The 57,671-nt window shown below is 49.5% G+C and carries 40 protein-coding genes, 3 tRNA genes, 4 rRNA genes, 1 pseudogene and 1 riboswitch (1 of these 49 running past the window's edge); of the genes and pseudogenes, 35 read left to right on the forward strand and 13 right to left on the reverse strand.

Features of this window, described 5'->3' with window-relative positions; translation table 11 throughout:
• Nucleotides 1–241 precede the first annotated feature (241 nt).
• The 13 genes from ACX9GV_RS00005 (at nucleotide 242) to ACX9GV_RS00065 (ending at nucleotide 17,225) form a co-directional block, all read left to right on the forward strand.
• Nucleotides 242–1,783, forward strand: a 16S ribosomal RNA gene (locus ACX9GV_RS00005).
• Nucleotides 1,784–1,857: 74 nt separating this feature from the next.
• Nucleotides 1,858–1,934 (forward strand) — tRNA-Ile (locus tag ACX9GV_RS00010).
• Between the two features lie 129 nt (nucleotides 1,935–2,063).
• Nucleotides 2,064–2,139, forward strand: a tRNA-Ala gene (locus ACX9GV_RS00015).
• A gap of 310 nt (nucleotides 2,140–2,449) precedes the next feature.
• A 23S ribosomal RNA gene (locus ACX9GV_RS00020) occupies nucleotides 2,450–5,356 on the forward strand.
• Nucleotides 5,357–5,521: 165 nt separating this feature from the next.
• Nucleotides 5,522–5,637: ribosomal RNA gene (gene rrf / locus ACX9GV_RS00025) — 5S ribosomal RNA — on the forward strand.
• Between the two features lie 13 nt (nucleotides 5,638–5,650).
• A tRNA-Thr gene (locus tag ACX9GV_RS00030) sits at nucleotides 5,651–5,726 on the forward strand.
• A 46-nt stretch (nucleotides 5,727–5,772) separates the two neighbouring features.
• Nucleotides 5,773–5,888 (forward strand): 5S ribosomal RNA (rrf, locus tag ACX9GV_RS00035).
• Together the 16S, 23S and 5S rRNA genes with 3 tRNA genes alongside form the textbook arrangement of a ribosomal RNA operon.
• 211 nt (nucleotides 5,889–6,099) lie before the next feature.
• The gene (metA, locus tag ACX9GV_RS00040) at nucleotides 6,100–7,029 is read left to right on the forward strand and encodes a homoserine O-acetyltransferase MetA (RefSeq protein WP_023490328.1); all 930 of its coding nucleotides are present in this window, start codon (nucleotides 6,100–6,102) and stop codon (nucleotides 7,027–7,029) included.
• A gap of 401 nt (nucleotides 7,030–7,430) precedes the next feature.
• Complete coding sequence (gene aceB / locus ACX9GV_RS00045) at nucleotides 7,431–9,029, forward strand: malate synthase A (RefSeq protein ID WP_473196623.1); 1,599 nt, start codon at nucleotides 7,431–7,433, stop codon at nucleotides 9,027–9,029.
• A gap of 197 nt (nucleotides 9,030–9,226) precedes the next feature.
• Nucleotides 9,227–10,534: an isocitrate lyase gene (aceA, locus tag ACX9GV_RS00050; RefSeq protein WP_023490330.1), complete on the forward strand. Its 1,308-nt coding sequence runs from the start codon at nucleotides 9,227–9,229 to the stop codon at nucleotides 10,532–10,534.
• A gap of 128 nt (nucleotides 10,535–10,662) precedes the next feature.
• Nucleotides 10,663–12,432, forward strand: coding sequence for a bifunctional isocitrate dehydrogenase kinase/phosphatase (gene aceK / locus ACX9GV_RS00055; RefSeq protein ID WP_473196624.1), 1,770 nt, complete (start codon nucleotides 10,663–10,665; stop codon nucleotides 12,430–12,432).
• A gap of 358 nt (nucleotides 12,433–12,790) precedes the next feature.
• Complete coding sequence (metH, locus tag ACX9GV_RS00060) at nucleotides 12,791–16,474, forward strand: methionine synthase (protein ID WP_473196625.1); 3,684 nt, start codon at nucleotides 12,791–12,793, stop codon at nucleotides 16,472–16,474.
• Nucleotides 16,475–16,628: 154 nt separating this feature from the next.
• On the forward strand, nucleotides 16,629–17,225 hold the full coding sequence (locus ACX9GV_RS00065; protein ID WP_473196626.1) for a glycerol-3-phosphate responsive antiterminator: 597 nt from the start codon (nucleotides 16,629–16,631) through the stop codon (nucleotides 17,223–17,225).
• A 93-nt stretch (nucleotides 17,226–17,318) separates the two neighbouring features.
• On the opposite strand, the gene ACX9GV_RS00070 is transcribed toward ACX9GV_RS00065, so the two are convergent.
• Together ACX9GV_RS00070 and ACX9GV_RS00075 are read right to left on the reverse strand one after the other, a co-directional pair.
• Complete coding sequence (locus ACX9GV_RS00070) at nucleotides 17,319–18,767, reverse strand: FGGY-family carbohydrate kinase (protein ID WP_473196627.1); 1,449 nt, start codon at nucleotides 18,765–18,767, stop codon at nucleotides 17,319–17,321.
• Between the two features lie 54 nt (nucleotides 18,768–18,821).
• Complete coding sequence (locus ACX9GV_RS00075) at nucleotides 18,822–19,412, reverse strand: MFS transporter (protein WP_473196628.1); 591 nt, start codon at nucleotides 19,410–19,412, stop codon at nucleotides 18,822–18,824.
• Nucleotides 19,413–19,999: 587 nt separating this feature from the next.
• Here ACX9GV_RS00075 and ACX9GV_RS00080 point away from each other — a divergent pair.
• From ACX9GV_RS00080 to ACX9GV_RS00100, 5 genes are read left to right on the forward strand one after another with little or no spacing between them, the layout of a single operon-like run.
• On the forward strand, nucleotides 20,000–20,785 hold the full coding sequence (locus ACX9GV_RS00080) for an SDR family oxidoreductase (RefSeq protein WP_473196629.1): 786 nt from the start codon (nucleotides 20,000–20,002) through the stop codon (nucleotides 20,783–20,785).
• A gap of 59 nt (nucleotides 20,786–20,844) precedes the next feature.
• Nucleotides 20,845–22,299 (forward strand): FAD-binding oxidoreductase, encoded by a 1,455-nt coding sequence (locus ACX9GV_RS00085; protein WP_023490204.1) that lies wholly within the window; start codon nucleotides 20,845–20,847, stop codon nucleotides 22,297–22,299.
• 54 nt (nucleotides 22,300–22,353) lie between these two features.
• Nucleotides 22,354–23,688 (forward strand): MFS transporter, encoded by a 1,335-nt coding sequence (locus tag ACX9GV_RS00090; RefSeq protein WP_023490205.1) that lies wholly within the window; start codon nucleotides 22,354–22,356, stop codon nucleotides 23,686–23,688.
• Nucleotides 23,689–23,704: 16 nt separating this feature from the next.
• Nucleotides 23,705–24,511 carry an electron transfer flavoprotein subunit beta/FixA family protein gene (locus ACX9GV_RS00095; protein WP_473196630.1) on the forward strand — a complete coding sequence of 269 codons (807 nt, stop codon included), beginning with the start codon at nucleotides 23,705–23,707 and terminating at the stop codon, nucleotides 24,509–24,511.
• Nucleotides 24,508–25,446: an electron transfer flavoprotein subunit alpha/FixB family protein gene (locus tag ACX9GV_RS00100; protein ID WP_473196631.1), complete on the forward strand. Its 939-nt coding sequence runs from the start codon at nucleotides 24,508–24,510 to the stop codon at nucleotides 25,444–25,446. Before ACX9GV_RS00095 ends, ACX9GV_RS00100 begins: the two co-directional genes overlap by 4 nt.
• Here ACX9GV_RS00100 and ACX9GV_RS00105 read toward each other — a convergent pair.
• The 5 genes and pseudogenes from ACX9GV_RS00105 to ACX9GV_RS00125 all read right to left on the reverse strand — a co-directional run bounded on the left by ACX9GV_RS00105 (nucleotide 25,443) and on the right by ACX9GV_RS00125 (nucleotide 31,199).
• Nucleotides 25,443–25,744 (reverse strand): annotated as a pseudogene (locus tag ACX9GV_RS00105) (ferredoxin family protein). The gene ACX9GV_RS00100 and the pseudogene ACX9GV_RS00105 overlap by 4 nt on opposite strands.
• The gene (locus ACX9GV_RS00110) at nucleotides 25,741–26,994 is read right to left on the reverse strand and encodes an FAD-dependent oxidoreductase (protein WP_473196632.1); all 1,254 of its coding nucleotides are present in this window, start codon (nucleotides 26,992–26,994) and stop codon (nucleotides 25,741–25,743) included. Before ACX9GV_RS00110 ends, ACX9GV_RS00105 begins: the two are co-directional and overlap by 4 nt.
• Before the next feature lie 155 nt (nucleotides 26,995–27,149).
• Nucleotides 27,150–28,070 carry a ketopantoate/pantoate/pantothenate transporter PanS gene (gene panS, locus ACX9GV_RS00115; RefSeq protein ID WP_023490210.1) on the reverse strand — a complete coding sequence of 307 codons (921 nt, stop codon included), beginning with the start codon at nucleotides 28,068–28,070 and terminating at the stop codon, nucleotides 27,150–27,152.
• A 327-nt stretch (nucleotides 28,071–28,397) separates the two neighbouring features.
• On the reverse strand, nucleotides 28,398–29,765 hold the full coding sequence (gene lysC, locus ACX9GV_RS00120; RefSeq protein WP_473196633.1) for a lysine-sensitive aspartokinase 3: 1,368 nt from the start codon (nucleotides 29,763–29,765) through the stop codon (nucleotides 28,398–28,400).
• Nucleotides 29,766–29,898: 133 nt separating this feature from the next.
• A riboswitch (Lysine riboswitch) is annotated at nucleotides 29,899–30,111 on the reverse strand.
• Between the two features lie 491 nt (nucleotides 30,112–30,602).
• Nucleotides 30,603–31,199, reverse strand: coding sequence for a hypothetical protein (locus ACX9GV_RS00125; protein ID WP_473196634.1), 597 nt, complete (start codon nucleotides 31,197–31,199; stop codon nucleotides 30,603–30,605).
• Between the two features lie 611 nt (nucleotides 31,200–31,810).
• Here ACX9GV_RS00125 and pgi point away from each other — a divergent pair.
• The 5 genes from pgi to ACX9GV_RS00150 all read left to right on the forward strand — a co-directional run bounded on the left by pgi (nucleotide 31,811) and on the right by ACX9GV_RS00150 (nucleotide 38,163).
• On the forward strand, nucleotides 31,811–33,457 hold the full coding sequence (pgi, locus tag ACX9GV_RS00130; protein ID WP_473196635.1) for a glucose-6-phosphate isomerase: 1,647 nt from the start codon (nucleotides 31,811–31,813) through the stop codon (nucleotides 33,455–33,457).
• Between the two features lie 757 nt (nucleotides 33,458–34,214).
• Entirely contained in the window at nucleotides 34,215–34,430 is a 216-nt protein-coding gene (locus tag ACX9GV_RS00135) for a hypothetical protein (RefSeq protein WP_473196636.1), read from the forward strand.
• A 199-nt stretch (nucleotides 34,431–34,629) separates the two neighbouring features.
• Nucleotides 34,630–35,334, forward strand: coding sequence for a YjbF family lipoprotein (locus tag ACX9GV_RS00140; protein ID WP_473196637.1), 705 nt, complete (start codon nucleotides 34,630–34,632; stop codon nucleotides 35,332–35,334).
• Nucleotides 35,318–36,073, forward strand: coding sequence for a capsule biosynthesis GfcC D2 domain-containing protein (locus ACX9GV_RS00145; RefSeq protein WP_473196638.1), 756 nt, complete (start codon nucleotides 35,318–35,320; stop codon nucleotides 36,071–36,073). The genes ACX9GV_RS00140 and ACX9GV_RS00145 overlap by 17 nt, the downstream gene beginning before the upstream one ends.
• The gene (locus ACX9GV_RS00150; RefSeq protein ID WP_473196639.1) at nucleotides 36,073–38,163 is read left to right on the forward strand and encodes a YjbH domain-containing protein; all 2,091 of its coding nucleotides are present in this window, start codon (nucleotides 36,073–36,075) and stop codon (nucleotides 38,161–38,163) included. Before ACX9GV_RS00145 ends, ACX9GV_RS00150 begins: the two co-directional genes overlap by 1 nt.
• Nucleotides 38,164–38,782: 619 nt before the next feature.
• Here the strand turns inward: ACX9GV_RS00150 and malG are convergent.
• The 3 genes from malG to malE all read right to left on the reverse strand — a co-directional run bounded on the left by malG (nucleotide 38,783) and on the right by malE (nucleotide 42,587).
• Entirely contained in the window at nucleotides 38,783–39,673 is an 891-nt protein-coding gene (gene malG / locus ACX9GV_RS00155) for a maltose ABC transporter permease MalG (RefSeq protein ID WP_023491084.1), read from the reverse strand.
• 12 nt (nucleotides 39,674–39,685) lie between these two features.
• Nucleotides 39,686–41,263 carry a maltose ABC transporter permease MalF gene (gene malF, locus ACX9GV_RS00160; protein WP_037384207.1) on the reverse strand — a complete coding sequence of 526 codons (1,578 nt, stop codon included), beginning with the start codon at nucleotides 41,261–41,263 and terminating at the stop codon, nucleotides 39,686–39,688.
• 127 nt (nucleotides 41,264–41,390) lie between these two features.
• Nucleotides 41,391–42,587 carry a maltose/maltodextrin ABC transporter substrate-binding protein MalE gene (gene malE / locus ACX9GV_RS00165; RefSeq protein ID WP_023491086.1) on the reverse strand — a complete coding sequence of 399 codons (1,197 nt, stop codon included), beginning with the start codon at nucleotides 42,585–42,587 and terminating at the stop codon, nucleotides 41,391–41,393.
• A gap of 367 nt (nucleotides 42,588–42,954) precedes the next feature.
• Here malE and ACX9GV_RS00170 point away from each other — a divergent pair, with 367 nt between their 5' ends.
• The 6 genes from ACX9GV_RS00170 to ubiA all read left to right on the forward strand — a co-directional run bounded on the left by ACX9GV_RS00170 (nucleotide 42,955) and on the right by ubiA (nucleotide 48,520).
• The gene (locus ACX9GV_RS00170; protein WP_473196640.1) at nucleotides 42,955–43,119 is read left to right on the forward strand and encodes a hypothetical protein; all 165 of its coding nucleotides are present in this window, start codon (nucleotides 42,955–42,957) and stop codon (nucleotides 43,117–43,119) included.
• 3 nt (nucleotides 43,120–43,122) lie between these two features.
• A complete protein-coding gene (gene malK, locus ACX9GV_RS00175; protein ID WP_473196641.1) occupies nucleotides 43,123–44,238 on the forward strand; it encodes a maltose/maltodextrin ABC transporter ATP-binding protein MalK in 1,116 nt (371 codons plus the stop codon).
• 177 nt (nucleotides 44,239–44,415) lie between these two features.
• On the forward strand, nucleotides 44,416–45,714 hold the full coding sequence (locus ACX9GV_RS00180; RefSeq protein WP_473196642.1) for a maltoporin: 1,299 nt from the start codon (nucleotides 44,416–44,418) through the stop codon (nucleotides 45,712–45,714).
• Between the two features lie 123 nt (nucleotides 45,715–45,837).
• Nucleotides 45,838–46,755, forward strand: a complete 918-nt coding sequence (gene malM / locus ACX9GV_RS00185; protein WP_473196643.1) for a maltose operon protein MalM — start codon at nucleotides 45,838–45,840, stop codon at nucleotides 46,753–46,755.
• Between the two features lie 348 nt (nucleotides 46,756–47,103).
• Nucleotides 47,104–47,625 (forward strand): chorismate lyase, encoded by a 522-nt coding sequence (ubiC, locus tag ACX9GV_RS00190; protein WP_473196644.1) that lies wholly within the window; start codon nucleotides 47,104–47,106, stop codon nucleotides 47,623–47,625.
• 16 nt (nucleotides 47,626–47,641) lie between these two features.
• Nucleotides 47,642–48,520, forward strand: a complete 879-nt coding sequence (ubiA, locus tag ACX9GV_RS00195) for a 4-hydroxybenzoate octaprenyltransferase (RefSeq protein ID WP_473197935.1) — start codon at nucleotides 47,642–47,644, stop codon at nucleotides 48,518–48,520.
• A 58-nt stretch (nucleotides 48,521–48,578) separates the two neighbouring features.
• On the opposite strand, the gene plsB is transcribed toward ubiA, so the two are convergent.
• On the reverse strand, nucleotides 48,579–51,050 hold the full coding sequence (gene plsB, locus ACX9GV_RS00200) for a glycerol-3-phosphate 1-O-acyltransferase PlsB (protein ID WP_473196645.1): 2,472 nt from the start codon (nucleotides 51,048–51,050) through the stop codon (nucleotides 48,579–48,581).
• Between the two features lie 102 nt (nucleotides 51,051–51,152).
• Here plsB and ACX9GV_RS00205 point away from each other — a divergent pair, with 102 nt between their 5' ends.
• The 3 genes from ACX9GV_RS00205 to dinF all read left to right on the forward strand — a co-directional run bounded on the left by ACX9GV_RS00205 (nucleotide 51,153) and on the right by dinF (nucleotide 53,716).
• Nucleotides 51,153–51,521 (forward strand): diacylglycerol kinase, encoded by a 369-nt coding sequence (locus tag ACX9GV_RS00205; RefSeq protein ID WP_023490520.1) that lies wholly within the window; start codon nucleotides 51,153–51,155, stop codon nucleotides 51,519–51,521.
• Between the two features lie 128 nt (nucleotides 51,522–51,649).
• Nucleotides 51,650–52,258: a transcriptional repressor LexA gene (gene lexA / locus ACX9GV_RS00210; RefSeq protein WP_473196646.1), complete on the forward strand. Its 609-nt coding sequence runs from the start codon at nucleotides 51,650–51,652 to the stop codon at nucleotides 52,256–52,258.
• A gap of 108 nt (nucleotides 52,259–52,366) precedes the next feature.
• Nucleotides 52,367–53,716: an MATE family efflux transporter DinF gene (gene dinF, locus ACX9GV_RS00215; protein ID WP_473196647.1), complete on the forward strand. Its 1,350-nt coding sequence runs from the start codon at nucleotides 52,367–52,369 to the stop codon at nucleotides 53,714–53,716.
• 41 nt (nucleotides 53,717–53,757) lie between these two features.
• On the opposite strand, the gene zur is transcribed toward dinF, so the two are convergent.
• The gene (gene zur / locus ACX9GV_RS00220) at nucleotides 53,758–54,267 is read right to left on the reverse strand and encodes a zinc uptake transcriptional repressor Zur (RefSeq protein ID WP_473197936.1); all 510 of its coding nucleotides are present in this window, start codon (nucleotides 54,265–54,267) and stop codon (nucleotides 53,758–53,760) included.
• 274 nt (nucleotides 54,268–54,541) lie between these two features.
• Complete coding sequence (locus ACX9GV_RS00225; RefSeq protein WP_023490524.1) at nucleotides 54,542–54,826, reverse strand: DUF5339 domain-containing protein; 285 nt, start codon at nucleotides 54,824–54,826, stop codon at nucleotides 54,542–54,544.
• A gap of 353 nt (nucleotides 54,827–55,179) precedes the next feature.
• Between ACX9GV_RS00225 and ACX9GV_RS00230 the strand changes: the two genes are divergently transcribed.
• The 3 genes from ACX9GV_RS00230 to dusA form a co-directional block, all read left to right on the forward strand.
• A complete protein-coding gene (locus ACX9GV_RS00230; protein WP_473196648.1) occupies nucleotides 55,180–55,821 on the forward strand; it encodes a glutathione S-transferase family protein in 642 nt (213 codons plus the stop codon).
• A gap of 169 nt (nucleotides 55,822–55,990) precedes the next feature.
• Entirely contained in the window at nucleotides 55,991–57,352 is a 1,362-nt protein-coding gene (locus ACX9GV_RS00235; protein ID WP_473196649.1) for a DUF4431 domain-containing protein, read from the forward strand.
• 282 nt (nucleotides 57,353–57,634) lie between these two features.
• On the forward strand, nucleotides 57,635–57,671 hold the 5' end (the start) of the coding sequence (gene dusA, locus ACX9GV_RS00240; RefSeq protein WP_072011650.1) for a tRNA dihydrouridine(20/20a) synthase DusA. The gene runs 995 nt beyond the window's last position; 37 of the gene's 1,032 nt are visible here — the first part of the coding sequence; the start codon lies at nucleotides 57,635–57,637; its stop codon lies beyond the right edge, outside the window.

Here is a 57,671-nt window from a genome sequence, read left to right on the forward strand (position 1 = left end):
TGAAAATTAGGGTTGACTCTGAAAGAGGAAAGCGTAATATACGCCACCTCGAGTTAGCGGGCGAAAGCCAGTAACTCACTGCTCTTTAACAATTTATCAGACAATCTGTGTGGGCACTCACAAAGACGATATCCAGTTGCTTCGGCAACAAAAAAATATCAAGTCTTAAAGAGTGACTCATGTAAGTAAAATTCATGCAGTAATCTTTGAGCATCGCTATTAACTTAGCAAATCAAGCTTTTAATTGAAGAGTTTGATCATGGCTCAGATTGAACGCTGGCGGCAGGCTTAACACATGCAAGTCGAGCGGTAGCACAGGGGAGCTTGCTCCCTGGGTGACGAGCGGCGGACGGGTGAGTAATGTCTGGGAAACTGCCTGATGGAGGGGGATAACTACTGGAAACGGTAGCTAATACCGCATAATGTCGCAAGACCAAAGTGGGGGACCTTCGGGCCTCACACCATCGGATGTGCCCAGATGGGATTAGCTAGTAGGTGGGGTAATGGCTCACCTAGGCGACGATCCCTAGCTGGTCTGAGAGGATGACCAGCCACACTGGAACTGAGACACGGTCCAGACTCCTACGGGAGGCAGCAGTGGGGAATATTGCACAATGGGCGCAAGCCTGATGCAGCCATGCCGCGTGTGTGAAGAAGGCCTTAGGGTTGTAAAGCACTTTCAGCGAGGAGGAAGGGTGGTGTGTTAATAGCACATCACATTGACGTTACTCGCAGAAGAAGCACCGGCTAACTCCGTGCCAGCAGCCGCGGTAATACGGAGGGTGCAAGCGTTAATCGGAATTACTGGGCGTAAAGCGCACGCAGGCGGTTTGTTAAGTCAGATGTGAAATCCCCGAGCTTAACTTGGGAACTGCATTTGAAACTGGCAAGCTAGAGTCTTGTAGAGGGGGGTAGAATTCCAGGTGTAGCGGTGAAATGCGTAGAGATCTGGAGGAATACCGGTGGCGAAGGCGGCCCCCTGGACAAAGACTGACGCTCAGGTGCGAAAGCGTGGGGAGCAAACAGGATTAGATACCCTGGTAGTCCACGCTGTAAACGATGTCGATTTGGAGGTTGTGCCCTTGAGGCGTGGCTTCCGGAGCTAACGCGTTAAATCGACCGCCTGGGGAGTACGGCCGCAAGGTTAAAACTCAAATGAATTGACGGGGGCCCGCACAAGCGGTGGAGCATGTGGTTTAATTCGATGCAACGCGAAGAACCTTACCTACTCTTGACATCCAGAGAACTTTCCAGAGATGGATTGGTGCCTTCGGGAACTCTGAGACAGGTGCTGCATGGCTGTCGTCAGCTCGTGTTGTGAAATGTTGGGTTAAGTCCCGCAACGAGCGCAACCCTTATCCTTTGTTGCCAGCGATTCGGTCGGGAACTCAAAGGAGACTGCCGGTGATAAACCGGAGGAAGGTGGGGATGACGTCAAGTCATCATGGCCCTTACGAGTAGGGCTACACACGTGCTACAATGGCGTATACAAAGAGAAGCGACCTCGCGAGAGCAAGCGGACCTCATAAAGTACGTCGTAGTCCGGATTGGAGTCTGCAACTCGACTCCATGAAGTCGGAATCGCTAGTAATCGTAGATCAGAATGCTACGGTGAATACGTTCCCGGGCCTTGTACACACCGCCCGTCACACCATGGGAGTGGGTTGCAAAAGAAGTAGGTAGCTTAACCTTCGGGAGGGCGCTTACCACTTTGTGATTCATGACTGGGGTGAAGTCGTAACAAGGTAACCGTAGGGGAACCTGCGGTTGGATCACCTCCTTACCTAAAGATATTGCTTCGCGTGAAGTGCTCACACAGATTGTCTGATGAACAGTAATGAGCAGAAATACCTTTATAGGCTTGTAGCTCAGGTGGTTAGAGCGCACCCCTGATAAGGGTGAGGTCGGTGGTTCAAGTCCACTCAGGCCTACCAAATTCTTCCTTATGCTGCGTTATGCTCCTACTCGTTTACTACAGTAAACGTCGTAGTCGCATGCCTTGCCTAAGAAAGAATTAACTCCTGTTGAGTTGGTAATCATAAAGGTCTCTGCAGTGACTGTATGGGGCTATAGCTCAGCTGGGAGAGCGCCTGCCTTGCACGCAGGAGGTCAGCGGTTCGATCCCGCTTAGCTCCACCATAAGTCATTGAATATACTTCAGAGTGTACTGGAAACAGTATGCTGCGAAGTATTTTGCTCTTTAACAATCTGGAACAAGCTGAAAATTGAAACTTCAGCGCATCAATGAGTTAACTGACATTGATGGCGTTGAAAGAGTCTCTCAAATTTATCATAACTCGTAAGCAGGTTGAGCGAGCTAAGTGAAGACAAGGCGTAGGAGCAGAGCCAGCGCAGTGGACTTGATGTCCATGAGCATGGCGAGCACCGCACAACGCAGTATTCACGACGCGCAGCCAACCGGCAAGATGGAAACATCTTCGGGTTGTGAGGTTAAGCGACTAAGCGTACACGGTGGATGCCTAGGCAGTCAGAGGCGATGAAGGGCGTGCTAATCTGCGAAAAGTGTCGGTAAGGTGATATGAACCGTTACAACCGACAATACCCGAATGGGGAAACCCAGTGCAATTCGTTGCACTATCCTGTCATGAATACATAGTGGCAGGAGGCGAACCGGGGGAACTGAAACATCTCAGTACCCCGAGGAAAAGAAATCAACCGAGATTCCCCTAGTAGCGGCGAGCGAACGGGGAAGAGCCCAGAACCTGAATCAGTTTGTGTGTCAGTGGAAGCGTCTGGAAAGTCGCACAGTAAAGGGTGATAGTCCCGTACACGAAGATGCATGGATTGTGAGTTCGATGAGTAGGGCGGGACACGTGTTATCCTGTCTGAATATGGGGGGACCATCCTCCAAGGCTAAATACTCCTGACTGACCGATAGTGAACCAGTACCGTGAGGGAAAGGCGAAAAGAACCCCGGCGAGGGGAGTGAAATAGAACCTGAAACCGTGTACGTACAAGCAGTGGGAGCCTACTTGTTAGGTGACTGCGTACCTTTTGTATAATGGGTCAGCGACTTATATTTTGTAGCAAGGTTAACCGAATAGGGGAGCCGTAGGGAAACCGAGTCTTAACTGGGCGAATAGTTGCAAGGTATAGACCCGAAACCCGGTGATCTAGCCATGGGCAGGTTGAAGGTTGGGTAACACTAACTGGAGGACCGAACCGACTAATGTTGAAAAATTAGCGGATGACTTGTGGCTGGGGGTGAAAGGCCAATCAAACCGGGAGATAGCTGGTTCTCCCCGAAAGCTATTTAGGTAGCGCCTCGTGAATTCATCTTCGGGGGTAGAGCACTGTTTCGGCTAGGGGGCCATCCCGGCTTACCAACCCGATGCAAACTGCGAATACCGAAGAATGTTATCACGGGAGACACACGGCGGGTGCTAACGTCCGTCGTGAAGAGGGAAACAACCCAGACCGCCAGCTAAGGTCCCAAAGTCATGGTTAAGTGGGAAACGATGTGGGAAGGCACAGACAGCCAGGATGTTGGCTTAGAAGCAGCCATCATTTAAAGAAAGCGTAATAGCTCACTGGTCGAGTCGGCCTGCGCGGAAGATGTAACGGGGCTAAACCATGCACCGAAGCTGCGGCAGCGACGCTTAGGCGTTGTTGGGTAGGGGAGCGTTCTGTAAGCCTGCGAAGGTGACCTGTGAGGGTTGCTGGAGGTATCAGAAGTGCGAATGCTGACATAAGTAACGATAAAGCGGGTGAAAAGCCCGCTCGCCGGAAGACCAAGGGTTCCTGTCCAACGTTAATCGGGGCAGGGTGAGTCGACCCCTAAGGCGAGGCTGAAAAGCGTAGTCGATGGGAAACAGGTTAATATTCCTGTACTGGGTGTTACTGCGAAGGGGGGACGGAGAAGGCTAGGCTATCCGGGCGACGGTTGTCCCGGTTCAAGTGTGTAGGGGGGTAGACCAGGCAAATCCGGTTTACTGTCAACCCTGAGGCACGATGACGAGTCTCTACGGAGATGAAGTAGTTGATGCCCTGCTTCCAGGAAAAGCCTCTAAGCATCAGGTAACATTTAATCGTACCCCAAACCGACACAGGTGGTCAGGTAGAGAATACTCAGGCGCTTGAGAGAACTCGGGTGAAGGAACTAGGCAAAATGGTGCCGTAACTTCGGGAGAAGGCACGCTGGCGTTAGGTGAAGGGATTTACTCCTGGAGCTGAAGCCAGTCGCAGATACCAGCTGGCTGCAACTGTTTAATAAAAACACAGCACTGTGCAAACACGAAAGTGGACGTATACGGTGTGACGCCTGCCCGGTGCTGGAAGGTTAATTGATGGGGTTAGCGGCAACGCGAAGCACTTGATCGAAGCCCCAGTAAACGGCGGCCGTAACTATAACGGTCCTAAGGTAGCGAAATTCCTTGTCGGGTAAGTTCCGACCTGCACGAATGGCGTAATGATGGCCAGGCTGTCTCCACCCGAGACTCAGTGAAATTGAACTCGCTGTGAAGATGCAGTGTACCCGCGGCAAGACGGAAAGACCCCGTGAACCTTTACTATAGCTTGACACTGAACATTGAGCCTTGATGTGTAGGATAGGTGGGAGGCTTTGAAGTGTGGACGCCAGTCTGCATGGAGCCAACCTTGAAATACCACCCTTTAATGTTTGATGTTCTAACTCGGCCCCATAATCTGGGGTGAGGACAGTGTCTGGTGGGTAGTTTGACTGGGGCGGTCTCCTCCCAAAGAGTAACGGAGGAGCACGAAGGTTGGCTAATCACGGTCGGACATCGTGAGGTTAGTGCAAAGGCATAAGCCAGCTTGACTGTGAGAGTGACGGCTCGAGCAGGTACGAAAGTAGGTCTTAGTGATCCGGTGGTTCTGAATGGAAGGGCCATCGCTCAACGGATAAAAGGTACTCCGGGGATAACAGGCTGATACCGCCCAAGAGTTCATATCGACGGCGGTGTTTGGCACCTCGATGTCGGCTCATCACATCCTGGGGCTGAAGTAGGTCCCAAGGGTATGGCTGTTCGCCATTTAAAGTGGTACGCGAGCTGGGTTTAGAACGTCGTGAGACAGTTCGGTCCCTATCTGCCGTGGGCGTTGGAAGATTGAGAGGGTTTGCTCCTAGTACGAGAGGACCGGAGTGAACGCACCCCTGGTGTTCGGGTTGTCATGCCAATGGCACTGCCCGGTAGCTAAGTGCGGAAAAGATAAGCGCTGAAAGCATCTAAGCGCGAAACTTGCCTCGAGATGAGTCTTCCCTGGGCCTTTAAGGTCCCTGAAGGAACGTTTAAGACTAAGACGTTGATAGGCTGGGTGTGTAAGTGCAGCGATGTATTGAGCTAACCAGTACTAATGAACCGTGAGGCTTAACCTTACAACACCGAAGGTGTTTTGACCTGATACCAGGATATCGGGTAGAGAGAGATAACGATAATCAGCTTGTTCTACAGATTGAAGATGAGAGCAACAAAGATTTTGAGGTGTATAGGGGTAGGTGGATTAACTGAAACCTGTTTCCTGTGACCTGAAACCTGATTTGCCTGGCGGCCTTAGCGCGGTGGTCCCACCTGATCCCATGCCGAACTCAGAAGTGAAACGCCGTAGCGCCGATGGTAGTGTGGGGTCTCCCCATGTGAGAGTAGGACACTGCCAGGCATCCAATTTGTGTGCTGATATGGCTCAGTTGGTAGAGCGCACCCTTGGTAAGGGTGAGGTCCCCAGTTCGACTCTGGGTATCAGCACCACTTTATTAGTAAAGTTAGTTCGGCAAACAAGAATTAAAAGAATTTGCTTGGCGGCAATAGCGCGGTGGTACCACCTGATCCCATGCCGAACTCAGAAGTGAAACGCCGTAGCGCCGATGGTAGTGTGGGGTCTCCCCATGTGAGAGTAGGACACTGCCAAGCATCAAATAAAGCCAAGAACCCCGTGCGTAAGCATGGGGTTTTTTGCTTTATTGGTTATAGCTTTTCTACCCGAGCATAGGGATGTGACCCCGTCTCTGGTGATGAAACATTTTCACCTTTCTGTTGAACACTCGACATGATGCAGAAAAAACGCTATCTTCAGGCATCTAGAAGTCTAAACGTATAAACGGATGAGCCTGGAGATTAAGCAATGCCGATTCGTGTTCCTGATGAACTACCTGCAGTTAATTTTTTGCGTAATGAGAATGTGTTTGTGATGACATCTTCTCGTGCAAGAACACAGGAAATCAGGCCACTCAAGGTATTAATCCTTAATTTGATGCCAAAAAAGATTGAAACGGAAAATCAGTTTCTGCGTTTACTCTCTAATTCCCCATTACAAATCGATATTCAACTGCTGCGCATTGATAGCCGCGAATCGAAGAATACGCCGGCAGAGCATTTAAATAATTTTTACTGTAATTTTGAAGATATTCAGGAAGATAACTTTGATGGTCTGATCGTTACAGGCGCGCCTTTAGGGTTAGTGGATTTCTGTGATGTTGCCTATTGGCCACAGATTGCGCGTATTATTGCCTGGGCTAAGGATCACGTCACTTCTACGCTTTTCGTCTGTTGGGCAGTACAAGCAGCATTGAACATTCTCTACGGTATTCCGAAGCTAACGCGAGAAGTTAAGCTTTCTGGTGTTTATCAGCACCAAACGCTGCAACCGCATGCCTTATTGACCCGGGGATTTGATCAGACTTTTCTAGCTCCGCATTCACGTTACGCTGATTTCCCTACCCATATTATCCGCCAGTATACTGATCTGGATATTCTGGCTGAGTCAGAGCTCGCTGGTGCCTATCTGTTTGCAAGCCCCGATAAGCGCCTGGCATTTGTTACCGGGCACCCAGAATATGATCCATTAACGCTGGCAGACGAGTATTTGCGAGATCTCAATGCTGGCCTCAACCCAGTGGTACCATGGAACTATTTTCCTGAAGATAACCCGCAACTGCCCCCAATCGCCTCATGGCGTAGCCATGGTCATTTACTGTTTTGCAACTGGTTGAACTATTGCGTCTACCAGATCACACCGTTTGATCTGCGTCACATGAATCCTACCCTTGAGTAATCCTGTCTGCTATATCCGCTATCATTAACGTTGCAGGAGGGGACTCCTGCGCTTGCCTACCTTGTACTACTCAGTTCATCAATACGAATATTCTTAACAAAAATTATTAAAAAACAATTTGATAAGTAGTATTTGTCGATAAAACTATCGCTGTCTATAGATGTTACGCAAGATGGGTAATTTAATCATTTAATAACAAATGATTAATAAAATTCTTAACAAAAAGATGAAATCAGTTTTGTTTTTTTAACATTATTGGTTATTCTTGACATGCTTAGCATGATATCTAACCAATAAAAGCCCATTTTTTCACCTTAAATTGCTGCTATTTCCGACAACATTAACTTCGCCAACTTCACCAGCCCAGTAGTGATGGGTGTAATGAAGGTAAGGAAAATATAATGACGCAACAGATGGTAGGTTCAGAGTTAACTTTTACCCAGCCCTTCAAGACAGCAGAACAACAAATATTAACCGATGAAGCCGTTGAATTTTTGGCTGAGCTCGTGAGGAAATTTACTCCCCAACGTAACCCATTGTTGGCTGCGCGTGCCAGTTGGCAGGAAAAGATTGATCAGGGTGAGCTGCCCGATTTTATGCCAGACATGAGTGCTCATGGTGATGGCGACTGGAAAATCCGCGGTGTCCCCAGTGATTTGCTTGATCGCCGAGTAGAAATTACTGGCCCCGTTGAGCGTAAAATGGTGATCAATGCCCTGAACGCCAACGTCAAAGTATTTATGGCCGACTTTGAAGATTCTCTGGCTCCAAGCTGGGAAAAAATCATTGATGGGCAAATCAATTTGCGTGATGCCGTGAATGGCACCATCTCCTATACCAATGAAAACGGTAAACGTTACCAACTCAAACCCAACCCAGCGGTACTTATTGCCCGTGTGCGTGGCTTACATTTGCCAGAGAAACATGTGTTGTGGCAGGGGGAGGCTATTCCGGGGGGGATATTCGATTTTGCTCTCTATTTCTTCCATAACTATCGTCAGCTATTAGCCAAGGGGAGTGGCCCCTATTTCTACCTGCCGAAAACCCAGTCCTGGCAAGAGGCTGCCTGGTGGAGTGACATTTTCTGTTTTACTGAAGATCGTTTCAAGTTACCACGCGGTACCATCAAGGCCACGGTGTTGATCGAAACCTTGCCTGCGGTATTTCAAATGGATGAGATCTTGTATCACTTACGTGACCATATCGTCGGGCTAAATTGCGGCCGTTGGGATTATATATTTAGCTATATAAAAACATTGAAGAGTCATGGTGATCGCGTATTGCCCGATCGGCAGTCCGTTACCATGAACAAACCTTTCCTCAGTGCTTATTCACGTTTGCTGATTAAGACCTGCCATAAACGCGGCGCTTTTGCGATGGGGGGGATGGCAGCGTTTATCCCCAGTAAAGACCCAGCACAAAATGAAGTGATCTTAAGTAAAGTCCGAGCAGATAAAGAACTGGAAGCCAACAATGGCCATGATGGCACCTGGGTGGCTCATCCCGGGTTGGCCGATACGGTGATGGAGGTCTTTAACCGTATCCTGGGCGAACGTCAGAATCAATTGGACGTGCTGCGTGAAAATGATGCCCCGATTACCGCCGCTCAATTATTGCAACCTTGTGATGGTGAACGTACTGAAGCGGGGATGCGCGCCAATATTCGTGTCGCGGTGCAATATATTGAAGCCTGGATCTCCGGAAATGGTTGTGTACCGATTTATGGTTTGATGGAGGATGCGGCGACTGCTGAGATCTCTCGGACTTCTATCTGGCAGTGGATCCACCACCAGAAGAGTCTCAGCAATGGCCAACAGGTGACCAAGGCACTGTTCCGCCAAATGCTGGAAGAAGAGATGCTAGTTGTCCGTCAGGAAGTGGGTGAAGCACGTTATAGCGCCGGTCGTTTTGAAGAGGCGGCCCGCTTAATGGAACGAATTACGACACAAGATGAATTGATCGATTTCTTGACGCTACCCGGTTACGAATTACTGGCCTGAAACCGGTCATTCGGCCTGCCATTTTGGATAGGGTTGAGTGCGATGTTCTCCAGTACTCAATCCTGCAAACTGACGCTGCTGATAATGCCGGTTCATTCAAGTCACCATTGAAAGGGGGGAAGTGAAGTTCCAATAGCTTGAATGGTGACCGGTAAGTTGCTTTGTTGAACCCCACCGCACAATTAGAGGATGAACCTATGACGCTTTCTCGTACCCAACAGATTCAACAACTGGAACAGGAATGGAAATCGGCACGCTGGGAAGGCATTACTCGCCCTTATAGCGCGGAAGATGTGGTTAATCTGCGCGGTTCGGTTAATCCGGTCTATACCTTGGCGCAAAACGGCGCGGCTAAGCTCTGGGAGCTGTTACATGGCAAATCCCGTAAAGGGTACGTCAATAGCCTGGGGGCGTTGACCGGTGGTCAGGCGTTACAACAGGCAAAAGCCGGCGTGGAAGCGGTTTATCTGTCTGGCTGGCAGGTAGCGGCAGATGCTAATACCGCTTCTGCCATGTACCCGGATCAATCTCTGTATCCGGTGGATTCTGTTCCGGCAGTGGTTGAGCGTATCAATAATACTTTCCGCCGTGCTGATCAGATCCAGTGGTCGAATAAAATCGAGCCAGGTAGCCAAGGCTATATCGATTATTTCCTGCCGATTGTGGCGGATGCGGAAGCTGGGTTTGGTGGGGTACTGAATGCCTTTGAGTTAATGAAGGCGATGATTGAGGCCGGGGCGGCAGGCGTACACTTTGAAGACCAACTGGCAGCCGTGAAGAAGTGTGGTCATATGGGTGGCAAAGTGCTGGTTCCGACACAGGAAGCGGTGCAAAAGCTGGTTGCAGCACGTTTGGCGGCTGATGTTCTCGGTGTACCCACACTGTTAATTGCTCGTACTGATGCTGATGCCGCAGATTTGCTGACTTCAGATTGCGATCCCTATGACCGCGCCTTTGTCTCCGGTGAGCGTACTGCGGAAGGTTTCTTCCGGACTCACGCTGGGATTGAGCAGGCTATCAGCCGTGGTTTGGCTTATTCCCCTTATGCTGATCTGGTGTGGTGCGAAACTTCAACGCCGGACCTGGTTGCTGCCAAACGTTTTGCTGATGCTATTCATGCCAAATTCCCAGGCAAATTGTTGGCGTACAACTGTTCGCCATCCTTTAACTGGCAGAAAAATCTCGACGACCAGACGATTGCCCGCTTCCAGGATGAGTTGTCAGCGATGGGGTATAAGTATCAGTTTATTACGCTGGCTGGTATTCACAGCATGTGGTTCAACATGTTCGATTTGGCACATGCCTACGCACAGGGTGAAGGCATGAAACACTATGTCGAGAAGGTGCAACAGCCAGAGTTTGCGGCGGTGGCGCGTGGCTATACGTTTGCTTCACATCAGCAGGAAGTCGGGACAGGCTACTTCGACAAAGTGACCACCATTATTCAAGGCGGGGCTTCTTCGGTGACGGCGTTGACCGGTTCTACTGAGGAGCAGCAGTTCTAATTTATCTGACGTTTTATGCCCAAAATAATTCGAGTTGCGGCGCTATTGGCTGCAACTTGAATGAATTTGGCTAGGTCAACGGCCTGGTATCTCAGGCCCGGTTCCACGGGTTGATGGCAGAGGTCAAGATGGCAGCAAAACCGGAACGATTGATTGCACAGACCATCCTGCAGGGCTTTGATGCACAATATGGTCGCTTCCTTGAAGTCACTGCGGGAGCACAGCAGCGTTTTGAACAGGCTGACTGGCCCGCCATCCAACAGGCCATGAAGCAACGCATCCATCTTTATGATCACCATGTGGGTCTGGTGGTGGAGCAACTGCAATGCATGGTGAGCAAAAGTGATTACCAGCAGGATGTCGGTTTACTCCACCGGATCAAAGCCGTCTATACCGAGTTGTTGCCCGATTACCCACGTTTTGAGATTGCAGAGAGCTTTTTTAACTCGGTTTACTGCCGCTTGTTCAAACACCGGGATTTAACACCGGATAAACTGTTTATTTTCAGCTCACAGCCTGAAAGGCGTTTTCGCGATATCCCCAGGCCACTTGCCCGCGATTTTATTGCCAACGGCGATCTGCCCACCATGCTGCACAGTCTGCTGACTGACTTGCCGCTGCGCTTACCCTGGGAGGACTTGCCTCGGGATATTCACGCTATTACGCAAGCGTTATTACAAACCTTCGATTCACGGCAATTGGCTGGGGCGACGTTTCAGGTAGCGAATGAACTCTTTTATCGCAATAAAGCGGCCTGGCTGGTGGGTAAGTTGCGATTGGCTGATGAGGTCTATCCATTTCTGTTACCTATTCATCATAGTGATTCTGGTGCGCTGTTTATTGACACCTGCCTGACCAGCAAAACGGAAGCCAGTATCGTATTTGGCTTTGCTCGCTCCTACTTTATGGTTTATGCCCCGTTGCCAGCGGCGATGGTTGAGTGGTTACGGGAAATTCTGCCGGGCAAAACCACCGCTGAACTGTACATGGCGATTGGCTGCCAGAAGCATGGCAAAACGGAATGCTATCGTGAATATCTGACGTTTATGGCACAGTCTCAGGAGCCGTTTATTATTGCCCCTGGGGTGAAAGGCATGGTGATGCTGGTGTTTACATTGCCCACCTTTGATCGGGTATTCAAGGTTATCAAAGACCAATTTGCACCACAGAAAGAGGTGACACAAGCGCGTGTCCGCGACTGCTACCAATTGGTTAAGGAGCATGATCGTGTCGGTCGTATGGCTGATACACAGGAATATGAAAATTTTGTGGTCGATAAGCGCCGTATCAGCCCAGAATTGTTGGCGGAGTTACAGCGTGAGGTGCCAGAAAAACTGCAAGATCTGGGTGATCGTTTGGTGATTAACCATTTATATATGGAACGCAAGATGATGCCCCTGAACCTCTATCTAGAGCAGGCCAACGCGCAGCAGATGCATGATGCCATCGAAGAGTACGGCAATGCCATCAAACAACTGGCAGCGGCCAATATCTTCCCCGGGGATATGCTGTTCAAGAACTTTGGTGTGACGCGTCATGGACGGGTGGTATTTTATGACTATGACGAAATTTGTTACATGACTGAGGTGAATTTCCGTGATATCCCCCCACCACGCTACCCGGAAGATGAGCTGGCGAGTGAACCCTGGTATAGCATCGCCCCAAACGATGTTTTCCCTGAAGAGTTCCGTTATTTCCTCTGTGGTGACCCAGGTATTCGCCAAGTGTTTGAGGAGCTGCATAGTGATCTGTTCACTGCGGATTACTGGCGTAGGCTGCAGCAACGTATCAGGGAAGGCCATGTTGAAGATGTGTTCGCCTATCGTAAAAAGCGGCGATTTAGCCAGCGGTTACCTGCCGATAAAGTAGGAAAACCGCTAACAGGTGGGATTACTTAGAGGGATGTGAGGGGCATAGTTAAAATAATTCGGGTGACTAGACAAAACCCTATGCGTTTTGACCGTTGTTCGCAAAGGGGGCTCAGGAAGAGCAGAGTATCAGGGCGGAGCTAACACCACCGCCTCTTGAAGTATGAAATTTTATGCCTCAGCCGCAATCTTCTTATTCCCTTATTTGTCCAGTTGACTGACCAACCTGAAAAACTCTCAATATCTGTTGGCATCTTTGCCAACAAAACCTGTGCTAGGATGTCAGACCCTTCATTTTTAAGCTGTAATGGGGCAAACCCTGCCTTTGCAGTTTGATTGATGAAGGGAATAAATAGTTGGGTGAATCACCGGGTATCAAGGGGCTACAGTGATAAATCGAGTGGAACAACTGCGTGAGCAGTTAGCACAGCGCATTTTAGTGTTGGATGGCGGTATGGGGACCATGATCCAGAGTTATCGGCTGGAAGAGCAGGATTATCGTGGCGAGCGTTTTATTGACTGGCAATCGGATTTGAAAGGCAATAACGATCTGCTGGTGTTAACCAAACCGCAATTGATTGCGGCGATACACCATGATTATCTGGCCGCCGGGGCTGACATCCTGGAAACCAATACCTTCAATGCCACCAGTATTGCCATGGCGGACTACCACATGGCGTCACTGTCTGCCGAGATTAACTATCAAGCGGCGTTGTTGGCCCGTGCTTGTGCCGATGAATGGAGTGCACGTACCCCGGAGAAGCCGCGCTATGTTGCCGGTGTATTGGGGCCGACCAATCGCACTGCCTCTATTTCACCCGATGTGAATGACCCGGCATATCGCAATGTTTCTTTTGATCAACTGGTAGCGGCTTATCGTGAGTCAACCCGCGCACTGGTGGAAGGGGGCGTCGATCTGATCATGATCGAAACCATCTTCGATACCCTGAATGCGAAAGCGGCGGCCTTTGCGGTAGAAACCGAGCTTGAAGCATTGGGGGTGACTTTACCCATCATGATTTCCGGCACTATCACCGATGCTTCTGGCCGCACCCTTTCCGGCCAGACGACGGAGGCGTTCTATAATTCGCTACGTCATGTCCGCCCATTGAGCTTTGGCCTTAACTGTGCCCTCGGCCCCGATGAACTGCGCCAGTATGTGGCGGAGTTGGCGCGTATCTGCGAAAGCTATGTGACAGCCCATCCAAACGCGGGCTTACCCAATGCTTTTGGCGAATACGATCTTGATCCTGACTCCATGGCTCAACAGGTTGGTGAATGGGCTCAGGCCGGTTTTTTGAATATGATCGGCGGTTGTTGCGGCACCACGCCTGCGCATATCGCGGCGATGGTAAAAGCGGTGGAAAATGTGCCACCACGGCAACTGCCTGTATTACCGGTGGCTTGCCGTTTGTCTGGGCTGGAACCGCTGAATATTGATGCTAACTCGCTGTTTGTTAATGTGGGGGAACGGACCAATGTGACCGGTTCAGCACGTTTCAAACGATTGATTAAAGAAGAGAAATATAACGAGGCTCTGGATGTGGCGCGCCAGCAGGTGGAAAGCGGTGCTCAGATCATCGATATCAACATGGATGAAGGGATGCTCGATGCTGAAATGGCGATGCAGCGCTTCCTTAACCTGATTGCCGGCGAACCTGATATCGCTCGGGTGCCGATTATGATCGACTCTTCCAAATGGAGTGTGATCGAAAAAGGCCTGAAATGTATTCAGGGCAAAGGGATTGTTAACTCGATCTCAATGAAAGAAGGTGAGGATGCCTTTATCCAGCACGCCAAGTTGGTGCGTCGCTATGGGGCAGCGGTGGTGGTGATGGCGTTTGACGAAGTCGGTCAAGCGGATACCCGTGAACGCAAGTTCGAGATTTGCCGCCGCGCTTACCAGATCCTGACCGAGCGTGTGGGCTTCCCGCCGGAAGATATTATTTTTGACCCCAATATTTTTGCTGTCGCCACCGGGATTGAAGAGCATAACAATTATGCCGTCGATTTTATTGAAGCCTGTGCTGATATTAAAACCCATCTGCCCCACGCGATGATCTCCGGTGGTGTCTCCAACGTCTCATTCTCTTTCCGTGGCAACGATCCGGTGCGTGAGGCGATCCACGCGGTGTTCTTGTACCACGCCATCCGTAATGGCATGGATATGGGGATTGTTAACGCAGGCCAGTTGGCGATTTACGACGATCTGAGTGCAGAACTGCGCGACGCAGTAGAAGATGTGGTGCTTAACCGTCGGCAAGATGGCACTGAACGTTTACTGAATCTGGCAGAAAAATACCGTGGTGGAAAAGACCAGGAAGTCGCCATACAGCAGGCGGAATGGCGTGGCTGGCCGGTGGGTAAAAGGCTGGAGTACTCCTTGGTCAAGGGAATCACTGAATTTATTGAATCAGACACGGAAGAGGCACGTCAGCAAGCAGATCGTCCGATTGAGGTGATCGAAGGGCCACTAATGGCTGGGATGAATGTGGTGGGCGATCTGTTTGGTGAGGGGAAAATGTTCCTGCCGCAGGTGGTTAAATCTGCCCGCGTGATGAAACAAGCGGTGGCATACCTTGAGCCTTATATTGAGGCCAGTAAACAGAAGGGGACCACAGCGGGGAAAATCCTGCTGGCAACCGTGAAGGGGGATGTCCACGACATTGGCAAGAACATCGTTGGTGTGGTGCTGCAATGCAACAACTACGAAATTATCGACCTGGGTGTGATGGTACCAACGGACAAAATCCTGAAAACTGCCCGAGAACAACAGGTGGATATTATCGGCCTGTCCGGCCTGATTACCCCCTCGTTGGATGAGATGGTCAATGTGGCGAAAGAGATGGAACGCCAGGGGTTTACCTTGCCATTGCTGATTGGCGGGGCTACCACCTCTAAAGCCCACACCGCGGTGAAGATCGAAAAAAACTACAGTGGCCCGACAACTTATGTGCAGAATGCTTCACGTACCGTTGGGGTGGTAGCGGCGTTGCTGTCGGATAACCAGCGTGAGGAGTTTGTTGCCCGTACGCGTAAAGAGTATGAAACGGTTCGTATCCAGCATGGGCGTAAAAAATCGCATACGCCACCGGTCAGCCTACAGCACGCGCGCGATAACGCCATGGTGCTCGATTGGCAAAGTTACCAGCCACCGGTACCCAATCAATTGGGTGTATTCCCTGTAGAAGCGGATATTCATACGTTACGTGATTATATTGATTGGACGCCATTCTTTATGACCTGGTCACTGGCCGGTAAATATCCGCGTATTCTGCAAGATGATGTTGTCGGGGAGGAGGCCAAGCGCTTATATCAGGATGCCAACCAACTGCTGGATAGCCTAGCGGCTCAAGGCAGCCTCAATCCGCGTGGTGTTTTTGGCTTGTTCCCTGCTAACCGCGTGGGTGATGATGTGGAAGTCTACCGTGATGAACGTCGTGAAGAGGTGCTGGTGGTCAGCCGTCATCTACGTCAGCAAACGGAGAAAACCGATTTCCCGAACTACTGTCTGGCGGATTTTGTTGCGCCGAAAAGTAGCGGTAAGGCTGACTATATCGGTGCCTTCGCTGTGACGGGAGGGCTAGAGGAAGATGATCTGGCCGCGGCCTATGAGGCTCAACATGATGACTATAACAAAATTATGGTAAAAGCCTTGGCTGATCGCTTGGCAGAAGCCTTTGCTGAGTATTTGCATCAGCAAGTGCGTAAACTGCATTGGGGCTTTGCGGCGGATGAAAATTTAACAAACGAAGAGTTAATTCGTGAGAACTATCAAGGTATCCGCCCAGCGCCGGGTTATCCTGCTTGCCCGGAGCACACCGAAAAGGCAGCGATCTGGCAACTGCTGGATGTGGATCATCATGCGGGTATGAAGTTAACTGAATCCTTTGCCATGTGGCCAGGGGCAGCGGTTTCCGGTTGGTATTTCAGCCATCCGCAGAGTAAATATTTTGCGGTGGCACAAATTCAGCGTGACCAGGTGGAAGACTATGCGCAGCGTAAAGGAATGTCGCTCAGTGAGGTTGAACGCTGGTTAGCCCCGAATTTGGGTTATGATACGGATAACTGATTTACCTTGTCCTGCAACTTGAATCAGTTTGGGTATTTACCCGGCATCATTCAAGCTGCAGGCTTGTTGACCGTATGATTATTGCTTTTCCCGCAAGATAGGGAAGCCTGTAACGCAGATGCTAAAGCAGATTTTATCCAAGGGAACGCCTACTGTGTCTATTGTTGAGCTGTTAACGCTGCACCCTGTGATTGCAGCGGTAAAAGATAATGAAAGTCTGCAGATTGCGGTGAAGTCGGACTGCCAGATTATCTCGGTACTGTACGGCAATATCTGTAATATTGGCCGTATCGTGCAGCAGATTAAAGAGGCCGGTAAATATGCCTTTGTGCATGTCGACTTGCTGGAAGGGAGTTCCAATAAGGAGATAGTGATCAATTTCCTGAAAATTGTCACTGCCGCGGATGGCATTATCAGTACCAAAGCGTCGATGGTGAAAGCGGCGCGTCAGCACGGTTTTTATACCATTCATCGGCTCTTTATCATGGACTCCATCTCTTTCCACAATATCGATAAACAGGTGGCGCAATCGACGCCGGATTGCATTGAGATCCTGCCAGGTTGTATGCCCAAAGTGTTGGGATGGGTGGCCGAGAAAGTTGATTTGCCGATTATTGCCGGCGGTCTGGTCTGTGATGAAGATGATGCACGAACGGCATTAACTGCCGGGGCCATTGCGGTCGCGACGACCAATCATGATGTGTGGAAACTGAAGCTACCCCTGTCATCCCGTAAGCCTTCAGGTTGCTGATTGTTTATTTGAAATCTGCTTATTTAAAACCTTCTTATTTGAACATTGGGTTAGGGCGCAGCCCAATAGTGCGCCCTAAAGTTCAATTATCTGTTAATCCACTAATGGACTCAGTGCCTGCAGCAAGGGATCCAGATGTTTGTTCACTTGCTGATACACCTGCTGATTCAACTGATTGTAGAATTGGTGGTTATCCCTGTTCGGTTCAAAGCTGTCCCCCATGCGTACCAATTTCTCGGCCGCTTGTTGATAGTCATTGAAAACATTTACCGCCATCCCGGCGTTGATAGCGCAACCCACAGCGGCTGACCCTTTCATGATATTCCGACAGGTGGGAACGCCAAACACATCGGCAAAAATCTGCATAAACAGATCACTGTTGGCTCCTCCACCAGAAATAATCAGGCGTTTGAACGGTATTTTCAGTTCTTGTGCCATCTTATCCATATGATTTTTCATGGTAAAGGCAATACCTTCCAGCATGGAGCGGTACATATGGGCGCGGGTATGACGGCCATCAAAGCCAATCATGGCACCTTTGCGGAATTCCGCTTCTGATGGCGGAGCCCAGTCATGTACAGTGATTAAGCCTTCACAACCTGCTGGAACCCGTTCTGCTTCGTGGTTTAACAACTCCTCAATACTGGTCCCGGCATCATGAGCATCTGACAGAGCGGCGGCGCCAAACTGATCGCGGAACCAACTGATGGTCCACATGCCACGCCGCACCCCCATACACTCATACAGATAACGGCCAGGGATTGATGCCTGGAACGGCCAGAAGTTCTGTGCGTCTTTCACGTTGGCATGACCGTGTACCATGGCACCAACATAGGTACCCAGGGAGATCAGCGCGACCCCTTCCTCCAATGATCCGGCACCCAGCGCTTCGACCGCTTTATCATGGGCGGTAGCAACCACCGGAATACCCGCAGGGATACCCAACTGCAGTGCTACTTGTTCCGTAACATAACCGAGTACTTCACCGGGCTTCACGACATCCAGCACCTGGTCACGGGCCAGATTACAGCTTTGCCAGACGGCAGGGTCGGTGCTCCAGTCCAGCGTATCGTTATCCATCGGCCACCAACCAATGTAGTTGGCACAGGTATCTTTGAACTCCCCGGTCAGGCGATGGGTAATATAACCCGAAGTGGTGGTCACGTAGCGCACGCCCTGATAAGCATCAATATATTCATAAGGTTTGTTCAGGCGCTTATCCATCCAGTTAATCACCGGATAGGCCAGTTCACCGTTTTCTTTCAGCAATACGCGGCAACAGCGGACGATACAGATCCCCATCGCCAGAATATCTTGCAGCTTGCCGCCCCGTTCCCCAAAACGCTGCATGGCACGGCGGAATGCCACCTTGAGCGAGTCCCACAAGTCGTCATCTGGGTGCTCCGCTAACAGGGGGGCGGGGATATCCATTTTGCGTAGTTGCTGCTTTCCTTCACAGATGACATTGCCATCCAGATCAAAAATAACCACTTTCGCACTCTGGGTGCCTACGTCTACACCCATTAGGTACTGGCTTTTCATGTTACAACTCCTTGATATTCTTTGATGCATGAAGTTAGGAGTTAGCTGCGTGAATCACCCATTGTGGGGATCACGGGGTGGCTGACTGCCTGCAACTTGAGGTGACCGGTATAGATAAAACGACTCGGTCACGGGTTGTTCCACGGTATTTTTGTTATCGACGCGCTTAATGTTGTTAAACAGCAGGAAGGTAAACACCACCACCAGACAGGTGGCACTCAATCCCATCAACCACATATTGTGATAGGCCTCCGCGGCAGGCAGCGTGTCTTGCCAATGGTAAACAAACACATCGGGCAGGAAGCCGATAACCGAGCAGATACCCACGGTGGTACCGACAATGTATTTCGGTGTTCTGGCCTCGCCGATACAGGCGAAGTACAACCCGCGTGAGGCATAACAGGTAAAGGTCATCATTTTTCGATGGGAGAATTTATCGGCAATCACCCCGCTAGGGGCATAGAGAATAATCGCGGTGATACCAAAGGTACTCATGATGAGACCCATTTCGTTACTGGAGAACCCCATAAATTTAGCCATGGGTATTTGATAAATATAACGCAAGTAGGCCAGACCGAAACTTACGCCACCGCTGATACTTATTATTGCCAGCGTTAACCAACGGTGTGAATTAGATTTTTCCATCGTAAAGTTCCGCGTCAATATACCCTGATTTTTGTCATTGATACGCTTCATACTGCATGTTGACATTCACTGGGCAAATCGAATTAAACAAAAAAAGAGAAAAGCAAGCTCCCCGACAAGCAGGAAGTTACTTTTCTCTTCGTCTCTTTCAGTAACTGCCGACATAAATAACACATTGGCATTCCATTCATCTGTGAGAATTATCACAAAACAACAGGAGACCAATTTATTTAAATCTGACTGCACAGTAATTCACCCGATTAATCTGATGGAAATCAGTGGCTATACCCATTATCTGCCAAGGTTTATGATGAAGTGGATGTCATCATGGCTATTATCTATTTATCTAATGTTTTTTGTTTTTTTATCGATGTATCACTCAAAAAATTTAGGGTATCTTGTTGCTTAATATGAGTAATGTTAGCAATAAAATGAAATTGTGATTAGTGTCACGGAATAATAGTGAGGGGGTGTGTTACTTTTTTCTCAGTTACTAGAGACGATGAGAAAAGTAACTTCTCTGCCCAGTGCAGGGGAGCTTGCTTTTCTCTTTTTTTTGCGTTTTTTTCGGACCAAGGGGCAACATCATGTCATTAAACGCCTTAAATCAGTTCTCATTAGATTTCTTTTCATTGAAAGGTAAAACCGCCATTGTCACTGGCGGCAACAGTGGTTTGGGGCAGGCATTTGCCATGGCATTAGCCAAGGCGGGGACCAATTTGTTTATACCCAGCTTTATCATGGATAAAGGCGAAACCCGTGAGCTCATTGAACAGCAAGGTGTTAAGGTTGAGTTTATGCAGGTGGATATCACGGAAAAAGGCGCCCCTGCCCGAGTGATCGCCAAATGCCTGGAAACCTTCGGTACTGTGGATATTCTAGTGAATAACGCAGGTATCTGTAAGTTGAATAAAGTATTGGATTTTGGTCGTGAAGATTGGGATCCGATGATTGATATTAACCTGACTGCCGCATTTGAATTAAGTTATGAAGCAGCAAAAGTGATGATCCCAAGAAAACAAGGGAAAATAATTAATATCTGCTCACTGTTCTCTTACTTGGGGGGGCAGTGGTCACCCGCCTATTCGGCGACCAAACATGCGCTGGCCGGTTTCACCAAGGCCTATTGTGATGAATTAGGTCAATATAATATTCAAGTCAATGGTATCGCACCTGGATATTATGCAACCGATATTACAGCGGAAACCCGTAAAAACCCTGAAACCAATAAACGTGTACTTGATCATATTCCAGCCAATCGTTGGGGGGAAACGCAGGACCTGATGGGGGCAATGGTATTTTTAGCCAGTCGTGCTTCAGATTATGTTAATGGTCATTTATTGGTTGTCGATGGTGGTTACTTGGTACGTTAATTTAAGGGTGGTTCTTATTTAATTGGGTGTTTATATTCTTAATTTAGGAAGGGTTAATTATGTCTCTATCTCGCGAAGAAATTGTTGTCCAGTTGAAAGAAATTGTTGGTCCGGATCGAGTTATTACGGATGAAAAGGTACTGCAGAAAAATAGCGTGGACCGTTTCCGGAAATATGCCGATATTCACGGTGTATTTACCCAGCCACTGCCTGCTGCCGTGGTTAAATTGGCCAATACCCAGCAAGTATCCGATGTACTGGCGTTTATGAATAAACACGGTATCAACGGCATACCTCGCACCGGTTCTTCGGCTACCGAAGGTGGGCTGGAAACCGTGGTGAAAGACACGGTAGTGCTGGATGGCTCAGCGATGAATAAGGTTATCAATCTTGATATCCGTAATATGCAGGCCACCGCGCAGTGTGGTGTTCCATTAGAAGTGCTGGAAAATCAATTACGTGCTCAGGGTTACACCACCGGTCACTCCCCGCAGTCCAAGCCATTAGCTCAGATGGGTGGGCTGGTTGCGACCCGCAGTATTGGTCAGTTCTCCACGTTGTATGGGGCAATTGAAGATATGGTGGTTGGGCTGGAAGCAGTGTTCCCGAATGGCACCATTACCCGGATTAAAAATGTGCCACGGCGTGCGGCGGGGCCCGATATTCGCCATGTGATTATCGGTAACGAAGGGGCGCTGTGCTTTATCACCGAAGTCACGGTGAAAATCTTCAAATATATGCCAGAAAATAACCTGTTCTACGGTTACGTCCTCGACAATATGCAGACCGGTTTCAATATATTACGTGAGGTAATGGTAGAAGGTTATCGCCCTTCCATTGCTCGCCTGTATGACGCTGAAGATGGTACCCAGCACTTTACCCATTTTGCTGATGGTAAATGTGTTCTGATCTTTATGGCAGAAGGGGCAAAAGGTATTGCGCAGGCCACTGGGGCGGGCATTGAAGAGATCGTCAAACGCTATCCCGAGTGCAAAAAAGTCGACAGCAAGCTAATCGAAACCTGGTTTAACAACCTGAATTGGGGGCCGGATAAAGTGGCTGCAGAACGCGTGCAGATCATGAAGACCAATAACATGGGCTTCACCACCGAGGTCTCTGGTGATTGGGGCAGCATTAACACTATTTATGAAAATGTGCTCCGCCGTATTCGTGAAGAGTTTCCGCATGCGGACGATATCACTATGTTGGGGGGCCACTCATCACACAGTTATATCAACGGTACCAATATGTACTTTGTGTATGACTACAACGTGGTGGACTGCAAGCCGGAAGAAGAGATCGACAAGTACCATAATCCACTGAATAAAATCATAGTGGAGGAGACTATTAAGTTGGGCGGTTCGATGGTGCATCACCATGGCATCGGTAAACACCGTGTGCACTGGACCAAGGATGAACACGGTAGTGCTTACTACATCCTCAAGGCACTGAAAGAGGTGTACGACCCTAATGGTATTATGAATACCGGTACTATCTATCCCATTGAAAAATAAAAATCCTTTTAGGGCCCGGTTCGCCGGGCCTCTCGCGCTCGAATAGGGGGAACGATGACACCACGGCCACCTCAACAAGTGCGTATGGATGATATTCCGCTTAACGCTTTTCATTGCAAAATAGCGGGGCTGACTTTTGGTGCTCACCTTACGGATGGTTATGTGCTGGGCGTGATTGGCTTCGCGCTGGCCCAGCTTAAACCGCAGATGGGTTTAACGCCGTTTTGGGAAGGTATGATTGGCAGTTCGGCACTGATAGGTCTGTTTCTGGGAAGCCTGATATTAGGCTGGATCTCTGATCATATTGGCCGCCAGAAGATTTTCACCTTTAGCTTTGTCATTATCACCTTGGCTTCAGTGATGCAGTTTTTTGCCTCCACGCCGGAACAGCTGTTCTGGTTGCGAGTCTTGGTCGGGGTGGGGTTGGGAGGGGATTACGCCGTGGGGCATACCATGCTGGCGGAATTTGCTCCGCGTAAACAGCGCGGCATCCTGCTGGGGTCATTTAGTGTGATCTGGACGCTAGGTTATGTTGCTGCTGGCTTTGTCAGCCATTTTTTGATTGAGCCGGGGCCAGATGCCTGGCGTTGGTTATTGGCCTCAAGTGCGATTCCCGCTTTATTAATCATGCTGTTACGCATTGGTACACCGGAATCCCCCCGCTGGTTGATGCGCAAGGGGCGGATAACGCAAGCCCACCAAGTGGTGCTCCGCTGTTTTGGCCCACATGTGATACTGAATGATGAAATTCCAGTAGAGACGGCACGCCATATCCACACGCTATTTTCGCCACGCTACTGGCGGCGTACGGCGTTTAACAGCCTGTTCTTCGTCTGTCTGGTTATCCCTTACTTTGCCATTTATACCTTCTTACCGTCGATCCTCACCCTGTTAGGGCAGAGCCATAATTTCGCTACCGACCTGCTACTGAATGGTCTGCTAATGGTGGGGGCATTGCTGGGGATCGCTCTCACCCAGTGGCTGCCACGTCGCCGCTTCCTGATTGGTTCGTTTTGGCTCCTGGCGTTGAGCCTCGGGGTATTGGCGTTTATGCCGCAGGGGCAGAGTGCCATGTTACTGCTGTTTGCTTTGTTTACCTTGACCATTTCGGCCGTCAGTAACCTGGTTGGCGTGTTCCCGGCGGAAAGCTTCCCGACGGATATCCGTTCACTGGGCGTCGGTTTTGCTACCTCAATGAGTCGCCTTGGCTCAGCGATTGGCACCGCGTTGTTGCCGATGTCGATGCTCTCATTAGGGTTACAGGGCACCATGTTGATCCTGACCGGGATATTGGTGCTCGGGGCGGTGGTATCAATATTGTGGGCACCGGAAACCAAAGATATGACCTTGGTGGGAGCCTCTTCGGTCAAAACGTTAAATGCTCACTGAACAACAGGAGAAGCGGATGAACCTGCTGTTGGCAATTAATATTGCCCCTGACCTTGGCATGTTGCCCCCTCATGACTGGCTGCCTGATGAACAGTTACAGATCGACACGCGTTTTATCCGGCGGCTGTTGAGTGGTTATGACGAATGTGCTGCCGAAATGGTGTTGATGCTGCGTGACGCAATGGCGCTCAATTTGAGCGTCTTGACGATAGCCGACGCCACCGTCGACCCGGTGCTGAAACAACTGTTGGCGCTGGAATATCAGCAAGCTGTACGTATTACTCCCCCGGCAGAGTGGGATCTACGCTTCAATTCCATGGCGGTGGCGGCACTGATTGCCGCTTATCAGCAACAGATTGCTACGCAGTCGGTGATTGTCATGGGGAAGCAAAGCATAGAAGGCCAAAATGGCCAAACGCCGCTGTTATTGGCTGAGCACCTCAACTGGCCTTGTATCACCGGTGTTTGTCATTTGGCTCCGGCAACTGAGGCTGGCGCGTTACAGGTTACCCGGCAAACCGCCTATGGCATGGAAGTGATGACGGTGATGCCACCGATGGTGTTGGTGGTCGGTAATGCGCAGCAGGCCAGCGCATTACGTGTGCCGACACTGAAGCAGAAGCTGGCGGCGGCTAAACGGCAGGTTTGTCGCTTAACACTAGGCGAACTGGGGATAACCGCATTACCAACAAGTCATGTGCAGCTATGCCGTTTAACACCGATAGAACATCGGCGTGCCGGGGTGGTGATTGAGGGGGATAGTGTTGCGCAGAAGGTACAACGCTTGTGCCAGGAGTATCTCACTGCCCGGTGGTCATTATGATTAAAATCGCCATTCTGTTAGATGCAGACGCGCCTGATTTTTATCAGCAAGCGGCGCAAATCAATCAGTTTCTGCAATTGAGCGAACTGTCCTCCTCACCCGTAGCATTGTGGTTATTTAGCCATACGGCACCACAGAGTTTACCGTGCCTGACAGGGGAGGTGACAGAGGTGCGTTGGGTCACGGCACCGCGACAGGTGGAAGCACGGTTAATGGCGCTGGAACAGATGCAACAGGCGTTCACCGCCCAATTATTGCTGTTTGCCGGTGATGAGGGGGAGGAACTGGCAACCCGCTTGGCTTACCGAACCACGGGGGCGGCATGTGGCAATATCGAGCAAGCACAAATTACTGACACTGAATGTCGGGTAATGAAAGCGGTTTATAACAACCATCTTGCTGCTGAATTGGCGATGATGCAGCAACCCTGGTGCCTGAGCGTGGCTCGTGGTGCTAACGTCAGTATCGGGAGCGTGCCAGCCCCAATATTGGCTGAACAGTTTCATCCTACGGGCATCTGTGATGCATCATGGCTATTGGCATCCAGTGATTCCCCAGCTCCGGAAGTTTCACCGCTTAACCAGGCTCGTTATGTCCTGGCGATCGGCGAGGGGGTGGGTAATGCTCAGAATGTGCTTTATTTACAGCAGTTGGCGACGCGTTTGGGGGCTGAATTGGCGGCTAGCCGACCGGTGGTGATGAATGCCTGGTGCGAAATGGATCGCTTGCTGGGTATGTCGGGTGCCATTATCGCCCCAGAAGTCTGCATTGCCGCAGGGGTATCCGGTGCACCGGCATTTGCCATGGGCATTCGCCACAGCAAGTTGATCGTGGCGATTAATCAGGATCCGCAGGCGGCGATTTTCGCCCAGGCTGATGTGGGGATTGTTGCCGATATGAATGCGGTGTTGGAGGAATTGGCCAAGCAGCTTTAACCGAAGCGGAACTCGATGCCTTTACCGTCAGTTGGATAGCGCCAATGGGCGAAGGTCTCTGCCCCCCCAGCAGGCGGCAGGTTCCACACTCCAGACAACCCTGCACGTCGAAATACAAGCTACCGTCCGCTTGGAGCTGGTACAACCCAGCCGGGCAGGCGATCACTAACTGCCGCAAGATGTCACCCTGTTGCGCATCCGCCAGAACAATATGCGGATTTGCATTATCTACTTGATTGTAGTTATGGTGATTGTAGTTATGGTGATAGTAGTTATGGCTTAAGTCAGGTTTATTCATAAACTGCGCATCCCATTAACGGTATCTTTCAGTAATTGCCTCAGGCCGATACGGCGAGCATGACGCCACAATAACTTGTGCAACGGTGTCGGGGCATGGCCATTGACTTGAAACATCTCTTGCAGCACATCAGCAGCCAACTGAGGATAGCGGTTGAACCAGTGGGGGGAGCGTAGCATCAGTTCCGGCAGGCGGCGATATTGCCGAATTAATGCCCAAAGCGCACTTTGCTGTAACCGCTGCGGGTAATGCTGGAGGGATTGCCGGGCAATCAATGTCTCTGCGGCGGCTTGTGCTGATAGCATAGCCAGATCCATACCACGCACAGTATGACCGGTGTTGATACATAAGCGTGCGGCATCACCCACCACCAGATAGCCTGGGCCACAAAGGGGCGGGATGCTGTTCAGGCCCCCTTCGGGGATCAGGTGAGCACTGTATTCGCATAGTTCGCTATTTTTCAGCAAGGGGCGCATTACTGGGTGTTGTTTGAACTGCTGCAGCATGTGCGGCAAAGCGATACGGCTGTCACTCAGGCTGGACAGATTACATACCACCCCCAGAGAGAGCGTGTCGCGGTTGGTATACAGAAAGCCACCCCCCACTTTGCCCTGCGTCGGCTGACCGGCGAATAACCAGGCACAACCTTGGTCATCTTCCAGCGTAAACCGTTCTTCCAACTGGGCACGGGGTAATGCCCGTACCTCTTTCACCCCAATAGCCAGGGTGCTGGTGGCGGGTTTGGCTTGTAGCCCTGCCTGCTCACTGAGTAGCGTATTGGCCCCTTCCGCCAGGATCACCGTATTGGCATAGAGTGCCTCACCTGCGGCCATCACGCCCACCACCTGGCTTTGTTGCATAATCAGTTGATCAACCAGGGTACCGGTCAGGCATTGTGCGCCTGCCGCTTGTGCTTGCGCCATCAACCAAGGGTCAAAGCGGGCGCGTAATACACTGTAAGAACAAGGTAAATTATGGTGATAATCCAGCGTTACTGCGCTATCCCCATTCAGCAGGGACAGTTTTTCTTGGGTGATGCAGCGTTCTAATGGTGCAGTGGCAATAAAGTCAGGTAGCATCTGCGCTAACGCATAGGTATACAAACGGCCACCGCTGACGTTTTTACTGCCAGCTTGAGTGCCACGTTCCAGCAACAGGGTATTAATGCCTGCGCGGGCCAGCCACAGGGCGGTGGTGCAACCAGCAATGCCACCACCAACGATAATGACATCAAAATCAGGATGTTCCATGGATGTGCTTTCTCCAGAACAGGGGCACCGCTGAGGATAACATCAACGCTCTGACGTTCATTGATTCTGCACAGTTTTTACGCGGTTGCTGGTTGCCTGACGGCCAGATGGGTTAAGGCTGCTGCTGACTGCGGCAGCCTGAGGTTACCGAATGACTAATCTTTCTTTTTGATGGGGCGACCTGACCAGTAGCCTGCCAGCAGTGAACCGGAAAGATTGTGCCATACCGAGAAGAGAGCGCCAGGCAGTGCTGCCAGTGGGGAGAAATATATCTTGCCCAGCGTTGCCGCCAAGCCGGAGTTTTGCATTCCCACTTCAATGGCCAGTGTGCGGCAGGTAGATTCGTCGAATCCGAACAATTTCCCACCCCAATAACCACTCAATAGCCCGATGCCGTTATGCAGGATCACCGCGATAATCACCACCATCCCTACAGAAGCGATATGGCTTTGGCTACCCGCTACAACGGCGCTGATGATAGCCACAATGCAGACCATCGATAAAGCCGGGAGGTAGGGTTCAACACGTTTGACGATCTTGCCGCAAGTATGGTGAATAATCAGCCCCAATCCGATTGGGATCACCACAATTTGCAGGATACTCAACAGCATTCCCATAATATCGACAGTGATGGCGGCATCCACATACAAGCGTGTCAGCAATGGGGTGGCAAAGACACCCACCAGGGTGGACACTGCCGAAATGGTGACAGAAAGGGCAACATCACCTTTGGACAGATAGATCATCACATTGGAGGCGGTGCCACTGGCGACACTACCCACCAGCACCATGCCCGCAGAGAGGTCTGGCGGCATCTGGAACAGCATGGCCAGCAGCCAGGCGGCTAGCGGCATAATCAGATAGTGCAGGAAGATCCCCGCCGCCACCGGGCCAGGGCGAGAGAGTACACGTTTGAAATCGTCCAGACGCAAAGTGACCCCCATGGCAAACATGATCAACATCAGCAACGGGCTGATATAGGGGCTGATACCGGTAAAGGTTGTCGGGGAGTAGTAGGCGGCAATCGAAAGAAGTACCGCCCAGAGTGGGAATAGGCGAGTGATCTTGGTTAGCATGGTTGGGATTGTCCTTAATATTTAGCGAGGGATTAACAGCCTATACGCAAAATACTTCGAATTGCTTGAAGGCAGCCAGCGATGGAAGCCCTAGGAGCATAGCCCACTATGTGACTAGGGTGACAGAGCGCAGCTAACACCCAAGCAGTTTGAAGTAAGAAGGGTATATACCTATCGCCTTTCTAGCTGCAAGGGGCAGCGTATCGCGCTCTTCAAGTAGCAGGAAGCGCTGGCTAAATGCCCTGCGTTTTCCTGCCACTCGAATGAGTGAGACTATAAGACCGGGTATCAACCCTTAGTTTGTTACTCGAATAAATCCTTAGTTTGTTACTCGAATAAATTATGATGCAGCGTGCGGACCACCTGTTCAGCATCGTTACCCGGTACCAGGAAACAGAGGTTAAAGCTGCTGGCGCCATAGCAGATCATACGGATATTGAACGGCTCCAGTACACCGAATACCTCTTTACCCACGCCACAGGCTTGGGAAAGCTTGTTGCCGATCAAGGCAACCAGTGCCAGATCCTCTTCGACTTCCACCCGGCACAGCGAGGAAAGCTCAGTGAGCAAAGAGGTGGTCAACAGGCTGCCGCCGGTGGTGGTGGAACCGGTGGTATCCATGGTTAAAGCCACACTCACCTCAGAAGTGGTGATCAGGTCGACCGAGATTTTGTGACGGGCCAAAATATTGAACACCTCCGCCAGGAACCCACGGGCGTGCAACATATTCAGACTGTGAAGTGTCAGTAGCGTCTGCTTACGGCGTAATGCCAACGCACGAAACAGCGGCGGGTTTTCCGTGGTATTACAGACCAGAGTACCACCGGCGGCGGGATCTTTGCTTGAGCCGACAAATACCGGAATATCGCTGCGTACCGCAGGGAGCAAAGTCGCTGGATGTAATATCTTTGCCCCGAAGGTGGCCATTTCCGCCGCTTCTTCAAAGGTGATTTTATCGATGCGTTTGGCTGCGGGGACCACACGAGGATCGGTGGTGTAGATGCCGGGGACATCGGTCCAGATATCTACCCGAGCAACATTTAATGCTTCACCCAACAAGGCCGCCGTGTAGTCACTGCCGCCACGGCCTAAGGTAGTGGTTCGGCCTTTGGCTTCGCTGCCGATAAAACCTTGGGTGACCACCAGCGCTTGTTGCAGACGCGGTCTTAACTGGGTTTGTACCAATTCGGTCAGAGCAGTGCTATCGGGGGCCGCGCGACCAAAATTGTCATCGGTACGCATGACTTTACGTACATCAAACCATTCAGCCTGGGCCTTGCGGTTGCGCAGAATTTCAACAAATAACAGGGTGGACATCAATTCGCCGTGACTGACCAACTCATCGGTCAGTGCCGGGGAGGTTGCCAGCGCAGCGGCTTCTGACAGCATGGTGATGTTTTCCAGCATGTTATCAATTTCACTGCGGATCACCGCTGGGTTTTCGAGACACTCAAGAATGGCGTACTGAATACGGCGGATTTCATCGAGTTTGCCGATACGCTTTTCGATGTCACAGCCTTCCGCCAGTGCTACCAGCAGATTGGTAATCCCAGCCGAGGCGGAAAGCACGACCAAACGAACATCAGGATTGGCCAATACCAGGTCGGCACTGCGATTCATGGCGTCGAAATCAGCCACACTGGTACCGCCGAATTTTGCTACGACAGTTGCATTTTGCGAAACAGGTTGATTCATTTAAAACCTCGTGTCAGGGATGCCATTTCATACCCAGGTTCCTGAATGGGTATTGCTGGCAACTTATTTCCATAGCCTTGGCACAAGGTAAGAGCGGTAAACAGGGAGCAGGCGTAGAGGTAAAAACTACGATACACCCAGAAGCGCTCCACCTTGCTGACCACTTGATTAAGGTGGCCCACGGTGACAACTCAGGGGATTCAGCCCCTGTAGCCGACGTGATGGTTGCCGTTATACCCGATAAACCTGGATATCATCACGCCTCGGCGTCGCTCCCCCTCCAGTGCCGTCATTGGATGATGGCTCCTCAGACACTTTACCTGGGCGACGCGCCTCTTCTGGCTTGCACACCGGGTGCGCAAGTAGGCTATTAGGAATAACGGGTTTATGCGCTGTTGTCAACGGGTAGAGGCAACCTGGTTGACTGCTATTTTGTGTTTAAAATCGAGCCGGGCCGATAACGGCCTGTTCAACCGAATGAAGCATACCGAAGATGACTTAATCACGATAAAATCATCGGCTGGTATCTCACTATTTACCATTATTAATCAATCTGCATCACGGCCATTTTTTTATAGTGAGCGCTGTTTTAACCTGAAGTGTATTTTCTCATTAAACTGTTTATTAAAAAATCACAGTATAAAAATTAAATTAACATAGCCATTAAAAGCTCTTTGTCTGGCAACATAGAGAACAATAAAAAACATATAAATTACTGCCCATAAAGTAATGGCGGTAACGATAGGCAGCCTGATAAAAATAATTATGAAATAGATAAAAAAACAACCACAGCAGCGTTGACAGTTATCTCTTCTGCTGTAGTTATCGGCACTTATGTTATGAATCCTGATTAATGCTGGGCTCGTTGTTTTTCATATAGGTCGCAATCCAGACCTTTCTGGAGAAAAAATGCAATATATAAAACAGGAAAAGAAAGGTGCTCAATATCAACATCACCACGCCAACCAAATCGATCAAAATAAACTGTTCGCCTGGGTCCATGGTGACTGTTCCCCCTGTCAAAATCATAAGGAATACCAGTGATAAGCAATTATGGACTATCGTTATGACCCAGCCAAGGGCTGAATTTTGTTTATAAAAAAACATCAATCGTCGCCAACGAGGTGTTCGCTTAAAAGCATTGATGGCGTCGTCCATCAGATTCGACTCTGCATCCATTCTTTGGAGCTCCGGATCAATTTCTCTGAACAATAAATTGATCTCAGCCTGGATGATGGATTTCACCATGGTCTCTTCGAGAGCCTCACAGTTTTGTTGTAGCTCGATTATTTTTTTCAAAAAATCGGCACGGCTGATGAAGGCGCTCATCTTGTCTTTCTCGCGATTCGAAAACCTTGAGATTATGTAAATAATCAACGGCGTAAGAATAGTCGTTGTTGCAGGCAGAATTATTTTTAGAAGATCTGAGTCCAAAATTTGTCTCCTCAGGGTGAGCTGCCAAGAGGTCAGCAATATATTATTTCTCTGTCATAAAAAGCAAATATACCCGTTGTCCTTCAAGTTGCTCGGGTGTTAGCTGCGATTACTCGTCTCATCCATGAGACTCGCCCCTCACGGGGCCGCCGCCAGCAGCGTTCAAATCCGCTCCATGTGGATTTGTCGTTCACCCGAATCACTTACTACTGTAAGCTCATTGGGATTCTCTCTATTGCTGCCTACAAGCAACTCAAATTATCTAGGGTATAAATGCCAACTGCCGGATAGATTGTTGCCGCGACAATCGATGCCTCGAGGCCAAAGCCTTCACCGGGAATAATACTCGGATCAGCCAAATGTCCCTTCAGATAGCTTGGTCCTTCAATGCTTGATGTGGCAACGCCAAAGAACCCAAACCCTACAGTTGAACCAGTAATGCTTTGGTTCCGGTTAGTTGAAATATCAAGGAATGTTGCAGAAAGGTAAAAACGTTAGTCATGGGGAATGGAGAGTGGCATTGATCGCAAGAAAAGAGATCATAATCCCTTGGGAACAGGCTACAATCGGTCAATAATTTCCTATTTATTCTCAAGCATAAGAGCGTTGCCATGAAAAATATCAATCCTAGTCAAACCGCTGCCTGGCAAGCCCTGCAGCAACATTTTGAACAAATGAAAGATGTTCAGATCTGCGACCTGTTTGCTCAGGATAGTGAGCGTTTCGCCAAGTTCTCTGCCACCTTCAAGGATCAGATGCTGGTGGATTACTCCAAGAACCGCATCACCGCCGAAACCTTGGAAAAACTGCAGGCACTGGCGCAAGAAACGGACCTGCAAGGGGCGATCAAGTCGATGTTTGCGGGTGAGAAAATCAACCGTACCGAGAATCGTGCCGTGTTGCACATTGCCTTGCGCAACCGTAGCAATACCCCAATTCTGGTGGATGGCAAAGATGTGATGCCAGAAGTGAATGCGGTGCTGGCCAAAATGAAGCAGTTTTGTGCGCGGGTGATTGGCGGTGGCTGGAAAGGTTATACCGGTAAGCCGATTACTGATGTGGTTAACATCGGTATTGGTGGGTCGGACCTTGGCCCTTATATGGTCACGGAGGCGCTGCGTCCGTATAAAAACCATCTGAATATGCATTTTGTTTCCAATGTGGATGGCACCCATATTGCCGAAACACTCAAACACCTTGACCCGGCAACCACGCTGTTCCTGGTGGCGTCAAAAACCTTCACCACCCAGGAAACCATGACCAACGCCCATAGTGCGCGTGACTGGTTCCTGAATAGTGCCGGTGATCAGCAGCATGTGGCTAAACACTTTGCGGCGCTGTCCACCAACGGTAAAGCGGTCGCAGAGTTTGGCATTGATACCAATAACATGTTCGAATTTTGGGACTGGGTCGGCGGACGTTATTCTCTATGGTCAGCGATCGGTTTACCTATCGCGTTATCTCTGGGTTTTGACCATTTTGAACAGTTGTTGACGGGTGCCCATGAAATGGACCAACACTTTGCCCAAACCCCTGCAGAGAAAAATCTGCCGGTGTTGTTGGCACTGATTGGTATCTGGTACAACAACTTCTTTGGTGCGGAAACCGAAGCGATCCTGCCTTATGACCAGTATATGCACCGTTTTGCGGCCTATTTCCAACAGGGCAATATGGAGTCGAACGGTAAATATGTTGACCGTAACGGTAACCCGGTCAGCTACCAGACTGGCCCGATTATTTGGGGGGAGCCTGGCACCAATGGTCAGCATGCTTTCTACCAGTTGATCCATCAGGGTACCAAACTGGTTCCTTGTGACTTTATCGCTCCGGCCATCAGCCATAATCCATTAAGTGATCACCACGCTAAATTGTTGTCTAACTTCTTTGCTCAAACCGAAGCACTGGCGTTTGGTAAGTCTCTGGAAGTGGTTGAGGCAGAATTTGCCGCTCAGGGTAAAACGCCGGAAGAGGTCAAGCATGTTGCACCATTCAAGGTCTTTGAAGGTAATCGTCCCACCAACTCCCTGCTGCTGCGTGAGATCACGCCATTCAGCCTGGGTAGTCTGATTGCTTTATATGAGCACAAGATCTTCACTCAAGGCATCATCCTCAACATCTTTACCTTTGACCAATGGGGTGTGGAGTTGGGTAAACAACTGGCTAATCGTATTCTGCCTGAACTGGCCGGGAACGAAGCGGTTGTCAGCCATGATAGTTCCACCAATGGCCTGATCAACCGTTTTAAAGCGTGGCGTTGATCATGATGTAGCCCCAAGTTCAATGAAGTTGCAGGAACAGCGCTTTTACTGGTCTGCAGGGTGAGCCTCAGGGAAGAGGCCACTACCTGTAGCCAATGGTGCTACAACTTGATTGGTGACGAGTCTATGACTCCGTGCGAAAAAGTAACCTATATGCATAGGTATCTACACAAGTTGTACGTATTTGGCTGTACGACGGACAGCATAACAGGGGAGAGCAAGTCGCGCGCGCCCTGGCCACGACGTTGATTGGCCCAGTGTCAATCAGGGGGAAGCAGGGGTTTCTGTTTGTCGGTGAAGCGCGGGTTGCTCAGCAACGAAAATCGGAAGCGCACACGACGGCCGAGCTGCCAAAGGCGCGGCTGGTTGGGTTATACCTGTTTATGCAAATGCAGGAGGTGATAAGCACCTACACGGCGGATGAGCTCAAAGAGCTAACCTGGATCGTTAGCCTGTTTTTTGACCAATCTGTGTAGATGCCTATGCTTATTAGCCAATCTTGGTAGAAACAAAATAATCTCAATTACTCTACTTTTTTCTTGATTTCCTGGCGATATTTGATTTTATTGTCTATTTTTGTATAGAAAATTTGCGACTATCAGCTATACCCTTTTCCTTTTAAGCTGTAGGATATTAATTGTGCGATTCATTGATGAGTTTTACTTCGTCATGATTGTTACAAGTTCTAAGGGATACTGTAAGTTTAAGAAAGTGTTGTTTAATCACTTGATTTATTACTTACTATAAGAGGTTATTTATGAAAAAGATTTTCTGTTCGGCATTAGTCGCACTTACCTTGCTCGGGGCTTCTAATTCTTGGGGGGCTCCTTTTATTGTCCTCGGGGCAAAGGGTAAGGCGGTTGCTGTTGGGACCGGTGTGGTTGCCGTCGTGGTAGCAGCTGAGCTAGTTGCATTGCATGACGATGATGACAATGAGGGTTCGTCTACTTCTACTACTACCAGAACTCAATAAATCGTAAAAGAATAACCGCCTATCACCACAGTGCCTGTTGTGGCAGATAGTCAGTTTAGTCCTAGGGGTTGGTTAATATCATGGTTTGCTTGGAGTAATCTTCAGAGAGTGATTTCAATTTTTCTGATGGTACTTTTTTAAAGAGCAGCCCCTAAAATCAGTCAATATATCTGCCGGTGCTTCGGGTACCAGTGGAATAGTGCGGTTATTCTTTTTTTATCTACGTGCTGAGATTGCTCAATTGCGCTATTTATCTTTTTTAATCATACCCCTATTCCTATCCCTTCAGGGCTGTTCGTCAGCTCAAAAAGACGTTAATGATACTATTTATCATTTATTGTTTGAGTCGTCAGATGTTGAATTAACTGACCAAGAAATTCAAAACCTCACCACCCCCAGTGCTTATGTCCGTATTGATAATGAACTCCAGATTGTGATGGTACTAGGAGCGTTCGAAAACGGTGAAGAGAAATGGGTGAGTCAGGATCGTACACTGATGGTGTTAAGACACGGGCGGGTGGTGAAAACGCTAGGGTGGAAGGATAATTTACTCAGCGTGTCAAATTTGGATCTGGACCCTTTGGCTGACCCACAGCGATTGGTGGATGGTGCTCGCTGGTCATATCTGCTCACTTGGACTGAAGAAAATCAGGTTCGTTCTGGTCATGCTGAGTCCATATTTCATCGATTAGAAGATAAACCTCTTGTCATTGGCGGTAAGCACCAGCATTACCATTTCATTGAAGAAACGGTACGTATTGATGATTTGGGGAAAAGTTGGGTGAACCGTTTTTGGCTGGATCCGCAAACGGGCATGGTTGTGAAATCAGAGCAGTTTATGGGTGCGGATTATTTCCCGATTGAAATTACAATACTGAAGCAGAGGCATGATGAAAAAATTTAATCTGCTTTTGGGGATTATGGTCCTCTTGTTGAACTCTGCTTATGCAGAAAGTCGGATAACCATTTTTTATCCTGACAAGGAGTCTGTGGTTCTCAAAAATGTGCTCACGCTAGATGGCTTGGTGGTCGATAATCCAGCACTGAAAGGTAACATTTGGTGGCCAGGAGCAGTGATCGCAGAACAAAATGCGACTCAACGGCAACAACAAAAACAACAACAACTGTTGGCTCGTTTGGCGGCTCTGAGCTCAGTTCTGCGGCAGAGGAATGATACTTCCTTAGCGGCAACAGTGGACAGTGTGCGTTCACAACTTGCTGAGCTTAGCGTTGTTGGCCGCCAGTTGGTTCCACTCGATCCTGATGTGATTCGGCTTAATCCAGAGTTTGATCGTCGCTTGTCGGGAGACTATCAGCTTTACATTGTCGCAGAGCCGCACAACGTAAGGTTATTCGGCGCATTGGCTCCGCATGGTAAACGTGATTTTTTACCAGGAAAAGAGGTCAGTGAGTATTTGGCAGGTTTTCAGCTTCTTGACGGCGCTGAACGTAATATCGCCTGGATTATCACTCCTCAGGGTGAGGTGCAGTCTGTCCCCATTGCGTACTGGAACCAGCGACATCATGAATTGACGCCAGGCAGTCTGTTATTTTTAGGGATTGCTGTTTCCGCATTGCCTGACGATTTTACAGACATCAACGAACAAGTCATTTCGTTATTGACGCACCGGATCCCAGACTGATGAAAAAACGTTACTTACTTAGCTTGGTTGCGCTCTCTGTCACGAACGTGTGTCAGGCGGCTTCATATCCAGCCCCTTTGGGGCCCTCTCAGACGGATTTCGGTGGTGCTGGTTTGTTGCAAACCCCAACTGCGCGCATGGCAAAAGAGGGGGAATTCAGTTTTAACTACCGTGATAATGACCAATACCGCTTTTATTCGATTTCCATTCAACCGATGCCTTGGTTAGAAACCACCCTTCGTTACACCGATGTACGTACACGCAAATACAGTAATGATCCTTCGTTCAGTGGCGACCAAACCTATAAAGACAAGTCTTTTGATGTGAAATTACGTTTATGGGAAGAGGGATATTGGTTACCCGAGGTGGCTGTTGGTGTACGTGATATTGGGGGCACTGGGTTGTTTGATGGTGAATACCTAGTAGGCAGTAAAGGCTGGGGACCGCTGGATTTTACTTTGGGTGTGGGATGGGGCTATTTGGGTAACAGTGGTAATATCCGTAATCCCTTCTGTGATGCTAGCGACCGTTTTTGTACGCGTAACGATGTGCATACGACGAATGGGGGAACAGTCGACCTCGGTGAGTCTTTCCGCGGGTCTGCTGCGATTTTTGGCGGTGTGGAATATCAAACCCCTTGGCAACCACTACGCCTAAAGTTGGAATATGAAGGCAACGATTATCAGGGCGATTTTGCCGGTAGGCTCAGACAGGACAGTAAATTCAATTTTGGCGCAGTTTATCGCATTACAGACTGGGCTGATGTGAATATCAGTTACGAACGTGGTAATACCTTTATGGCTGGGTTTACCTTACGTACTAACTTTAATGAATTAAAACCTACGCACCTTGATCAGCCAAAACCAGACTATCAACCTCAACCTCAAGGCAGGGAGTTGCAACTGGATGTGGTGTCGAACCAGCTAACTGAACTTGAAGATAATGCCGGTTTTTCATCACCGAATATTCAGTTAAAAGACCATACGCTGTATATGACAGGGACGCAGTCCAAATATCGTTACAGCGAAGATGGGGTTGAGCGTGCCAATATTATTCTGATGAATCACCTGCCAGAAGGTGTTGATACGCTGGCGGTGACTGAGACCCGGTATAATTTACCCCAAGTAACAACTAAGACAGATGTGAACAGTTTACGTGCACAGTTGGAAGGTTATCCACTGGGGTACGAACAAACCTTGCAACAAAAACGTATTGAGCCGTTAGTACCGGAAAATACTGAGCAAGGCTATCGTATTGATGACGAAAGGCTAAGTTTTGGTCTTTCTCCGACGTTAACTCAATCGATAGGCGGTGCAGAATCATTCTATCTGTACCAGATTGGGGTGACGGGTAGTGCCAGTTGGTGGGCGACAGACCATCTATTAACCAGTGGCAGCGTGTTTGCTAACTTGGCGAACAACTACGGCAGATTCAACTACACGGAACCGCCTTCTGATTCCCTACTACCGCGAGTTCGTACTCATATTCGAGAGTACGTTCAAAACGATGTGTACCTTAACGATCTCCAAGCCAATTATTTCCAGTTCTTTGGGGAGGGGGTCTATGGTCAGGTTTATGGCGGCTATTTGGAAAGTATGTTCGGTGGTGTCGGTGCGGAAATATTATATCGCCCACTTGATACGGATTGGGCAGTAGCGGTTAATGCCAACTGGGTGAAACAGCGTGATTGGGACGATATGATGAGTTTCACTGATTATGATGTTGTTACTGGGCATGTCACCGGTTACTGGAAACCTCCTTTTGCAGATGATGTATTGGTGTCGGTGAGTGTGGGCCAGTATCTGGCGAAAGATAAAGGTGTCACCCTCGATCTGGCTAAACGTTTTGATAGCGGTATTGTGGCTGGCGTTTATGCAACGTTCACTGACGCCACACGGGAAGAATATGGTGAAGGTTCATTTACCAAGGGCTTCTACATTTCTGTTCCGTTGGAGTTGATGACGACATCACCTTCCCGCAACCGTGCAAAGGTTGGGTGGACTCCGCTTACTCGCGATGGTGGGCAGATGTTGAATCGGAAATATTCATTGTATGGTCTGACATCCGATCGGGATGTTCGCTTCCGCTAACCACGGCTTACTTGCCAAACTGGGGGATTGTTTAATCCCCCAATCTCTACGCTTGTCACTAATGAACTTGATCATTTACCCGTGACCCTTTAAAGGCATCAGATAACCCCTGTCTATGCTCAGCACACACTTTAGCTCCTCCCTTGGTAAGGAGGCAGAGAGGAGGGGGAACAGTGCAATACTCTTTCCCTAATAATAGGCGTGGTCCTGCAACTTCATTGAGCTTGGGTACAATGCGATGAGGATGAGTGTGCATACTCGGGTATTTCAGCCTCAACAAGTGTATTAGGCAACTTGAATTATTGGGAGGAGTTCAGTTTGAAATGGTTAACATAAAAATGGCGGCCCAGCGCTGGCCGCCCAAGACACAGGTATGGATCAGATATACCCGCCATACTTCAAATTGCTTAGCTGCTGGCTACATCCGCTCGTACCAGTCACATAAAAGATGATGTGACTGAGGACTTTCGTCTTTACCACCTACAAGCTACAAGCTACAAGCTACAAGCTACAAGCAAATCGAATTACTTTTGGTATAACCGCAAAGTACAACAAACGAATTACAGTAGACACAAAACACAATAACTATCAGGCTTGGCTTAGCCAAGCCCGTCAGTTATTACCCTTTCACCCCTCCAGCCGTCAGGCCACCCACCAACCAGCGCTGAGCTAACAGGAATACCGCAGTAATAGGAATGGCTGATAACACCGCCGCCGCCGCGAAGTCGCCCCACAGGTAGTTTTGTGGGTTCAGATATTGCTGCATACCTACCGCCAGGGTGTAACTATCCACATCGCGCAACAGTAACGAGGCAACCGGCACTTCAGTTATCGCCGCGATAAACGACAGAATAAACACCACCGCCAGAATCGGCACCGAAAGCGGTAGCAACACTAAGCGAAACGCTTGCCACGGTGTGGCGCCATCCAATGAGGCTGCCTCTTCCAATGAACCATCAATGGTTTCGAAGTAGCCTTTAATGGTCCAAACGTGGAGTGCAATACCCCCCATATAAGCAAAAATCACCCCGCCATGGGTATTGAGGCCGATAAAAGGCAGATATTGCCCCAAGCGATCAAACAGAGCATATAACGCCACCAGCGACAGAACTGCCGGGAACATCTGAAAAATCAGCATACTTTTTAGCAGCGTACTCTTACCGCGAAAACGCATACGAGCAAAGGCATAGGCGCAGGTTGTCGAGAGCGACACAATACCTATGGCGGTAATGACGGCGATTTTCACCGAGTTCCATAGCCACAGCAGCACCGGGAACGGCGGTGGGGTGACGCTGCCATCGGCCTGGGTGACACTCATGCCCAATGCCAGCCGCCAGTGATCCCAAGAGATTTGATCCGGGATCAGGCTGCCCGTTGCATAGTTACCAGAGCGTAGTGATATCGCTATCACCATCAGCAACGGGAACATGATCAAAGCAATAAAACTTAACATCAGAAGATGGGTGATCCACAGGCGTACACGCTGGGATTTGGGTTGTACCATGGCCATGATTATTCTCCCTTAGTCAAAGTTCATTTTGCTGGCTTTCAAGTTCAGCAGCGCCAGAGCACCCACTAACAGGAAGATCAGTGTGGCGATGGCTGCCGCCAGACCGAAGTCCTGTCCTCCTCCTCCTTCAAATGCGATACGGTAGGTGTAACTTACCAGCAGGTCGGTATAACCAGCAGGTGTTGTGGTGCCGATCATATCTGGCCCGCCACGAGTCAACAGTTGTATCAGTACAAAGTTATTAAAGTTGAAGGCAAAACTAGCAATCATCAGTGGTGTCAATGGCTTGATCAACAATGGCAGGGTGATGCGGAAAAAGTTCTGCATGGGAGTGGCACCATCCATCGCCGAGGCCTCGTAGAGGTCATCGGGGATTGCTTTTAATAACCCCATACATAAGATCATCATATAGGGGTAACCCAGCCAGGTATTGACGATCAGAATCATGCTTTTAGCGGTAAAGGGATCGGTAAACCAGGAAGGTTTGATGCCAAACAGTGCATTGAGCATCAAGTTGATTTCACCGAAGCTCTGGTTAAACAACCCCTTAAAAATCAAAATAGAAATAAATGAGGGTACCGCATAGGGCAGGATCAGTAATACTCGATATGCAGCTTTGCCTTTCAGCGCTTCCCACTGCACCACGCAGGCTAACACCATGCCAACAGCAACGGTAAAGATGACCGTCATTACCGAGAAAATAATGGTCCAGACAAAGATCGAGACAAACGGTTTCTGGATCCCTTCATCGTTGAGAACGCGTAGGAAATTTTTCCAACCGATGGTGACGGTATAACCAGGGCTGAGGGTGGCACTGGCCCACTGTCCATCGGCGTCGATGGCCTGATAGAAGCCAATTTCCGAGTTAGGTCGATATTGAATCTGGGTTTGATTATCCGTCAGTGTCTCGCCATCTTTGCCCAAGGTATACAGCGGGCTGGTCGCCGAGAACTGGCGTAGCGAACTCATGCGTAATTCGCCACCATCCGGTAGAGAGGCGACAATCTGGCTGAGTGTTTCGCGGTTTTGGGTAATAATGCGTAATGTCGCACGCTCACCTGCGGGTTGCTCGTTTTCTACGGTCAGCTTGAGCGTTTGCGGTTGATTGCCACCGAGAGTGAAGGGGTCGGAAATCAGCCGCTGTTCACTGTCAGGTGCCGTGAGGCGCAGTCGCCACTGTTGATCAGCAGCAGGGTAGAGCTCAAAACCAAAGGTTTTACCGGTTTGGAATTGGCGCTGTAGCAATACCGATTGTGCACGCTCAAAGGTTAACTGGTTGCTACTGCTGTAGTTGGTAAACGCGATGGCGATGGTACAGATGAGCGGGAATAGGACGAACAACCCCATACCAGCGACACCCGGATAGACGTAACGCCAGGCATAGGCTCGGCGATTGGCAAAGACATAGAGCCCAGAACTGATCAATACCAGCGTCAGAATAGCGAATAGGTATTCCCCCTGCGCATACATCAACACAATCAGATAACAGGTCAGTAGACTGAAAAGGCCAACAAATAGCCATTTCAGACTTTCACTCTGCCACCACTTCGATTTTTTTCGCGCGGGCGAGCCAGCGTGAGCGAATTGCATAGGGCGTTCCTTGTCAGGGAGATGACTAGATAACTAGATAACTAGATAACTAGATAACGACGGGGTACCGCTGGCACCCCACACAGCAAGGCAACGGCGGGCACTATGGCCCGCGGCTGCCAGAGTCTTACTTGATGATACGGGTGCGAGCGTCTTCCAGTGCGGCTTTCACTGTCTGGCGCCCAGTAATGGCGTTGATAACGGCGCTACGCATCGCATACCAGAAGGTGCTCATCTGTGGGATGTTTGGCATGATTTCGCCGTTTTGCGCGTTCTGCATGGTTGCTGCGATCCTTGGGTCTTTTGCTAATTGCTCCTGGAAGGATTTCAGTGCTACAGCACCCAGCGGTTTGTCTTTGTTAACATTAGCCAGACCTTCATCGGTCAACAGATAGTTTTCCAAAAACTCGGTAGCCAACTCTTTGTTTGGACTAGCGCTGTTAATACCTGCGGTCAGCACACCGGTGAATGGCTTAGATGGCTTACCTTGGAAGCTTGGTAACAGAGTGACGCCATAATTGATTTTACTCTGCTCAATGTTGTTCCAGGCCCAAGGTCCATTAATGGTCATGGCGGTCTGGCCTTTGTTGAAGGCGGCTTCGGCGATGGAGTAATCAGTGTCGGCGTTAATGTGCTTATTCTTCACCAGATCGACGATAAACTGCAAACCTGCCTGTGAGCCAGCATTAGCGACGCCCACATCTTTAATATCGAATTTGCCATCGGCAAATTTGAAGGCATAGCCGCCATTGGCAGAGATAATTGGCCAAGTGAAGTAGGGTTCTTGCAGATTCCACATGATGGCGCTCTTGCCTTTGGTGCGTAGCTCTTTGTCCAAGGCCGGGATCTCTTCCCAGGTTTTCGGGGCTTCTTTGACCAGGTCTTTGTTATAGATTAACGACAGCGCTTCAACTGCAATGGGATAACCAATCAGCTTGCCGTTAAAACGAACTGCATCCCAAGTGAATGGATAGATCTTGTCTTGGAAATCTTTGGACGGGTGTACCTCAGCCAATAAACCTGACTGCGCATAGCCACCAAAACGGTCATGAGCCCAGAAGATAATGTCTGGACCGTCACCAGTTGCGGCAACCTGCGGGAATTTCTCTTCCAGTTTGTCCGGGTGCTCAATGGTGACTTTGATGCCGGTATCTTTCTCAAACTTTTTACCCACCTCGGCCAGGCCGTTATAGCCTTTATCGCCGTTGATCCAGATAACCAGTTTGCCTTCTTCGATCTTGGCAAACGCAGAGGCGGAGAGCACCAGAGTGGTTAAGGCCGAAAGGGTCAGTGTACGTAACGTTGTTGTCATGGTTGAGTTCATAGTCCAATCCTTTTGTGAGCAATACGATTGCAATGTGCAATTAAGGAGAGCGGTTTGGTGCTTATAGTGAGACACAATGCGACAACTCCTCATCCTCCCCCCTTCTACGCCCTTGGCTTACGTAGTGTGATCCCGCTAGCAAAGTCGCGGGTTCTGTGGTGACCAGCACAAAAAGTAGCGATGATTTTTGCTACGTAGATCACATAGTGTTCGGGTGTCGTCCACTTAAGTTATACAATGTGTTTTTCTCATCCTCCTATCTCCTCCCCCATGAAAAATTCTGTTACGGATGATTACCCTTTCTTGTTGTTAGCTCACTATCAGCAACATTAATTTTTTCCGTCTAGTGCAGCAGGAAGCTGGATTTATGTCGTTAATGCATATCGTTACCCACCTCATGTTGTACCGGCACCCAGCGGCTAGTTTCCGTGCCGGAAGGGATGATGCTGTTGGTGATGTACAAGACATGATGGCGGTACTGCCTTTATCTATTACCCATCAGGATCAATGTACTGCGAAAGCAGGGGAGTAACGCATGGCTAGCGTCACACTGCGCAGCGTTTATAAAGCCTTTGGCGAGGCTGTAATTTCCAAAGATGTCAATTTGACGATTAATGACGGTGAGTTTGTCGTGTTTGTTGGGCCATCTGGCTGTGGCAAATCGACCTTGCTACGTATGATCGCCGGGCTTGAAGATATTAGCTCAGGAGACTTGTTTATCGGCGAAAAGCGCATGAACGATGTGCCCCCTGCCGAACGTGGTATCGGCATGGTGTTTCAGTCTTATGCACTGTACCCCCATCTGTCGGTGGCGGATAACATGTCATTTGGCCTGAAGTTGGCCGGGACCAAGAAAGCGGAAATCACGCAGCGGGTTAATCAGGTTTCCGAAGTGTTGCAATTAGCTCATTTACTGGAGCGTCGTCCAAAGGCTCTTTCTGGCGGACAACGTCAGCGGGTGGCGATTGGCCGAACCTTGGTGGCAGAGCCCGATGTGTTCCTGCTGGATGAACCGCTGTCCAACCTGGATGCCGCATTGCGCGTACAGATGCGCATTGAGATCTCCCGCCTGCATAAACGCCTACAGCGTACCATGATTTATGTCACCCATGATCAGGTAGAGGCCATGACGCTGGCGGACAAAATTGTGGTGCTGGATGCCGGGCGTGTGGCCCAGATTGGCAAACCACTAGAATTGTATCACTACCCGGCTAACCGCTTTGTTGCGGGCTTTATTGGCTCACCGAAAATGAATTTCCTGCCAGTGAAAGTCACTGCAGTTGAACACAATAACGTGCAGGTTGAACTGCCGATGCCCAATCGTCAACAGGTGTGGATACCGGTTGAATCCGAAGGCGTTGAAGTAGGGGCCAACCTGTCATTAGGCATCCGTCCTGAACATCTGTTACCAAGCTCAGAATCTGCCTGTGCCCTGATGGGCGAGGTGCAGGTTGTCGAGCAGTTGGGTAACGAAACCCAGATTCATATTCAAATTCCAGAAATCCGTCAGAACCTGGTGTACCGCCAGAATGACGTCGTATTGGTGGAGGAGGGGGCAACATTTGTAATTGGGTTGCCACTTTATCGCTGCCATCTGTTCCGTGAAGACGGCACTGCGTGTCGACGCCTGTATCAAGAGCTGGGCGTTTAGCCTCGGGGATGTAATCAAGGTCATTCAAATTGCAGGTAGGCGGCAATGGAGTGAAGCCCTGGCAGCATAGCTAACTATGTGACTGGGGTGAACGACAACCACTAATACCGCAGCAGTTTGAATGGCGACGGGGATGGGACACAGATGCCGACAGGCAATAATAACAGGAGAACAATAATGACTACTCTGCGCAAACTTCCTCTGGCACTGGCTGTCGCCACCGGAATTTTATCCACTCAGGCGATGGCGGTGGATTTCCACGGTTACGCACGTTCTGGTATCGGTTGGACCGGTAGTGGTGGTACGCAACAGTGTTTCCAGGCAACTGGTGCACAAAGTAAGTACCGTCTTGGTAACGAATGTGAGACCTATGCGGAATTAAAGCTGGGTCAGGAATTGTGGAAAGACGGCGATAAGAGTTTTTATCTGGATTCAAACGTCGCTTATAGCGTTGATCAAGCCAATGATTGGGAATCCACTAACCCTGCTTTCCGTGAGATCAATGTCCAAGGCAAAAACCTGATTGCCGCACTGCCTGGCGCCAACATTTGGGCCGGTAAGCGTTTTTATCAGCGCCACGATGTCCATATGATCGACTTCTACTACTGGGATATTTCGGGCCCAGGTGCAGGTCTGGAAAATGTTGATCTCGGTTTTGGTAAGTTGTCGTTTGCGGTGACGCGTAATACTGAAGCGGGTGGGTCAGCCGCTTTTGGTAACAGCACCACACAATGGTATATCAATGACAGCGGTAACATCGCTTCGCGCCAAGTGGATAATCGGGCTGATGTATATAACGATGTCTACGATGTGCGTTTGGCTGGGCTGGAGACCAACCCAGGCGGTACCTTGGAGCTTGGTTTTGACTATGGTAATGCCAGCACCCGAGACGGTGTTGACTTGCAACCAGGCGCGTCGAAGAACGGTGTGATGACAACGGCTCAGCATACACAGAGTATGTTCGGTGGCTTTAACAAGTTTGTGGTGCAATACGCGACAGACTCGATGACTTCATGGAATACCGGCCACAGCCAAGGTGGCAATGTCAATAACGACGGCCATATGCTACGTGTGTTGGACCATGGTGCCGTTAAGATGGGTGAAGATTGGGAAATGATGTATGTGGCCATGTACCAGAACATTAATCTGGACAACAACAATGGCACGACATGGTATAGCGTCGGTGTACGTCCGATGTACAAATGGACCCCAATCATGAGTACCTTGTTTGAAGCGGGCTATGACAACGTTAAGTCGCAGAGAACAGATGATCGCAATGGTCAGTATAAGTTGACCTTAGCCCAACAGTGGCAGGCCGGTGACAGCATTTGGTCGCGTCCCGCATTGCGCGTATTTGCGACCTATGCCAACTGGAATGAGAAGTGGGGCTATGACAATGGCGTAGCCACTTATGATGGCGGCCGTGGCACAGATAATGAAGTCACCTTTGGTGCGCAATTCGAAGCCTGGTGGTAATCGGTTAAACAGCCGCTCTGAAGGGCGGCTGTCTCCAGTGTCATTAAGTCTGTTTAGCTGATATGGCTATTCTTGCCAGTTGCCTGTCAGCTTCTTTGTCTCTTTTTTGAAAGGGCCATAATAATGAAAAAGAAGATACTCGCTTTTTATCTGTCACTGTTTTTCAGTTCTACTTTTCCAGTCGTGACACAAGCTGCCGTGTTTAATGCATCGGCTGATGTGTCTGTTGCTCCGGCTATTTCCCAAGATGCTCTGCAAAAGTTACCTTGGCATCCGATTGTGCCGCCCGCGAGTGAAACTTTTAAGATTACTGCTGCAAACCCACAGATTAACCAAGGGGATATACAAGGTTCGGTGGCAGCATTTACATTGCCTGCTGACCGCGGTTCTCTTGAGATTACGCTGAGTAGTTTGGTTAATGATCGCAGCGTTTTTGCACCTAGCGTTTTGGTCTTGGATGAGCAAATGCGCCCTGCGGCTTTTTATCCCAGCAGTTATTTTCCGTATGAACGTGCTGGTGTGATGTCGGGCGACCGCTTGGAGGGTACCATCAAGTTGACCCCTTCTTTGGGGCAGAAGCAAATTTACCTGTTGGTATACACCACTCGTCAGGATTTAGCCGCCACCACAAAGCTTCTTGATCCAGCCAAGGCTTACGCCATGGGGGTAGGTAATGCGGTGCCTGATATTCCAGACCCAATTGCTCAACATGGCACCACTGGAGAACTGCATCTGAAGGTCCGCTCTGAGCAAAATATGGGGAGCGTCATGATCGGGCTGCCGGTGACCAGTTCTAACGCCCCTGCACCCGTGGTTGTGGGTTCTAATACCCCAACGGCTGCCACCACATCGGCCCCGGTAACCAAAGCAGTCGCGGAGCCTATGCTTAACGATACCGAAGCCTATTTCAATAATGGTATTAAGCAGGCGGTTAAGGCAGGGGATATCGATAAGGCACTGAAACTGATGAATGAAGCCGAAAAATTAGGCTCAACCACAGCACGTAAAACGTTTATCAGTAGTGTGAAAGGCAAGGGGTAATACCCGACACTGCCGATGTTGGCTTGATGATTGGTGTGCCCTGGCACACCTTTTTTCGTTATTACGCCCCGGATTTCTTATCATCCTGTTGCGGTGCTTTTCCCCTACCGATTTTCACCTCCCCGACAACAGGCCATTGCGACGAGGCACTCTCTTGGTGATATCTCACATTGAAAGTAGGCAAGTGATACCGTGCCTCAGGCGAATCGGCCTGTTGATTTCAAATTTCTGCGTTACAATGGCAACTTATGCCTGAATTCCTGTCACTTGAATAACGACGGGAATATTAGCGATACTTATCATCTAAAGCGCTGCCACCTAATGTAGTTTCTGGCATGGAGTATAATCATGTTTGGCACAAGGGACTCTATCTTGCCGGCGATTGAGTGGCTGCCTGAGTCCTCTTCAATACCTGCCGCGGTTGATGACTGGTTGATGGAGTTAGGGTCCATGACACGCCGTTTTGAACGTCACTGCACGCGTGTGCAGGTTGAACCTCAGCGTGAATGTTTTGTCACTGCTGGCCAATTGGCGGAGGAGACAACGCATTTACCCTGTAGTGAGCGTTACTGGTTACGTGAAATCCTATTGTTGGGTGACAACCAGCCCTGGCTGCTGGGTCGAACGCTGATTCCACAAGAGACTCTGACTGGGCCGGATCAGGCTTTGGTTGATTTGGGGACGTTGCCACTGGGTCGTTATCTGTTCAACAGCCCTAACCTGACCCGTGATTATATCCATATTGGGCAGTATCAGGACCTGTGGGCTCGGCGTTCCCGTCTGTGTTTGGCGGGAAAACCGCTGCTGCTGACGGAGCTTTTTTTACCCGCATCACCATTGTATGCAGTGGAACAGGGTGCACCAGCATAATAAGGGGAGATGAGTGTTGGAAGTGAGTGTGATTCAAAACAAATGGCAGGCTTATTGCCATCTGATGCGCATCGATAAACCTATCGGCGCGTTATTACTGTTGTGGCCTACGCTTTGGGCGCTGTGGCTGGCTGGGGAGGGTGTTCCTCAATGGCCGATATTGCTGGTTTTTGTCTCTGGTGTCTTTTTGATGCGTGCTGCTGGTTGTGTGGTGAATGATTATGCGGATCGTGCATTTGATGGCCATGTGAAACGTACAGCAGGGCGTCCGCTGCCCAGTGGGCGAGTCAGTGAAAAGGAGGCCAAAATTCTGTTTGTCTCCCTGGTGTTGGTCTCTTTTTTGCTGGTACTGACACTCAATGCCATGACCATCTGGTTGTCGCTGGCCGCGTTGGCTTTGGCTTGGATTTACCCATTTATGAAGCGGGTGACCAGTTTACCGCAAGTGGTGCTCGGTGCGGCGTTTGGCTGGTCAATTCCGATGGCCTATGCGGCAGTGAGCGAAGCGTTGCCATTGGTCTGCTGGTTGCTGTTTTTGGCCAATATTTGCTGGACGGTGGCTTACGATACCTTGTATGCCATGGTTGATCGGGATGATGATTTAAAGATTGGTATCAAATCCACGGCAATACTGTTTGGTCGCCATGACAAGTTGATTATTGGTCTGCTGCAGTTCGCCACGCTGCTACTGATGCTGTGGGTCGGTTATTTGATGCAGTTGAACGGGGTGTTTTACTGGTCGCTGTTATTGGCTGGGGTGCTATTTATTTATCAACAACAACAGATAGCTAACCGTAACCGCGAGGCGTGCTTCCGGGCATTTATGAATAACAATTATGTTGGTTTGGTGTTGTTTATCGGAATTATGTTCAATTATATCGGTGTCGTGGTTTAATAAATTTGGCCACCTGATGCAGGCAGAAAGGCATCCATGGGATGCCTTTCTGCGCTGATTACTCTTCTTTTAGCGCTGCTTCTTGCTCTTCTGGTGCCATTAGCGTGTTGGTCTCTTCTAGCATACTGACGCTTTCGATGGTCAACTTGATTTCTGGAGTAATCAAATCGCTCAGTATGGTGTAGACCTCCAGCGTATGCTCACGAATAGCATCGCCACTATCATTGATATAGCCCTCTTCACGTAATGTGGCCACTAACGTGGAGAATACGGCTTTATCGAAGAACTCCGGCGCATTGATACCATGCAGAACCGATAGACGCTGGGCCATAATGCGGCTCTCTTTTTCCAACGCCCCCCGGTTGATACTCGGGTTGGCGCTAAGGAGTGACATGGTGATGGCATAACGTTGCAGGGTTTCACGGACACCGGCAGCTAACAGTTGCAATGGACGGATTCGAGCAGGGTTGAGTACCAGTTCCTCGCCTTTATCACAAATCAATTGCTGACGCGTCAACTCATCAATCAGTGGTTGCAGTACCTCTGACAGTTGATCTTTGTCGTAACGCAGGAACAGTTCCGCCTTTAACATCGGGTAGATCAGACTCACCTGGCGTAACAGCTCAACGCGCGATACTTGACGGTGATGCATCACAATAGTCGCAATCAGGGAAGGCAGCACTAACATATGATGAATGTTATTGCGGTAGTAGGTCATCAGCACCGCTTGCTCACGCGGCAGAATAATAATGTCGCCAATATTGTCCTGCTCTACTTCAAACTTACTCATGCTTAAAGCGTGGTCCAGCAGTTGCTCAGGAGTTTGAGCAGGGGCGGTGGCATCGGGCGCATAAGGCGCGTTACGCATCAATTGCAGATAGCATTCCAACTGTTCAAGCAACTGTTCACGGGCTAACGAACGTTGGCGAGAAGCCAGTAACGCTGTGCAACACAGGTTCATGGCGTTGGCCGCAGCGGCATTGTTGATCCTTACCATAATTTCGCTAGCCAGACCGTTTACCACCGGCGTCAGCCAGACTGGGCGCTGCGATTCTATCGGATCGATGGATTCACGCCATTGAGGCGCCTGTTGATTGAGATAGGAGGTCAATGGAATGGGTTCGCCAAAGTTTACATACCCTTGGCCTAGATTGCGTAACTTACGCAGCCCACGAAGCATCTGCAGCAGGCCCTCTTTTTCTTTGGTGGCACCACGCAGTTCTTTGGCGTAGGTACCCACCTCCATCACATGCTCATAACCGATATAAACCGGGACCAGGGTAATCGGGCGGGTACCCCCCCGTAACATGGCTTGAATTGTCATGGATAAAGTGCCGGTTTTCGGCTCCAGTAACCGGCCAGTACGAGAACGCCCACCCTCAACAAAATATTCTACCGAATAGCCTCGGGTGAATAGTTCACCAAGGTATTCACGGAAAACCGTAGAATAAAGTTTGTTACCTTTAAAGGTACGACGGATAAAGAATGCCCCCAAACGGCGGAAAATCGGCCCGGCAGGCCAGAAATTGAGGTTAATCCCTGCGGCGATATGCGGGGGAACCAGCCCTTGGTGGTAGAGCACATAGGAAAGCAAGAGGTAATCCATATGGCTGCGGTGGCAGGGGACATAGACTATCTCATGACCATCTTGTGCCAATTGCCTGACTCGTTCGGCCTTGGTGACATTAATACCCTGATAGAGGCGGTTCCAGGTCCAACTCAGGACGCGATCAGAGAGACGTACCGCTTCATAAGAGAAATTAGCCGCGATCTCTTCCATTAAGGAAATAGCGTTCTGTTGCGCTTTTTCGTAAGAGATCTTCTTGCTGCGAGCTTCATCTTCTACTGCTTTCTCAATGGCCTTGGAGGCCAGCAGCTTATTGAACAGATCCTGACGAACAGGCAGACTTGGCCCAACGGCGGCCAGGAGTTGGCGAGAGAAATGCATCCGCGCCACGCGCGCCAGTTTTTGTGCAATGGTTTTATCTGTACCATGTTCGGTTGCCATACGGCGTAAAGAAACGGTGTTGGAGAAGCGGACAAAGCTATCGCGGCCCAACCAGAGTATGGCGAAGAATTTTTGCACACCGTTTAGCAGGCGCAGGTGGGGGGCACCCTGCCCTTCACGACCAGGGGAGCGACCAAACATCACTGACACCGGTAACATTTGGATATCAAGGTCTGGATTACTGCGGTGAAGATCCAGATAATCATGGAACAGTTTTACCGACTCTTCTTTCGGTGTGTAGTAGCGAAAGACGCGTGGCCCTTCATGGATAAACACATGGCTGGGCAACACGGAGCCATCGATTTCAAGTGGCTCAAGGGGGTCGGGCAGATCCTGCGCCAGACACTGGGTACGCAGAGTGAGTAAATCTGCCTTGGAATTATAAGGCAAAACATACAAAATCGGCCTAGACGGATCCAACCCTAACTCCGAAATAGGGTCTGAAGGGATAATTTTACTTTTTACCAAAAACTTAAGTGGTAAATTCAATAGGTTATAATAAATTTTACGCCAACCTGACATAACGACCTGAAGCCTCTTGTTAGCAATTGCGCTGAAAGCATACCAGAAACCGTGTAACAGGTCTGTGGTATTGAAACGATGACCTACCTTGTGAGATGAAACATGGCAAATCAAATTACTGGCATGACACGTATTATTAAAGCTGTTGGCTATTCATATAAAGGATTAATTGCAGCCTGGCGCAATGAGGCTGCTTTCCGCCAAGAACTGGTGGTGGCCGTGGTGGCTATCGTACTGGCGATATGGCTTGATGTGGGGGCGATAGCGCGCATTTTATTGATCGGCTCCCTGGTGCTGGTGGTGATTATTGAAATTATCAACAGTGCGATTGAAGCGATCGTTGATCGGGTGGGAACTGAATATCATGAGCTTTCCGGGCGATCGAAAGACATGGCTTCAGCCGCGGTTTTTCTGACGATTTTGTTGGCGCTGTTTGTCTGGATCTCGGTGCTCTGGGATCACTTCGCCTGACGAGTAAACCGATGTCATGGGGTGCGATCAATCTCGCTAATCCCTGATTTTTATTTATGAATTGATTCCCAATCCTGGTTTACCTGTATATACTCACAGCATGACTGTATAAACAAACAGGGGGCGGAATGAAAGCACTAACTACCAGACAGCAAGAGGTCTATGATCTGATTCGCGATCATATTTCACAAACGGGCATGCCACCAACACGTGCCGAGATCGCAATGCGCCTGGGGTTTCGCTCACCAAATGCGGCAGAAGAGCACCTGAAAGCTCTGGCCCGCAAAGGTGTTATTGAAGTGGTTTCCGGGGCTTCTCGCGGTATCCGCTTGCTGATGGAAGAGGAAGAAGGGTTACCTTTGGTTGGCCGGGTGGCGGCGGGTGAACCCTTGTTGGCTCAGCAACATATTGAAGGGCACTATAAAGTTGACCCGAGCTTATTCCACCCTAGTGCGGATTTCCTGTTGCGCGTCAGTGGGATGTCTATGCGCGATATTGGTATTCTGGATGGCGATCTGCTGGCGGTGCATAAAACTCAGGATGTGCGTAACGGCCAGGTGGTGGTGGCTCGTATTGAAGATGAAGTGACAGTAAAGCGCCTGAAGAAACAGGGTAATATTGTTGAGTTATTGCCAGAAAACAGTGAGTTTCAGCCAATAGTGGTGGATTTGAAGCATCAGAATTTCACGATTGAAGGCTTGGCGGTGGGCGTGATCCGCAACGGTGACTGGCTCTGACACCTCTTTTTTGTCATGTTATCTAATCAAATAGGTATATCGCCTCAATAGCGGGGCGATATTCTGTCCATGTCAACAACTCTACTTCTGCCGTCGGAATAGATCGCAATGCGTTTACTCGCTACCTTCACCAGCCCTGCTGACAAAATACTGTGGCGTCTGGCATTGCCAATGATCTTTTCCAATATCACGGTTCCTCTGCTTGGTTTGGTGGATACAGCGGTTATCGGCCATCTTGATAGCGCAATTTATCTTGGTGGGGTAGCGGTTGGTGCAATGGCGACCAATTTCCTGTTTATGTTGTTACTATTTTTGCGCATGAGTACCACCGGGTTAACGGCGCAGGCGTTAGGGGCAGGGGACCCACAGCGCTTGGCGCGTACTTTTATGCAGCCGTTGCTGTTAGCGCTGTTGATTGGCTTAACCATAGTGTTACTCCGTGGCCCACTGATCTCGCTGGCATTACATATTGTCGGTGGTGATCAAGCGGTATTAGTACAGGCTAGACGGTTTCTGGAGATCCGCTGGCTGAGTGCCCCGGCAGCACTGGCGAATATGGTATTGCTCGGCTGGTTGCTCGGTGTTCAATATGTGCGTGCGCCGGTGGTGATGCTGATAGCGGGTAATCTGCTGAATATCGTGTTGGATATCGTGCTGGTGATCGGCTTGGGTTGGGGTGTCTCGGGGGCTGCCACGGCAACGGTGCTGGCGGAGTATGCCACACTGCTGTTGGGGTTATGGCTTGCTTGGCGGGTATTATGTTCACGTGGCATCTCATTAGCGATGTTGCGGCATGCCTGGCGCGGTAACTTACGTCGCTTGTTGGCACTTAACCGCGATATCATGCTGCGCTCACTCCTGCTGCAATTGTGTTTCTCTTCGTTAACGATTTTTGCGGCGCGCATGGGGAGTGATGTGGTGGCCGTCAATGCGATATTGATGAGTTTGTTAACATTTACCGCCTATGCTTTGGATGGCTTTGCTTATGCCGTTGAGGTCCATTCCGGTTACGCCTATGGCGCAAGGGACGACCGTCAATTGCATGCGATATGGTATGCCGCTTGTCGCCAGGCAGGTATGCTGGCACTGGGCTTTGCCACGGTTTATCTGTTTACCGGGCCTTATATTGTCGCGGCTTTAACCTCATTACCGCTGTTGCGTACCTTGGCCGGTCACTATCTTCTCTGGCAAGTCGTGCTGCCTGTGGTGGGAGTCTGGTGTTATTTACTGGATGGTATGTTTATTGGTGCCACCCGTGGCACTGAAATGCGCAACAGCATGGTGGTGGCAGCAGCGGGTTATGGGCTGACTTTATTTACACTGCCACTATTAGGTAATCATGCGCTATGGCTGGCTTTGGCTGTATTCCTGGCATTACGTGGTGTTGCGCTGGGGTGGATATGGCACCGTCATCAGGTGCGTGGTACCTGGTTTTCACTCCCTGCCAAGGGTGAATAAGGTCACCTGTTTTACTGCGGTTTGAAAGGAGTGTGAACTCTCTATTTTTTCTTTATCACTATGCTGTGATCATGCTGGCAACTGTGTTTGTGGTTACAGGCTTCTATTTCAACACAGGCGGAGCATAACCCATGTGCTTCAACCACACTGTGGCGTAAGACAAAACCTGATTCCAGGGCGAGTTTCTGTAGCGTTTCTTCCACACCCTCTGTCGTCCGTTCAGTGACTTGCCTGCAGCGATCGCAGATAAATAGCGCTGAGGTGTGCATCGGCTGTTCGAAGTGATGGCACAGTACGTAGCTGTTAGCAGATTCTATGCGGTGAATAAACCCTTGCTCCAGTAAGAAATCCAGTGCTCGATAGACGGTGGGCGGTTTGGCCTGAGGTTCTGCGATACGTAACAGATCCAGTAGATCGTAAGCACTGATGGCTCCGGGTTGTTCAGTCATCAGACGTAACACTTCCAGCCGTTGTGGGGTCAGCCTTACATTGCGCTGCTGACAGAGTTGTTCAGCCTGCGCGAGTAGCTTTTCCTGATTGGTTGAGTTCATCGCCAATATCCCGGTAGGTGAATAGGCGCTGATTTTATCATATTCATCGGCAATCGCCGAGAGGTGCCTAGGGGAATAACAAGTATCATGACGCGTTTGCCGGACTAACATAGCGGTTAGCGCACTTGGTTGGTTAACTGGCAATGATTAATAGCTAAGATTATTAGAACCCATCATGATGAAATGATGATTAACAGAGCGGTAACTTCAGTGGTAACGGGGAGGGATTGATTTCCGCACCGAAGATAGGCACGGAAACAATATTGATGCGGGATTATTTGATGCCCATTGAAGTTTTCATTTGAGCCATCATATCAAGACCTTGCTTGCAAGCTGGATCTTGTTGTTCTGTAGGCATGGCAGAGATCTGTTGCTTGGCCTGTTCCATCTGGGTTTTTAATGCTTCCATTTGCTGTTTTGCCGCGTCATTGGTTTCAGACGCTTTGGCAATTAACGCATCAACTTCCTCAACATATTTTTTACATGTATCGGTCATTTCACCAGCAAAAACGGAAGAGGACATAGCTAACAGGCTGCACGCAAGAATTAATTTTTTCATCAGTAACAATCCAATTATTAATATTTCATCCTAACCATCCCAATGATGGTGAAATAATTATCTAAAAAAGTTGTTCATAAAACAAGCAGATGCCAGGATTATTATTTTGCAATATGTACTCATCAGATATTTTTATTTTTCTGATAACGCAGATAGGGAAAAATTCAATTAATTAGCATCTCTTTCAGTATGGCTTTAGTGGTATTTATTATTTTTACTTATGAATTTGTGTTGTTTACATTATCCGTCAAGTTACATTCCTGTTGGTACGCACCGAACACTACTGCCAGTTTCTGACACTCGGGCAACAGATACTGCCCATGTTAATCACCGCAACCTAAGGACGCTTTAAAATGAATGATGGCAAAATTACCCTCTATACCCACCCTATGTCTCGCGGCCGCACAGTGCGCTGGTTACTGGAAGAGTGCGGTGCCAGTTACGATACCGTAATACTTGATTATGGCACCAGCATGAAAAGCGCCGAGTATCTGGCGATTAACCCCATGGGCAAGGTGCCTGCGCTGACCCACGGTGATGCGGTGGTGACTGAAGCCGCGGCCATCTGCACCTATTTGGCGGATCTGTTCCCGGAAAAACAATTGGCCCCTGCGCCCGGTAGTCCGGAGAGAGCGGCATACTATCGCTGGCTATTTTTTGTTGCTGGTCCGCTGGAAGCGGCATTTATGGGCAAGTTGCTTGATCAGTTAGCGCCAGCAGACAAAGCAGTTATGGTGGGGTATGGCAGCTATGAATTAACCATGAACACCTTGGAGTCTGCTATCAAACAGGGGCGGCCTTACTTGTGCGGTGAGCAGTTCAGCGCGGTAGACGCCTATCTGGCGGCCTGTCTTGATTGGGGCATGTATTCCGGTGGCATTGAAAAACGCCCAGTCTTTGAGCGTTACATAGAACCTATCCTGCAACGCCCAGCTTATCTACGCGCCAAGGCAATGGATGATGCGCTACTGGCCGAACACCCATTCCCGGGCTAACGCCGATATTGCCCGCTAACCTGTTACCATGCCCGAACTGACGATGTTCGTCATTCGGGCTAATTATTGTCACCGCGGTGAGAACTACGTACTTGTCTGAAGTACTTGCCGCCTGCAAACAACTCCCTCATGATGCAATCATTGATTTTGTTTGATGGATTGTTAACAAATGAACACGATAGCAAGAGTGCTGTTAAGCCTCAGCATGCTGCTCGCCAGCACCCTGTGCTCGGCTGAAGAGGAGGTGTTCGATAACCCGGCCGCTAAGCAACAGGCGCTTCTTGTGGTTGAGCGTTGGCAGCTTGCCTATCAGAATAAAGATCTAAAAGAATTGGCGGCGCTTTATGCGGATCAAGTGGATTACTTCCATAAAATGGTCACGCGCGAAGCCGTCATGGCTAATAAGGCCGCATTTTTCAATGCAGAGAAAAAGAAGTTCTTGTCACAAGCCATCGTCAGCACGATCACGGTTAACGTCAATGGGAATGATACTGACGATGGCGGTCTGGATGATCGTTTGCGTGCCGAGTTTGTAAAACAGGTGAATGTGGCGGGGCAAACGCAAAACTACCCCGCCAGCCTGTATATAAAACCGAATGCGGCGGGGAAATGGCAGATTATTGCTGAGTCTGATGGTATTACCGATGCCAATCTTGGCTTTGATGATGATAGCCGCCAAGTGGTCAGGGGCAAGTTCGATGGCCTCCAACGACAATATGCCTGGGTAGATAGCCGCAACGCTAAAACCGGCGGCGATTGTAATAATGGCGACAATTGCCATTGCTATCTCTGGACGTCAAATGCAGAGGTTAAACCGACAATCATACCTCAGTGCATTAACGCATCGCTGGTCGTAGTTCCGGGGCTCGACAGCAGCGGGCGCGATCGTCTGCAACTGATTGATCAGCGTTGGCAAGGGAGCTGGTTGGCAATTCATTTGTACGATATCCAACACGCGCAGTGGACACCAGCTATTCCCAGTGTGAGCTCCAACGTCAGTGCCATAGAGCAGTTTACCGGGGCTCTCGTGACCCCCGAGCCGGCAAAACCAGGATTTGTCCGGATTACAGAAACCACCTCAGATCCTGACACCGCTGAATTTATCAATAAGACACTGGTGTTACCGTTAAATAATCTGCCGGGTTACGAGACCAATGTGGTAGCGGCGGCTGACCGCTGTCTGAATTATGAACAACCTGTCAGCTTCAGCGGCATTGTCGAAATAAGTGTGTTCTTTGGTCCACCAAATTTTGGTGAGGAGCCAGAAACTGACAGCCGAAATATTCAGGGGCTGCTTTTCTTGGATAAGCCAATTTGTACTGTTGGTGATGATGTTAATGATGCTGAAAAAGAGCAGATTGAGGTGACCTTGATTCCTCCCCGTGCTGTCGATCTAGCGGATTTTGCTGGTAGGCACGTGACTGTCAGCGGTAGTCTTAGCCATGGATTTAACGGGCATCATAATACGGCGCTGTTATTATCACTTTCGGGCGTACCCAAGATAACGGCTAAAACCAAGACCCAACAGTAAGCGTTGATGTCATCAGCTATCAAGCTTAGGCATTTTTCCTGATGCGGTTGCGGTGTACTGAGTGCAGTGACGTTTACCAACTGTTGAGCCGCTTTGGTGATGATCAACGGCGTTCCTTGTCACCAACAATGCAGGGCTGATACTTCAATGCGCCCTCTGCGCGCTGGCATTTCACTATGCTATAGTAGGCCCTATTTCATTCTCTTCCGCCGGTCCTCATTGGTCATTGGTAAGTGGCCTGTCAGGGGGTGAGAATGCCAAAACACAGCAAAAAGCTTAAACATGCATCAAGATAAACAAGCACCAAACGCGTTTCAAT

This window comes from Serratia sp. 25CWL12 (assembly GCF_055790885.1).

Coding starts and splice junctions, on each gene's coding strand:
- metA (WP_023490328.1), top strand. CDS start 6,100: ATGCCGATTCGTGTTCCTGATGAACTACCTGCAGTTAATTTTTTGCGT.
- aceB (WP_473196623.1), top strand. CDS start 7,431: ATGACGCAACAGATGGTAGGTTCAGAGTTAACTTTTACCCAGCCCTTC.
- aceA (WP_023490330.1), top strand. CDS start 9,227: ATGACGCTTTCTCGTACCCAACAGATTCAACAACTGGAACAGGAATGG.
- aceK (WP_473196624.1), top strand. CDS start 10,663: ATGGCAGCAAAACCGGAACGATTGATTGCACAGACCATCCTGCAGGGC.
- ACX9GV_RS00070 (WP_473196627.1), bottom strand. CDS start 18,767: ATGAAAAGCCAGTACCTAATGGGTGTAGACGTAGGCACCCAGAGTGCG.
- ACX9GV_RS00075 (WP_473196628.1), bottom strand. CDS start 19,412: ATGGAAAAATCTAATTCACACCGTTGGTTAACGCTGGCAATAATAAGT.
- ACX9GV_RS00080 (WP_473196629.1), top strand. CDS start 20,000: ATGTCATTAAACGCCTTAAATCAGTTCTCATTAGATTTCTTTTCATTG.
- ACX9GV_RS00085 (WP_023490204.1), top strand. CDS start 20,845: ATGTCTCTATCTCGCGAAGAAATTGTTGTCCAGTTGAAAGAAATTGTT.
- ACX9GV_RS00090 (WP_023490205.1), top strand. CDS start 22,354: ATGACACCACGGCCACCTCAACAAGTGCGTATGGATGATATTCCGCTT.
- ACX9GV_RS00095 (WP_473196630.1), top strand. CDS start 23,705: ATGAACCTGCTGTTGGCAATTAATATTGCCCCTGACCTTGGCATGTTG.
- ACX9GV_RS00100 (WP_473196631.1), top strand. CDS start 24,508: ATGATTAAAATCGCCATTCTGTTAGATGCAGACGCGCCTGATTTTTAT.
- ACX9GV_RS00110 (WP_473196632.1), bottom strand. CDS start 26,994: ATGGAACATCCTGATTTTGATGTCATTATCGTTGGTGGTGGCATTGCT.
- panS (WP_023490210.1), bottom strand. CDS start 28,070: ATGCTAACCAAGATCACTCGCCTATTCCCACTCTGGGCGGTACTTCTT.
- lysC (WP_473196633.1), bottom strand. CDS start 29,765: ATGAATCAACCTGTTTCGCAAAATGCAACTGTCGTAGCAAAATTCGGC.
- pgi (WP_473196635.1), top strand. CDS start 31,811: ATGAAAAATATCAATCCTAGTCAAACCGCTGCCTGGCAAGCCCTGCAG.
- ACX9GV_RS00135 (WP_473196636.1), top strand. CDS start 34,215: ATGAAAAAGATTTTCTGTTCGGCATTAGTCGCACTTACCTTGCTCGGG.
- ACX9GV_RS00145 (WP_473196638.1), top strand. CDS start 35,318: ATGATGAAAAAATTTAATCTGCTTTTGGGGATTATGGTCCTCTTGTTG.
- ACX9GV_RS00150 (WP_473196639.1), top strand. CDS start 36,073: ATGAAAAAACGTTACTTACTTAGCTTGGTTGCGCTCTCTGTCACGAAC.
- malG (WP_023491084.1), bottom strand. CDS start 39,673: ATGGCCATGGTACAACCCAAATCCCAGCGTGTACGCCTGTGGATCACC.
- malF (WP_037384207.1), bottom strand. CDS start 41,263: ATGCAATTCGCTCACGCTGGCTCGCCCGCGCGAAAAAAATCGAAGTGG.
- malE (WP_023491086.1), bottom strand. CDS start 42,587: ATGAACTCAACCATGACAACAACGTTACGTACACTGACCCTTTCGGCC.
- ACX9GV_RS00170 (WP_473196640.1), top strand. CDS start 42,955: ATGTCGTTAATGCATATCGTTACCCACCTCATGTTGTACCGGCACCCA.
- malK (WP_473196641.1), top strand. CDS start 43,123: ATGGCTAGCGTCACACTGCGCAGCGTTTATAAAGCCTTTGGCGAGGCT.
- ACX9GV_RS00180 (WP_473196642.1), top strand. CDS start 44,416: ATGACTACTCTGCGCAAACTTCCTCTGGCACTGGCTGTCGCCACCGGA.
- malM (WP_473196643.1), top strand. CDS start 45,838: ATGAAAAAGAAGATACTCGCTTTTTATCTGTCACTGTTTTTCAGTTCT.
- ubiC (WP_473196644.1), top strand. CDS start 47,104: ATGTTTGGCACAAGGGACTCTATCTTGCCGGCGATTGAGTGGCTGCCT.
- plsB (WP_473196645.1), bottom strand. CDS start 51,050: ATGTCAGGTTGGCGTAAAATTTATTATAACCTATTGAATTTACCACTT.
- ACX9GV_RS00205 (WP_023490520.1), top strand. CDS start 51,153: ATGGCAAATCAAATTACTGGCATGACACGTATTATTAAAGCTGTTGGC.
- lexA (WP_473196646.1), top strand. CDS start 51,650: ATGAAAGCACTAACTACCAGACAGCAAGAGGTCTATGATCTGATTCGC.
- dinF (WP_473196647.1), top strand. CDS start 52,367: ATGCGTTTACTCGCTACCTTCACCAGCCCTGCTGACAAAATACTGTGG.
- zur (WP_473197936.1), bottom strand. CDS start 54,267: ATGAACTCAACCAATCAGGAAAAGCTACTCGCGCAGGCTGAACAACTC.
- ACX9GV_RS00225 (WP_023490524.1), bottom strand. CDS start 54,826: ATGAAAAAATTAATTCTTGCGTGCAGCCTGTTAGCTATGTCCTCTTCC.
- ACX9GV_RS00230 (WP_473196648.1), top strand. CDS start 55,180: ATGAATGATGGCAAAATTACCCTCTATACCCACCCTATGTCTCGCGGC.
- ACX9GV_RS00235 (WP_473196649.1), top strand. CDS start 55,991: ATGAACACGATAGCAAGAGTGCTGTTAAGCCTCAGCATGCTGCTCGCC.